Here is a 57,671-nt window from a genome sequence, read left to right on the forward strand (position 1 = left end):
AGTCGCCGCTGTGCACCACGTCCCCGGGCAGGTCCCGGCAGGAAGCGGGAACGTAGGGCGGGGTGCCGGTGCCCAGCACCAGCCGCCGGGCCCGGAACAGCCCACTCTCACCGCAGGCCGTGTCGGTGCTGTGCAGCAGGTAGACGCCCTGTTCGTCGTCGTACTCGACCCTGTCCACCCGCTGCCCGAAGCGGACCGCCTCGCCCAGCTTCGCGGCGGCCCACCGGCAGTAGTCATTGTACTCGGCGCGCAGCGGATAGAAGCGCTCGCGGATGTAGAACGGGTAGAGCCGCCCGGTCTCCTTCAGGTAGTTGAGGAAGGAGTACGGGGAGGTGGGATCGGCCAGGGTGACCAGGTCCGACATGAACGGCGTCTGGAGTTCGGCGTCCTCCAACAGCATGCCGCTGTGCCAGTCGAACTCCGGCTTCTGGTCCAGGAAGATCCCGTCGAGTTCGGTGATCGGCTCGCTCAGGCAGGCCAGCCCCAGGTTGAACGGGCCGACGCCGACGGCGGCGAAGTCGTGGATTCGGGTGCTCAAGGGGTCCCCCCGGTCTGGGCGACGTAGCGTTCGGCGTGCGCGGCGAGCAGGTCCAGGACCTCGGCGATGTCCTGGCGGGTGCTGCGCGGGTTGAGCAGGGTGAGCTTCAGGTACGGGCGCTCGTCCACGGTCGTGCGTGCCACCACGGCCAGGCCCGAGGCCAGCAGGGCCTCACGCGCGTACCGGTTGGCGCCGTCGGCGACCTCCGGGGAGACCCCCGGCAGCGCGCAACGGAACACCAGGGTGCTGAGGGTGGGCCGGGTGACCACGGTGAAGCGCGGATCGGCGTCCAGGAGCGCCCACCCCTCCACGGCCAGGCCCAGCACCTGGTCGAAGAGTTCGCCCACCCCGTCGGCGCCCATGATCCGCAGGGTCAGCCAGAGCTTGAGCGCGTCGAAGCGGCGCGTGGTCTGCAGGCTCTTGTCGACCTGGTTGGGGGAGAACAGCGGAGTGCTGCCGTCGGAGCGGGAGTTCAGGTAGTCGGCGTGGTAGGTGACGTGACCCAGGGAGCGGGAGTCGCGCACCAGCACGGCGCTGGAACTGACCGGCTGGAAGTAGGACTTGTGGAAGTCCACGGTGACCGAGTCGGCGTGTTCGATGCCGGTGAGCAGGTGGCGGTGGCGCGAGACCAGTAGCCCGCACCCATAGGCGGCGTCCACGTGCATCCACAGGCCGTGTCGGGCGCACTGGTCGGAGATCTGCGGGAGCGGGTCGATGCTGCCGAAGTCGGTGGTGCCGGCGGTGGCCACGACCGCGATGGGCAGCAGGCCCTCGCTGCGGCAGCGGCGCAGTTCGGCGGCGAGCGCGTCCGGTCGCATGCGACGGCGGTCGTCGCAGGCCACGGAGATGACGGACTCGTAGCCCATACCCAACAGCGCGGCCGACTTCGCGACGCTGAAGTGACCGACCCGTGAGGTCAGCACCCGCATGCGCGGCAGCAGGTCGGCCAGGCGGCCTCCCTCGCGCCGGTGAGTCTCGTCGCGGGCCATCGACAATGCCTGAAGGTTGGACTGGCTGCCGCCGCTGGTGAAGACGCCGTCGGCCCGGTCGCCGAGGCCGATGCGGTCGGTGGTCCAACGGATCAACCGCTGTTCGATGAGGGTGCCGCCGGCGCTCTGGTCCCAGGTGTCCAGGGAGGAGTTGATCGCCGAGAGCACGGATTCGCCGAGCAGGGCGGGCAGGACCACCGGGCAGTTGAGGTGCCCCATGTAGCGGGGGTGATGGAAGTAGACGGCGTCGTCGAGGTAGAGCCGTTCCAACTCGTCCAGGGCGGCGGAGGGGTCGCGCAGAGGACGTTCGAGGTCGACGGACTCGACCCCGGGACGCAGGTCCTCGGCGGTGGCCCCGGTGCAGGGGCGGTCGACACGGGCGATGCGGTCGGCGATCCGGCTGACAGCGTCGTCGGTGAGGTCGCGGTAGCGGCCTGCGCTGTACGCGTCGAACAGCTGGTCCCTGTGGTCGGGGGCCAAAGACCCGGGCGGATCCTCAAGGGACCTCGCGGGAGAGCTCATGGATCGTCCTCCTGAAGGCGGGCACGCCGAAGAAGCCCGTGGCACGGACTTGGTACGGGGGGATCGGGCAGGTCGGCCTGGGGATGACCAACCCAGGGGAGGCTAACCTAAGTTGGAAACCGGCGCACTGTGATGAGTATTACGAAAAGAGATGTTTCAGCTACCGATAGTCACATTTTCCGAGGTGATCCGGCCCTTGGGCATCCCCGCGTCGGTACCCACCGCATGGAAAACGGGTGGGGCGGCCGGCCTCCCGTGGAGTACCGACCGCCCGTGGTTCCGCTTTTGGGATCAGTGCTTGCGGATCGCCCGCGGCAACACCGTGACCGGAACGGTCGCCCGGTGCAGCACGCCCTGACTCACCGAACCCAACAGCAGCCCTCGCACGCTGCCCCTACCTCGGGAGCCCACCACGATCATGTCCGCCGTCGCACCCGTGTCCACCAGCGCGTCGGCCGGGTCGGTGTCCAACCGCACGACCGAGACCCCCACGTGCCGGGTCTCCTCGTCCTGGACCAAGGCGAGCATGTCCGAGACCATCTCCTGCGACCGCTGGTCCAGCAGGTCGTTCGGCGGCGACCAACCGCTCTGGGCCAGTTCCTCGGAATCGAACGGCAACGGCATCCGCCAACCGTGCACCACGACCACCGAACCGCCCTCGGCCCGGGCCGCCTCGCGCAGCGCGAAGTCCAGCGCGCTACGGGAGTAGTCGGAACCGTCCACGCCCACCACGATCCGGCGCGGGGCCGTGACCACGGAGGCCTCGCTTTCGGGCACCACGACCACCGGGCACTCGGCGCGCGCGGCCAACCGGACGCTCACCGACGACTCCAGGGCCGAACGCGCGGCGCCCAGACCCCGTGAACCCGTCACCAGTAGGTCCTTGGGCCCGGTGCGCCTCAACAGGGCCTTCGCCGGGTCCTCCAAGGCCAGGATGGTCTCCACCGGAAGATCCGGTTCGAGTTCACGCACGTGGGCCTCGGCGCGGCTCAGAACCCGCTGCCCCTGCTCGGTGATCTCCTCGTTCGGCGGGAACCGGGTGGGCCCGGCGTACACCGACATCACCAACGGCATGGCCAGGGCGTGGACCACGTGCAGAGGCCACCCGCGACGCGCGGCCTCGGACGCGGCCCAGCCCAGGGCCCTCTCGGCCGTCGCCGACCCGTCGACACCCACGGCCACCTTCGGCGTTCCGTTCTCGGCCATCCGTGTTCCTCCCCCTCAACGGCGGTTTCCTTCGAGAGTGCCTCATGGGACCCCGCCGCGCCTCTCCAAGGTGGGTGTGGCGCGCGAATCGGGAGGAAGGGCCCAGGTGCGAAGTGCCGCACGACCCACCGGCATCAGGCCTTCCGACTCAGATCAGCACCGGGTTCAGGTTCGGGTTCGTCGGATTCAGGTACGGCCTCAGGAACGGGGTCGGTTCGGGGTGCGGTTCCGGTTCGGGTTCGGGGGTCAGGAGGTGGGTGAGGGTCGCGGCGTCGGGCACTTCGGCCAGGCCGGTGGAGGAGGCCACCCAGAACGAACCGGTCTTCTCCCCGTACCAGACGATCAGGTGTCGGTTGCGGGCCTGGACGGAGGCCGCGAAGGCGTGTTCGTCGCGGTACTCGGCCTTGTGACCTCCCAGGATGGGCAGCTCCTCGGCGCGGATCCGGCGGCAGGAGGGGTGGGCGCAGGTGGGGCAGACCGGGCCGATGAGCGGACCGCGCCGGGGCAGCCCCGGGCGGGTGCGGTAGAGCGGGTCACTGGAGGGGCGGGGTGCGGGGATAGGATGCGTCACTGATCCTGCTTTCTAAGCATGTGCAAGTGTGTGGATTTTGGGATCTGAGGGCCCGGAAGGCGTTGGCGCGCTTTCTGGGCCCGTTTCGCGTCTATGGCGCGATGTACTGCTGTGCTTGCTGGGGTGGGTGGGTCACAGCAGGCTGTTCCAGCTGCTGCCGGACAGGTCGTAGGCGAGGAAGAACCAGACCTGTCGGGTGCCGGTGAACCCGTTGTCGCCCCAGTTGGTGGCCAGGGAGTCGATCATCGCCAGTCCGCGCCCGGATTCGGCGTCGCCGGTCAGGCGTGAGGCGTGGGTGGTCAGGTGCTCGAACCGGTTCGGCTGATCCTTCTGGTCGGTGTGCTTGCTTCCTTGGTCGCGGCAGGTCAGGCGTAGTCCGTTGTCTCGGCGTTCGCACTTGAGGGTGTAGTGGCCGTAGGGCTGCCCGGAGCGGGTGTGGGTCAGCGCGTTGTTGGCGAGCTCTGAGCCGAGCAGGGTGAACAGGTAGCGGTAGTCGGTGCCGCGCTCGGCTGCGCAGGTGTCCAGGAAGGCGCGGACCAGCGGCATGTACTGGACCGAGCGGCCGAAGGTGTAGCAGCGGGACTTGAAGAAGCGGATGTCGTCGGGGCCGGTGAAGTAGTGCCGCTGGAACGGCGGGATGAGTTCACCGAGCGGAAGGGTGACGTCGGGCAGACCGGCCAAAGGTGCGATTAAGGGCATGACGAACAGAACTCCTGTCACAAAGGTGAGGAAAATGGACAATTCGGCGCGCCCGCTAGGTCAACGACCTTCACGATTTCCCGGAGGAGGGAAAGGGGCACGGCATAGCCTGGTCACATGAACCCTGAGTGAGAGTCCAGTCACTGGCTACACTCATAACCATAGCTCGACATTGGCGAGTGTCAACGGGATTATTTAGACAATGTCGAAAAACTTGCTTAGGCTTACCCCATGCATGAGCCTCACAGTCCCACCCTCCGATTTCGGCGCCTTGCCGCCCAGCTCAAACAGGGGCGCGAAAAGTCCAAATTGACCGTTTCTCAAGCCGGCAAGGCTCTGGGGTGGACGTCATCCAAGATCAGCAAGATCGAAACCGGACAAACTCGTCGAATAACACCCAACGACCTCGACAAGATGATGGACCTGTACAAGTTCGAGAACCCACCCAAGCGGCAAGCCCTGCACGAACTGGCGAAGGACGCCAAGAAACGTGGTTGGTGGTCCTCCTACAGGGAGGTCTTCGGGGACCAGGCGCTCCCGGACTTCGAGGCCGAAGCCTCCATCATCCGCAGCTTTGAAGGGCTCGTCATCCCAGGGTTGTTGCAGACACCCGCCTACGCCGAAGCTCTCTTCCAGGGCGGTCGCTACACCGATGCCGAAGACATTGCCCACCGGCTGGAAGCTCGTATGGCACGGCGGGAGATCCTGACCCGCTTCAATCCGGTGCATCTGCGTGTGGTCATGGACGAGGCAGCCCTACGGCGCATGATCGGCAACCCCTCGATCATGATCGAGCAACTGAAGCATCTGCTGCACATGGCTCGGATGCCCAATGTCGACGTGCAGGTGCTCCCCTTCGCCGCAGGGTCACACGCCGCGTTGGTGGCCCCCTTCAGCATTCTGGAGTTCCCAGAGCAATTGGACCTGCCCATCGTTCACGTAGGCACAGTGACCGATTCAGTATTCTTCGAGCAGCCCAAGGATGTCGCACGTTATAGCACCACATTCGGCGACATCCAAGGAACTGCACTGAGCACCACACAGAGCGCACGGTTCATCGCCGACGTGCTCACATTCCTAGAGAGCGACTGATGAGCAACGAGCTGGTTTTCCACAAGAGCAGCTACAGCGGCCAAGAGCCGAACTGCGTGGAGGTCGCGCACATCCCCACCGACTTCCGGAAGAGCAGTCACAGCGGCGTCAACGGCAACTGCGTCGAAGTCGCCGACCTGCCCTGTGGCGCGGCGCTCCGGGACTCCAAGCACCCCACCGACGGACACATCCCCTTCCCCTCCTCCGAGTGGGACGCCTTCCTCGCCATCGCCCGCGCTTGACCCCTCCTCCCTGAACGGACCTCCTCGAACGAACCGCACCGACGCCGGCACCTCACCCCTTTCCGGATGAGGTGCCGGCGTTCTCATCAAGGGGTCGGACCCGGGTGGCGGTGAGGGTGGGCAGCGCGCCCGGGGCCGCTCGCCGCACCCGCCCGTGGACCACCACCAGCTCAGAGCCGAACACCGAGGCCGCCGAGTGCCGTTGGGCGTCCTCGAACAGGGCCACATCGACCAGCCCGGTTCGGTCCTCCACGGTGGTGAAGACGACCCTGCGCCCAGACCGTGTGGGCGGGGTCTGCGTGCAGACCCGCACCCCCGCGACCATGACCCGCGCCCCGTCCGGAACCCGGTGCAGGTCTTGGGCTTGAACGAGGTCATGGGCGGCGGCCAGTGCGGCCAGGTGTTCGGCGTACCGGTCCAACAGGTGCCCGGACAGCTCGTAGCCCAGCACCCGCAGCTCCTCGGCCACGCGTTCGGCGTGTGTCATCGGAGTCCCCGCCCCCACCGGCACCTCCACGGGGTCGGTGCGCAGTGAGAGTTGGTCGTGCGCGCTCTCCACGACGCCGCCTCGCACCAGGGTGTGGGCGTGCACGAGGACGTCGCGCCGGTCCGGGGCACCGGGTGCGCCGGTGACCCCGGCCAGGGAGTCCAAGGCCCCGGCCAACACCAGGTTGTCCACCGACTCGCGGGACAGGGAAGCCCGAGCCAGCAGGTCGCGCGGGTCACTGAACGGTCGCCGCGTCAGCAACCGGTCGAGTTCGGCCCCGGTGAGGGCGCCCACGTCCGACAGGGACGGCCGCAGACCCCGCCGCCCCTCGGCGTCGGTGTCCACGTGCCAGTGCCGACCGGAGACGTTCACGTCCAACGCGAGCACCGCGACCCCCAGCCTGCGGGCGTCGTGCAACAGCACCCGACGTGGGTACATGCCGGGATCGTGGGTCATCACCCCGGCGAAGAACGCCGCCGGGGAGTGCCGTTTGAGGTAGGCGGACTGGTGGGTGGGCAGGGCGAACGCGGCGGCGTGCGCCTTGCAGAACCCGAAGTTGCCGAAGGCCGCCACCAGTCGCCAGGTGTCCTCGATCGTCCGCTCGTCGTGCCCGCGCGCGGTCATCAGGACACGAACCCGCGTCTCGACCTCCCGACGCCCCTGGTCGGTGGCCAACGCGCGCCGCATCGCCTCGGCCTCGTCGGCCCCGCAACCGGTCATGGTGTCCAGGGCGCGCAGGAGCTGTTCGTGGTAGAGCAGCGCGCCACCGGTCTCGGCCAGCACGGGGGCCAAGGACGGATGGGGCAGCCGGGGCGGCTCCGTGCCCTCCCGCGCCCCCAGGTAGGCGCCGACCATGTCGGTGCCCATGGGACCCGGCCGGAACAGGGAGATGTCGGCGATCAGGTCGGCGACCCCGCGCGGGCGCAGTCGGGACACCAGTTCGCGCTGGCCCGGGCTCTCGATCTGGAAGCAGCCCAGGGTGTGGGAGGCGCCGACCATGTGGGCGGTGGCCGGGTCGTTGTCCGGCAGGGCCTCCAGCTCCGGGCGGGTCCCCTCGGTCCGGCCGATCTCCTCGACGGTGTGGGCCAGTGACGACTGCATCCGTACCCCCAACACGTCCAGCTTGAGCAGCCCCAGGTGTTCCACGTCCTCCTTGTCGGCCTGCACCATCGGGTAGCCGGCGCCCGAGGGCTGGGTGGGGACCCGGTCGCCCAGGGCGTGGTCGGACAGCACCAGACCACAGGGGTGCATCGCCACGTGGCGGGGCAGCCCGGACAGCCGCTCGGCCAGCGCGAACAGCTTCTTCACGTGTGCGGTGTCCAGACCGTCCAGGTTCCGTAGTTCGGGGAGTTCGCGCGCGGTCTCGGTGATCCGGGACGCCCGGACCCGGGGGAAGACCGAGGCGATCCGGTCGACCTCCACCGAGGGCAGGGACAGGGCGGTCCCGGCGTCGCGCAGGGCGCTGCGTGCCCGGTAGGTTTCCAGCATCGCCACGGCCGCGCTCGCCCCTGGGTGGGCGGCGATCACCGCGTCGTAGGCCTCCAACCTGCGCGCCGACTCCACGTCCAGGTCCACATCCGGCAGGCCTGGCCGGCTCGGGGTGCAGAACCGCTCGAACGAGAGCCCGTGTTCCAAGGGGTCGATCGCGGAGATGCCGAGCAGGTGCACGACGAGGCTGCCCACGGCCGATCCGCGCGCGAAGCAGCGGATGTCCTTGTCCCGGATGGCCCGGGCGGCGTCCGCCACGGTGAGGAAGTAGCTCGCCAGTCCCATCCGGTCGATGACCTCCAGTTCGTGCCGGGCGCGTTCCTCGGCGGCCCGCCCCATACGAATGGCTCCGTCGCCGACCAGGGAACGCAGCTCGGCGGCGGCATCGGGCCGGGTGGGCAGGTGGAGACGGCCCCAGCCCAGGTCGGCGACGGGGTCCAGGGCGCAGGAGGTGGCCAGGGCCAGGGTGTGGGCGACCAGGCGTCGGGCGCGGGCGGTGTCGCCGCCGCACACCCCGGTCGCGATGAGGCGCATCTCCTCGCCTGTGGCCAGGTGCGCGCGGTCGGTGCGGGGCTCGGGCCGGTACCCGCCGGGGGCGTGCCCGCGGATCCGGTCCAGGGCCCGAGCCACCCCGGCGTGCTCGCCGGTCGGGTAGCGGGCCGCGTTGGTGAGCACCGCCAGCACGTGTTCGTCGTCGGCCAGACGGACCAGGTCCCGGGCGGTGCGGCGTTGCCCTGCGGCGCCGTGGTCGTGCGGGGCCAATGCGATCTCCACACCCAGGTCCCGCCAGGCGCGCAGCAGGTCGCGGGCGCGCACGGGGAGATCTTGGGCCATGGCGCGGCCCACGTCGGAGTCGTTGCCGAGCAGCACGACGAGTCCTTCGTGGTGTTCGGCGATCTGCTCGGGGGTGGCGGCCACCGGGCCGGGGGAGTGGTGGACGGAGGTGACCAGACGGCACAGGTTCGCCCAGCCTCGGGCGCCGCGGGCCAGCAGGACCACCCGGCCGCCCTCGGGTGAGGCCAGGGCCAGGTCGACCCCGAGCGCGGGACGCACCCCGCTTTCCGCGCAGGCGCGAAGGTGTTCGGCGACCCCGAAGAGCCCGTCCCTGTCGGTGAGGGCCAGCACCGGCTGTTCGTCGCGGGCGGCCCGTTCGACCAGGGCGGCGGGCGGCACGGTGCCGTGCCGGAAGGAGAACGACGACGTCGAACGCAGATGCGCGAACACCGGTGACACCCCTTCCGTGACCGGCAGAAGGGGAAGACGCCGTTGTCGAACCTATGTTCGAAATGGTAGCGCAGGACGTTCACCTCCGCATCCTGACCAGTGCGAACGGTCGCTTCGCCACCCCGCGTGGCTATACCCGGGGCGGAGACCGCGCCATAAGCTCAGAACTTCGCCCTCGGGCTACTATGACCGGTAAAACCGTTGGAGGAGAGACTTGATGGCCACCACACCCCCTGCTCGAACCACCGACCCGCACGGCTGGACCGCCACCACGCCCCCAGCCCGCGTCACCGACCTGCGCGACGAGATCGCCACCGCGATCTCCACCGCGCGCGAACTCGGCCAGGACTTCGACACCGAGATCGCCGATTCGCTGGCCACGCGTATGGAATCGGAGACCGCACTGAAGGGTCAGGGGGAGCAGGAGCGGTCCGGCCCCGCCACGCGCTTCGAACGGACACGCAAGGTCGCCGGGTGGGGCGCGCTCGGTATCGTCGCCGCCGCCTGGGCTGCCGAGTCCACCCCCGAGGGAATGGCGTGGGGGATCCTCGCCGTGATCGCGGTCGTGCTGCACGTGGTGCGAACCTGGCGGTCCTGACCCTCCGCCATAGGACACGACCCGCTGCCCCACTTCTGTGGCGGCGGGCCGGCGGTGGTTCCCCCGGCCGATGCCCGGGCGACTTCGCGCGGGCCCATAGGCGGGTGGTTCAGGTCCTGAACGGATCGGTGCTCCGGCCCAGGACCGGCAGCGCCAGGTCCACACCCTCGTCCTCCGCGCGCCTGGACAGGAAGTCCAGGGTCGAGCCGAGGTCGTCGACCACCCGGGGCAGTGGCCGTGGCGGGTGCTTCAAGGAGATGGTGAAGTCGTCCCAGTGGATCGGCACCACGCGCCGCGCGCCGGTGCGCTCCACGACGTGGTGCCAGTAGTCGGACCGGAACCTCCGGTCCTGTTTGCCGAGCGTGCCCACCCCCAGGTAGACCGTGTCCGCCTGGTGGCCGTCGAGGGCGCCCGGCAGCCAGTTGGCGCTGGCGTGGATCAGTAGCTCCCCGTCGGGATGGGCCACGTGCAGCGAGTAGCAGTCACCCGTCTTGAAGTCGCCGGCGCGCCCGGTCCGCAACGGGCGGCCGATCACGCCGGGGGCGATGTCGCCGGGGCTGTGCTCCGCCGACAGCGCGGTGAGCGTGAGCGAACCGAACCGCATCGGTTCGCCCAGGTTCGCTTGGTCGAAGCGGCCACCGTCCATCCCCTGACCGGCGGCGATGTTGTAGGTGGACCCCGAACCGATGAGCCGAGCCCCGGTCAGCTCGGCCACCATGGGGGCGTCGAGCGCGTGGTCGAAGTGGGAGTGCACCACGAACACCGCGTCCAGACGGGAGATGCCGAAGCGCGCGAGTGCGGCCTCCACCCGGGCCCGGTTCGGGGCGAGCCGCTTGAACGCCAGGTCGAGCTTGCTCGGGCGACTGAAGAAACCGTCGGTCAGTACTGCGGTCTCGCCGTCGGTGAGCAGGATCGTGGAGACCCCGAGGAACACCGCGCGCAACCGTCCCGGGGCGTCGTCCGCCGCGGGTTCGCGCAGGTCGGCCCAGGGGGACATGGACGGACGAAGCAGACCGCCCCGTGCTCCGTGCGTGGGTCGTCGGGGGTGAGTGGTCATCGCTGGCCTCGTTCTCCGGGGGGTGGAGGGGTGGCCGTCCAGTCTGCCGAACGTCCCTCTTCCCGGAGTATCGGGGCTGCCCGACACATGCCGATGTGCTCGAAGGCTCATGACCATGGGCCCTTGAGAACCATGTGCCGCTCTGTTTTTGGCGCGGCTGAGCTGAAGGGTTTTGGGTGGCCGTGTCCCCTGAAGGATGAGGCGGAGTTGGTGGGGGTGGGTTGAGTTGGTGTGGGGTGGTTGGTGGGGCGCCTGAGGTCTCTGTTCTTGGGGTGGTTGGGCGGGGTGGGGGTGGGTTCTCCCTCCTTCCCCGCCGCGTGATTGTTGCCGCCCGCACCGCACGCGTCAAGGCAATGTCGGGTGCTCTGGCAGCGGTGTTGGTGGCCTTGACCCGTGAGGTGCGGGCGGCGGTTTGGCGGCTATCGGGGAAGGGGGGAGAGTGGTTGAGGTTCCTAACGGCCCCGGGCCCTGGGGGCCCGGTCCGGCCGCAGGCGGCCGGATGCCTTCCCCTCCCTCTGGTGTCCTCGTGGGCCGCGTCGCCACTACGTGACAGGCCCGGTCACGAAGGACCCGCTACAGGCCAGACACGGGGCGGGGCGCGTCCCTGCGGTAGCCGGCCCCGGTAGCAAGACCGCACCGAGGCTCACAGCAGGCCCCGGTACCGGCGGGCCGTTAGCAGTGGTGGTCAGTGGTGGTGGGAGTAACCCAGGTGCTGCTACCCGGTGCCGTGTCCGCAGTGGGGTAGCCCCGGTGCCGGCACCCGGCACTGTGCCCGTAGTGGGGTGGCAGTAGGGCCGATCTCGGCAGGTGTGCTGCCGACACCCCCAACAGGAGCCACTCCGGCCCCTGGTTATGGCTCTGGGTGGGGGGTTCGTGGTGGGGGCATGCCGATATCCCCACAGGGCACGGGCCCTTGGGGTCTGACACCCGCTTGGGGCGTTCTCGGGGTGGTGGTGTTCCACCTGGCGGAAACGCGTGGTGGAAGCGGGTCGTGGTGGTTAGAAGGCGGTGGCTGGGGCTGGCTCTCCTTCCCCGTCCCTGTCCCCGCTGGTCTCGGTGTCCTGGCGGTTCTGGGCGTGGTGGTGTTCCCAGATCTTCCGGTTCACCTTGGCCTGCAACCGGTGCTTGAGCCGGTTATGGGTCGAGCACAGGATCTGCATGTTGTCGGAGCTGGTGGCCCCGCCGTGGGAGAAGGGGACGATGTGGTCGAACTGCGACCAGCTACGCGGCACATCACAGCCCTGGTGCCACTCGCAGTAGGACTTCTTGAACCCTGCCGCCTGACGGACCGGGTCCGGGGCGCACCGCTTCTTCTGCCCCACATCCAGCAGGGTTTGACCTTCCTCGTCGGTCACGAACCGGCGCAGCCAGCTGTTGGGGGTCAGGCGGGCCACCATCTGGTCGGGGATGACCACACCGTCCTCCGTGACGGCGGGTTCAGCGGTTTCGTCTCCGAGGAAGCGTTTGAGGGGGACGGTGATGTTGAGGGTCGCCAACGGCTGCCGGCTCAGACTGGAGCAACCCCGGTGGGTCAGGGCGGTCTCGAAGATGCGCATCATTGCGTCATAGACCCGCTGATGCTTCGGGGTGGCGGCATTATCGGGACCGTACGGCTGGGTGTACGCCTCCAGGGCGGCCTGGATGAGCTCGTTGTCGGCCCCCGGACCCCACATCCGCAACAGGAACCCGGACTCGAAAGTCGGGGAGAACTGCGCGCCCCGCTTCTCGAACGTTTCGTCATAGTCCCGGTCGGCCTTATCCGGGTCCAAGCGGGCCACGAACCATTTCGCCGCGTCCCGCAACTGGCGCACCGACACTTGCGGACGCTCGGCCTTGAAACCGATCAGCCCGAATTCCAACCGGGCCCGAAAACCCTCCACCGAAGGACGCTGGGCACGGAATTCCTCATCCGCCGTTTCGAGGATCTTCGCCCACTCGGCGGTGGCCTTTTTCGTGGAGGTCGCGATCGCGCACGCTTCACCCAACGACAGGGCGCTGGCCTGGAAGGCTTCTTCCACGAGCGGCAACTGCTGCTTGTACAACGCCCGGGCGAGGATGGCGAGATCGCGGGCCTCAGCCGGAGAGGTGCCCCACTGGTGAGTGATCCACGCCTGGATGCTGCGCTGGCCACCCTCTTCCAACAGGGCACCGGTGGCCTCCATCCGGGCCAGGGCGGGCAGCATCCCATAGCGGATCCGGTCTGTTTCCTGGTTGAGGCGGCCGAACTGGGCGAGCACATCGGCTTCGCACCCGAACGGGACATCCCGGCCGGAGAATTCCACCGCCAACTCCCGCGCACCCGCCATCGCCTGATCGACCGGGGTGTTCCCGGTCGGGCGTGGTGTGCTGGGAGGAAAACTCATACTCTAATTATAGGCGGGCACCCCAAAGAACGGGAGTCTTACTCGTGGGTATATTCAATTCATTTCCCAGCCAGCGGATGCGCCTACCATAGATACGGTGGCCATTCCGGGTTATCCGCAACCCGGGATTAAATAGGATCCGGGTTTTGATCTTGCTCATAGCGCCAATTTGGGCGCCGAACATGGCGCTACGGACAAGATCATCGGGAAAAAGCCCCACCAGAGCCGGCTACCGCAGGGACGCGCCCCACCCCGAACCCGGCCTGTAGCGGGCCCTTCGTTACCGGACCCGTCACGTAGTGGCGACGCGCTCCACGAGGACACCAGTCGGAGGGGAAGGGATCCGGCCGCTTGCGGCCGGAGTGGGGCGCAGGCCCACAGGGCCGTTAGGTACCTCAACCACTCTCCCCCCTTCCCCGATAGCCGCCAAACCGCCGCCCGCACCGCACGGGTCAAAGCCACCCACCACAGCGCCACAGCAACACAACATCGCCTTGACGCGTGCGGTGCGGGCGGCAACAATCACGCGGCGGGGAAGGAGGGAGAACCCACCCCCACCCCGCCAGGCCGCCGGTAGGTTCTCTACCTGAGGCGCCCCACCAACCACCCGAGCAACGCTCACCAACCCCAAGAACCAAAAACCCGAGGCACCCCACACCCCACACCCCACACCCCACACCCCACCCCCACCACCCCGGGCAGCGCAAAACCGGCGAAACCAGCGGCTCCCCCAAGATCGATGGGATCACGTAGGCGGAACGGTTCACCACCCCGAACTCTCCCGCCTGTGGATAACTCAGGGGAGAACCAGCCCCCAATACCGGGCTCCGCTGCCTCCCTCTGGCTGGAAGTCTCGGACCGACCGAGCCCACCGCCCCCCGACCCCACGGGCCCCACCGAGCCCTGAGTGTCTCGGGGTGAGTGAAACCCTTCGCGGCACACGCAGCACGGTGCGTAGTGCCACGTGTCGTTTCCGCGACAAGGTCTATGTGTCGCGCGTCACGCGCGATTCGCACAGGAGATCTGGAGCAAGTCGTGGAACACCAACCCCGCACACCCGGTCTGCGAAGGACCGCCGCGGTGGCCTGCACCGCCGGCGCGCTCGGCGCCGTGCTGGCACTGCAACCGGTGGCAGCGGTGGCCGACATGGAACCGTCCGTGACCCAAGAGCCCACGGACGTCGAGGTCGCCGAAGCGCTTGAGGACTGGGAGGAGCTCGACCAGCCCGAAGCCGATTCCCCCGAAGCCCGCAACGACTTCTACCTTCCCCCGGACCCCCTGCCCCAGGGAGAGCCCGGCGACGTCATCCGGGCCGAACCCTCCGAGGCCTACACCGCGCCCCTGGGCGTCGGCCAGTTCGACGCCGACGTGTGGCGGGTGATGTACCTGTCCACGAACGCCATGGGCGAACCCATGGCGGTCACCGGCACCGTCATGGTCCCCGATGCGGAATGGGAGGGTGAGGGCGAGCGGCCCCTGGTCTCCTACGCCATCGGCACCCACGGCCTCGGCTCTCACTGCGCCCCCTCGATCGGCCTCGAACAGGGCCTGGACTACGAGGCCTCGATGATGAAGAACGTCATCGACCAGGGGCACGCGCTGGTGGTCACCGACTACGAGGGGCTGGGCACGCCCTCACCGCACACCTACATGGTGGGCCACTCCCAGGGCGCGGCCGTGCTGGACGGCCTGCGCGCCGCGACCCGCATGGACGAACTCGACATCTCCGCCGAGGCGCCGATGGGCGTCAGCGGATTCTCCCAGGGCGGCGGGGCCTCGGTGTGGGCCGGTCAGATGCAGCCCGACTACGCCCCCGAACTGCCGCTGGCCGGTGTGGCCGCCGGGGGTGTTCCGGCGGACCTGACGCAGGTCGCCGACCAGTTGGACGGCAGTCTCTACTTCGCCTTCGTGGGCTTCACCGCCTACGGTTTCGCGGCGGCCTATCCCGAGCTGTCCTTCGAGGAGCACCTCACCGAGAAGGGGCAGCGGCTCCTGGACGCCTCGGTCGACGGCTGCATGATCGAGGCGCTGACCTCCGGTGCCGGCATGACCATGGACGAGACGGTCGACGTCGACCTGATCAACAGCCCCGAGTGGCAGGCCCGGCTGCTGGAGAACAAGCCCGGTGAGAGCGTGCCGGAGGCGCCGCTGTACCTGTACCACTCCTCGGGCGACGACGTCATCCCGATCGAGCAGGGGGAGGAGTTGCGCGACGCCTACTGCGCCGGGGGCGCTTCGGTGGAGTGGCGACGGACCTTCTCCGGGCCGCACCTGACGAGCTTCTTCCTGGACACCCAACGTGCCCAGGACTGGCTCAGCGGGCGGTTGGCCGGGGAACCGGACTCCAGTACCTGCTGAGGCCGATGGCACGGATGGAGCGACACGGCCGCCGGGAACCTCCTCCCGGCGGCCGTTCTCACGTGCGCGGGGCCGACCGGAGCAATCGCTCCACCCGCAGCGCCATCTCCAGCTCGAAACGCGGATCGGGCTTGTCCAGCCGATCACCGAACAGCTCCGTCAGTCGGCGCAGGCGATACCGCACCGTCTGCGGGTGGAGGTGCTGTACCTCGGCCACCCGCTTGGCGTTGTACCCGTGCTGCAACCAGAGCAGTAGGGTCTCGGACAGGCGCTCGCGTTGCCCCTCGGACAGCTCCCGCATGGGGGCCAACCGGGAGATGGTCATCTCCCGCATCAGCTCCCGGTTCCGTAGCAGCAGGAGCGGCGTGAGGTGTTCGCTCCACAGGGAGATCCCGTCGGCGGGCACCACCCCCGATTCGACCAGTTGGAGGGTCTCGCGCGCGTGGTTCAGGGAGAGGGCCGTCTCGGTGACGTCCACGGCCGGACCCGCCGCGGCGTGCCGGCCGCGCAACAGGCGTTCCAGGGTCCGCATCCTGCCGGGCCCTTCCGGATCGGGGAGCACGAGACAGGGATCGGCCCGGTGGAAGTCGTGCAGCACGTCGGAGGGCAGCGTGGGCGGGGCCGCCTCCTTCCCGTCTCCTTGGAGGACGATCACCGCCACCTTGTCGGGGACGCGCCACTGGGCGGAGGAGGCCAGGTCGGCGATGGCCCGGGGCGAGGGGGCGGGGTCGGACAACAGCAGGTCGACCAGGCGCCTCCGACGTCGTTGGAGTTCTCCCGAGGCCCGGGCCCGCGCCTGGTTGTAGCCCTCGGAGGCAGCGGAGGCCATCTCCTCTAGGAACAGGAACGCGGCCTCGGCGACCGGGCCGATGTGCCGCTGGGGCAGGAGTTCGGGGCGCTGTTCCTGAACCTTCAGGAGTTCGCGCCACATGATGACCAGGGCGGTGCGCATCGCGGTCTGCAGGCTGTCGAGGCTGCGGCCCTCGTGGACCTCCGCCTCACCGAGCATGCGGAACCGTTCCCGTAGCCGGTGCTCCGGCGGATCGGTCACCCCCACGCGGTCCAGGAACACGGTCAACGCCTCACGGACCGCGGTGCGGGTGGAAGCGGCGTACACCTGGTTTCCGGGTCGGATGTATTCGGGCACGCTCTCGTGGATCCGGGCCACCACCACGTCGATGAGGGGTTCGACGTGGGCGCGGAAGTGGTCGGCGAACTCCACGGGGACGTCGGCCAGGGGATGGGTACCGCCCCGGGGCCGACCCTCCGTGGGCATTGGGGGCACCTTCACGAGTCGTGTCCTCTCCGCCTGGAACGAAAAAGTTACTGACGAGTAAAGGAGAGGCTACGGGACTCGGCGGTTGATGTGAATCCCCGCACGGCCGGGAAAGGGGCCTGTCCGGACCCGGTGTGCGCCCGGTGCAGGGTCGGTGACGTCTTGCCGACCCAGGCCGCCCCGGCGGTGATCCACCGAGGAAGCGCGCTCGAACGACGACGGCACCCACCATCCGGTGGATGCCGTCGAGGTGCCCCTCACCCGGGAGGCGAGGCGCCGATCATCTCCGAGTCGAAGAGGATGTTCTCATTCGGGACGACGTCGGGTGGTACCCGCAAGTGTCGAAGTAGACGTTGCGCATCACGTGTTCCTCCAGCTCCGGCCCGCCCAACGCCACCGCTGTGCGGGATGATCAGCTTCAGGTCCGGGAAGTCGGTGAACAGGTTGCCCTGGACCAACTGCAGGAAGGCCGTGGTGTCGGTGTTGAGGTAGCGCCCCCGGTCGCTCACCTGCGCCGCCTGAGCACCTGACGGCGAGCTCGACGCCACCTGGGATGATCTTGATCGACACGCGACAGCGTTGAGCCCCCAATGGCGTCACGGAAAAGAGGAAAAGGGATGGAAACGTCGGCGAGCGAGCAGCCGTTCAGAGAGTCTGAATGGAGGAAGGTCGAGGGTTTCGACTTCACCGACATCACCTACCACCGCTATGTCGGACCCGCGCGTAGTGGCGCGGGCAAGGACATCGGTGCGGTGCGTATCGCCTTCGATCGCCCGGAGGTGCGCAACGCCTTCCGGCCGCACACGGTCGACGAGCTCTACACGGCGATGGAGCACGCGCGCTCCTGGACGGCGATCGGTACCGTCCTGCTCACCGGCAACGGCCCGTCCGCCAAGGACGGCGGTTGGGCCTTCTGCTCCGGCGGGGACCAGAGGGTGCGCGGTCGGGACGGCTACCTGTACGAGGGCGGTGAGGACGGAGGCGAACAGCGCAAGGCCGACCAGGGCCGGCTGCACATCCTGGAGGTCCAGCGGTTGATCCGCTCCATGCCCAAGGTGGTCATCGCCGTGGTCAACGGCTGGGCGGCCGGCGGCGGACATTCGCTCCACGTGGTGTGCGACCTGACCATCGCCTCACGACAGCACGGGTTCTTCAAGCAGACGGACGCCACCGTCGGATCGTTCGACGGTGGGTACGGTTCCGCGCTGCTGGCCCGTCAGGTCGGCCAGAAGCGGGCGCGGGAGATCTTCTTCCTGGCCCGGCCGTACTCGGCCACCGAAATGCAGGAGATGGGCGCGGTCAACACCGTGGCCGATCACGGCGAGCTGGAGGACACCGCGGTGCGGATGGCCACCGACATCGCCGACCAATCGCCGCAGGCGATCCGGATGCTCAAGTACGCCTTCAACCTTCCCGACGACGGGATGCTCGGGCAGCAGCTGTTCGCGGGAGAGGCGACCCGGCTCGCCTACATGACCGAGGAGGCCGTGGAGGGCAAGACGGCGTTCCTGGAGAAGCGCAGCCCCGACTGGTCGGGCTTCCCCCGCTACTACTAGCCGGTGCGGCCGGGATCGCGTCGCGCGGTCCCGGCCCCGGATCGTGCGAACCGCTAGCCGGTGGCCGGGTATGTGACCTCGCGCCGGGGGTCGATGACGGCGCCAGGACTCGGCCGCGCCGCGTCGATGTGGTCGACGCCGAGGATGTGCCGCACGTATTCGGCGTGAGCGAGGAGGTGATCGGCGATGATTCTCCGGTGGCACCGCCACCACACCGCCTCGGAACACATCACGGCCGCGCGTCGCGTGCGTCCCCACCCCCGCAGCTCGGCGAGGGCACTTCGGAACTCGTCCGAGAGTGCGTGATCGGCGTAGTTGTGGAAGCCGCGGTTCTCCCACCAGGCGTTGACCTCGAACGGCACGTCCTTGCTCACCGGACGACGTCCGGTCAGCCCCTCGGCGCGCCGATACCGGATCCCCGCCTCACCGAGGGCGTCCGAGAGCGGACCCTGGTCGAACCACGGGTACCGGGTAGAGCCCGGAAGCCGCCGAACATCGACGATCAGCTCGACGTGGGGCTCCCGGAGCAGCTCGACGAACTCGCCGAGCGTCCGGTTGGAGTGCCCGATCGTGAAGAACGGCTCATTCATCGACCGGCCGCAAGGCGCTGCCCTTGTGGGCGGCGACGTGGTCGGTCTTGTCGCTCTTGATCTCGTACTGCGGATCGTCCTTCGACGCCCGGCGGGTGTGGCCCTTGTAGTCGAAGTCCTTCGTGTGCACCTTCGTCACCGTGCCCGACACGTGCCCGGCCTCCGAGTTCCATGTCACGTGGTCACCCACGCTGAACCGCTCGGACATCTCGACTCCCTCCGTGGTCGTTCCATTGAAACACCCGCCCTGATGGAACATCGGGACGGACACCCCCGACCACGTCGCCGGGATCGTGCACGGGAGACGGGGGCGACCACTCGGGTTCAGGGCTTGCGGGCGACACCGCCGTACTGGGCGACCTCTCGGACAGAGCCCACCCGGCTCTCCTCGGGCCGCCAGAACGGGACGGAGACCACGCCGGGATCCAACAGCTCCAACCCCTCGAAGAAGGCGCCGATCTGCTCCGGGGTGCGCAGGTGGATGGGTTGGGCCGCGTTCTCGTTCCAGGCCTTGGCCGCCTCCACGATCTGCGGGCTGGTGTCGGTGCTGTCGCACAGGGCCAGGAAGCTTCCCGAGGGCAGGGCGTCCACGTAGGCGCGCGCCACGGCGTAGGTCCGCTCGTCGGCGGGGAAGTGGCCGAACGTACCCATGATGACCAACCCGATCGGTCGGGTGAAGTCCAGGTGCTCGCGGGCCTGGGCCAGTAGTGTCCGCGGGTCGAGCAGGTCGGCGTCGATGTAGTCGGTGGTGCCCTCCTCGGTGCTGGTCAGCAGAGCCCGGGCGTGCGTGAGGACCAGGGGATCGTTGTCGACGTAGACGATCTTGGACTCGGGGGCGACCGCCTGGGCGACCTCGTGTGTGTTGTTCGCGGTGGGAAGACCGGTCCCGATGTCCAGGAACTGGCGGACGCCCTCTTCCCGGGCCAGATGGGTGACCGAGCGGAGGAGGAACCGGCGATCGGCGCGCATCACCTCGACGATCTCGGGGAAGGCCGATTCGACCTGTTCTCCCAGAGCGCGATCGACCGGATAGTGGTCCTTGCCCCCCAACCAGAAGTTCATCACCCGTGCGGAGTGGGGAACGGTCGTGTCCAGGGGGATACGCGGGGTGTTCATCGGCGCCTTCCTGCGCGGGGAACGATTCGGGGGATCATCGGTCATTCTCCTCGCGCGCAGACCCTCCGCGCAACAAAAACCCTGTGCACAAGGGTTTCGCGAACATCGACGCGCTCGACCGTGAACCGAGGGTCCATCGCGGGTCGATGTACATCATGCAGCCGGATATAGCCGGCGAGAACGCCATGACGGCCTGACCAGGAAGTTTTCCCCAGGAGGCCTGCGTCTCGGCCGGATCTCCGAAAAATATCCTCCCCCGACAGAACTCAAGTCTCCGGACCGCCATCGGAACACACAGAAAGTAGCCACACTGACACAGACCCTGACACGGAAACCGACACAGACACATGTAGGGCGACGGCAGGAGCAACCGATCCCGGGGCACCTTGGAACCCGCCCGGTGTAGCGACTCCCGAAGCCGATCCGCAATTTCGTACGTCCTTCCTTGGGGAGAAAGGAACATCATGAAGCTCGATGTCCGTTCCAGCGTCCTGGCCCTCGCGACCTCTGGTCTGGTGGTCGTCGGTTCCGCGGCCTGTTCGGCCCAGGGAATGGTCGACGCGGTGTCATCGGTCGACCCCGCGCATACGGGGGAGAACTCCCAGGTCGACGAAGGGGTGGAGACTCTGGCGGGAGAGCTGGAGTTCCTCGCTCCGGGCGAGTTCATCATCGACGGACAGGCCTTCCACATCGCCGAGGACACACGGATCCTCGGTGGCCATCACGTCTGCCCCGCCGAAGACGGTGTCGACGAGATCGGTTTCGGAATCGTGGAGTGCGACCTGGAGACGCTCGAAACCACCGTCCAGGGTGACACGGCCGTCTTCGCCGAGGTCGAGGTGAACGAGGAGGGCAACGCCGAGTCGGTCACCGAGTACGACAACGACAGCCACTACGACTCCGTCGAACCCGATGCCCCGGAGGAGTCCGGTGGGTTCACCGGGACCGCCACGGGAGAGTTGGAGTACATCGCCCCGGGCGAGTACCGCGTCGACGGCACGGCGTTCTACGTGGCCGAGGACACCACGATCATCGCTGGGATCTACGCCTGCGCCGAAGGTGTTCAGGACCCCGACACCGGCGAGGTGAGGTGCGACTTCGACGAGTTCGACGCCACTCTCGCGAACGGGACCGTCATCCTGGCCTCGGTCGAGATGGTCGACGGGATCGCCCGGTCGATCACCGAGTACGAGGCCTGAGGCGCTGAGACCCTCCCGGTGAACGGGATGCGACCGCGACCGTCATCATGATGTCCTGGCTCCGAGCCGGGGGTGGACGCGGATCGTGGGTGTCTCCCGAAGAAGGCTCGGAAAACACCGAAGGCCAGAACCCACGGTTCTGGTCTTCGGTATTGCTTGTGGGTGGTACGGGACTCGAACCTGTGACCCGCACTCTCAGGTTGAAAAAGGCTCACGCAAACGTCGACTCTTGCGCTCTCTAGTGCTTTCTGTGTTTGGTCTTGGTTTCTCGGAGAATTCCTTGGGGAAATATTTGTTTCCAACGACCAGCGGGAGGGCCCTCATGAGTCGCGCCCGCTTTAAAGCGGCGGAATCCGGGCTGCCGAATGCTCGTTCGAAAAGCCACCAAGTCGACTCGTCAATGCATTGTCCGATGGAGTTCAACAGGTTGTCCAAGATTGCGGTGACCCCGTCGGTCGAAAGCGATTCGAGCACGATTCGGTTGCTATTGGGTTGGGTCGCACCCCAATGTGGATGCCGCTGGTGGAAATCTTCGTTTGCGCTCGCGACGACCAGAAGCTTCCCCGGAAGGATGGACGTGCCAAGCCGCTCGAAGAAATCCAGGGTCGCATTGTCGGCAAGATGCAGATCGTCCACTACGATCATCACCGGGCGATTCACGGCCAATTCCCGAACAAGATCCTCGGCGCTCCCGGTCAAGTTGGCCTGACGGTGGCCTCCGATCATTGTGTCGCGTGAACGCAACTCGGCGGTAAAGGCGAGTTGATCGACGCTCTGGGACCTACTCACGCGATACCTGACAATCAGCGGTGCAAGGATCGCCTGGAAGTTGGCCAACTGGCAGAACTCCGACAGCAGCCGGCTCTTCCCTGTTCCATGGTTCCCGAGCACCGTCACCAAGTGCGGGATTCCCCGCTGTTCCACCCGTTCGAACGTGCGCAGAAGGAGCTCCAACTCGTAGTCACGCTCGATGAATGGTTCGGTCTCCACCCAGTCGTCTTCCGAGAGCCCGTCGGCCGCCCAGTACCGTGGTTCTTCGGCGCTCTTGGCGAAGCGCAACGTGGCCGAGCTCATCGACCTGGTCCGATCGCACACCCAGACCGAACCGACCGGGACCCGCGGAAAGGTCTCCCAGCACTGGTCGAGCAGTGCGCCGTTCACGAAAATGTCACTCGCATCGGGAACGTCGGTGTTCCACTGAAGGGCGCCGGTCGCCACCAACGCGCGGATCGTCAAACCGTCCGTGTACTCGTCCGACATGTCGAGGCTGTCGCGCAGAAGCAGTGCGAGTTGGACGGCATTCGCGGCGTTCTCCCCGGCATCACCGTGATTGAACAGCGCGATCGTCGCCGAACCCACGGATGCCACAACCTGTCCGCCGCAGCACTCCACGCCCATCCTCAGTAGAGCGTGGATGCCGGCGAGCAGCTCGTCGGCTCCGGAAGGATCGACCGTCGTCGCGCCCGCCCCCACGTGTGCCCGCGCGATCATGACGGTCGTTGTGTACCTGTCGGCCGACGCGGTCGTCGCCGGGAGCACGTCGGGTGCAGTGACCGGAGCCAACGTGTCGGGAACGACATCAGCCTGGAAACCGGCCGCCGCAGGAGGCCGAGTGGTAACGCCGGGCGGCGGCGCCACCTTGACGGCACCGGTCTCCGTGGCAACGTCGAAGTCGCCTTCGTCGAGTGTCGGATCATGGCACAGGATGCGCTCTTGGAGCTGCCGGAGCGAAGGGCCCGGCTCGAGTCCGAAATCCTCCATGAGTTTGGAATGCGCCCGACTGTAGATGCTCAGGGCCTCCGTTTGCCGACCGGAACGGTACAGCGACAACATGAGCAACCCGGCGGCACCTTCGCGCAGCGGCTCGGCCGCCACCAGTTTTTCGATTCCGCCGATCACCTCGCGGTGATGCCCGCGTGCGACCTTGGCCTCGTAGTACAGTTCCAGCGCATCCGTGCGCGTGTTGTCGATGAGGGTGGATTCCGGCCAGTTGAGGCCGACTTCAGCCAGGTCCGCCAGCACGTCACCGCGCCATAGCTCTAGCGCCTCGCGGACAACGAAAGCCGCTTCGGCCGGCCGGCCATTGGCCATTTCTTTCCTGCCCGACTCCAGCTTCCGTTGGAAAAGGTTCAGGTCGACCGAGCCCTCGTCAACATCGAGCATGTAGCCCGGCGACTGGGTGATGAGCACTGGTGGAACGCAGTGCGGCTGCATGGAATTCAGTACCGACCGCAAGGACCATACGGAATTCTGGATGATCTTCCGGGCGGTCGCCGGCGGTTCATCGATCGGCCAGAGCGCATCCATCAGTTTACTGATCGACACTACCTGGTTGGGTTCTAGCAGAAGCCGTCCTAGGAGTGCACGCTGCTTGACTCCTCCGAGTGCAGCGCGCTCGCCATTGCAGATGACTTGCAGTGGGCCGAGTAATTTGAACTCTACCATGGTCCCATAGTCCATGTTTCCGTATCAAACCTCCGGTTCCCCTCATGGGTGATTTCGCTATGAGAAGCCAAGTCCATGATGAATGTTCCCCGAATTTCGGACAAAATCCCCCGCCTTGCCGAATGTCAATCGCTAATTATTTTCTAGAATTTTGGCTCATGTTCCCGTTAAATCTTTGATGATCTCACTCTACAATGTTCAAGATTTTGACCCGAAGTTACACTACCCGAAATCCTTACTCGGTATTCGAGTGATCATCGTCATCATGCCAGTGATGGGTGCGGGCAAGCGGTAATGCCGCTTAGCGTAAATTGATCTTCCGGGCGGGGCGGGACCATGCTGCCGGCCGCTCGGCCCGATCAGGGGCGACCTCGGCCTCGGTGGCCGCCTTGCAGAGCAACGAGCTCAAAGCCCGGTGGGTGAGCAGGTAGCCGTAGACCTCCTGTCGGACCATGTCCGGGCTGCGTGAGCGCAGCACCCGGCCGGACCAGCCTAATGAGCTCTTCAATTCGGCGTTGGCGCACTCGCTCTTCCAACGCTGGTGGTAGGCCTGGGCCAGGTGGGGTGCGGGCATGGCGAGGGGGTCGGTGAGTGTGGTCAGCAGACAGACGCGTTCGGGCTCGGCGGCCTGCTGGTCCACCTCGTATTCGATGACCCGGATCAGGCGGGCCGGCCTCTGGTGGGTGACGGGCCGGGGACGGGCACGGGCACGGGTGATCACCGACAGGTAGGAGCCGTCCGGGAGGAATTCCACTACGGGCAGATCCACCTCGTCCTTGACGCGCCAGAGCAGGTGGGCGCCGGTGTCGGCGGCACGGTCGAAGTCGGTACAGGAGGAGAAGCGGTGGTCGGCGAGCAGCAGCATGTCGTGCTCCAGGCGGGGGTAGAGGGCCCGGGCCGGGGGCCGCTCCTCTGCGCCTCTACCGTCCCCACCCGGCCCCAGAGCGGCGGCCAGGGGCGCGTGGGAACCGCACTCGTTCAGAGTCACCACCCTGACCTGGGGAGAGGTCGAAGGGATGGCCGAGTCGCCGCTGCCGAACGCGGCGGCATTGGCGCCAGTGTCGGGCACGTCCAAGACCATGCCGTCGATACTGACCAGGCGCAGAGGTCCCAGCCAGGCCGTCCGGGTCAGGGCCCCGGCGACCGGTCGAGCGGCGATCTGGTCGAAGATTGTTTCCATGACCTGCCAGCCCAGACGTTGGCGTGCCTGGGTGATCCCGCCCGTGGTCGGGGCCTGCCATTCCCGGCAGCCCCATAGAGCCAGGGGTTCGCTCAGACGGGTGATGACCTCTTCGTAGTCCTTCTCGGAGAACAGGGCCAGGGCCATGGCGAAATAGACCATGACGTGGGGAGGGAGTTTGCCGTCAGAGCGTTTGGCCTGCTTACCGTGCTGGGTCAGGGCCTGCTCGATGACATCGCGGGGCACAGAGGAAGTCAGAACGCCGACGCTGAGCCAGTCGGAGAGCCTTCCGGTGGGCGGCGTGAGAACCATGGTCAGCAACCTATTCGACGACCCACGTCAACTTAAGCTAAGCGGCATTGAGAAAGGCGGCTTGGCCGATATTGGCCAAGCCGCCGGAGGTGGGGACCTTGAGTTTCGGTTCACCGGCCCGCGCGGATCACGTGGTCAGGACCTCTGTGGCCATGACGTGCGCATCGGCGCCGGTGCGCGCGATCCTGCGCTCGTGGCACCGGAAGGTGAGGTTCCTCCCGGCAGTCCGATTACTCGTTCGTGGTTACGCCACGCCATACCCGCTCTGAACATTCCGATACCAGGTTGGCAAGGCTCAGTAGCCGTTGAAGAAGCCGTACAGCCTGGTGATGCGGCCGCGTTCGAGCAGAGCGACGTCGTAGCCGCTGACGACTGGTGGGCCACTGTCCGGGCCGACCTCCCACGTGAAATGCACGAGGTCGTGGTGTGCCAGGACGGGGCCGTGGATGAAGCGCATTCCGGCGAAATTCCGTGACGCGTCGCTGATGTACTTACCGATCTCGGAGGTGCCTGTCGCGGTGATATTGGGATCGACGTACACGCCTTCCGGGGTGAAGAGGTTGTCGATGATATCTTGTCGTTCCCGGTTCGCTGCTGCGTTCCAGATCGAGATGTACTGCCCGACAAGATCGGCTGCGGTCTGGGCGTTCATGTGATCTCCTTGTTCCAAAGGGTTGAATATTGATCGATCGGCGTTTCGGTGGAGCGGCCGCCGAGGTGATCCTATCGGAGTCCCTTCGCCGGAGAATCAGAAATATACTCGGGAGCGAAAGGATCGCAGGAGTTTTCGCTGAAAGCCGTCCTCTTCGTTTTCCAACGATGGGCAGTCGGAGCCCTCCCCGCTTTCCACGTCGCCCTGACGCGGTTAGTCGAGTTCATCGACCAAGGCGAACAGCTCGTCATCGCTCGCGTCATCCACGTTCTTTCTGCCGGGCCCGGCCTCCGGTTCGCCGTCAAGCAGGCTGCGCAGGCGCCCCACCGCTTCCCTGTCGAGCCGTTCATCGCGGATGAGCGATTCGAGCTGGTCGATGAGCGGCGCGATGTACGTGGTCGCCATGGTGCTTCTGAGAGCCTCGGCCAGGGCCGACAGGTTCGGGTGATCGAACACCAGGGTCGTCGGCAACCGCTCACCCGTGAGTTCGGCGAGCCGGTCACGGAGTTCGACCGCGGAAAGTGAGTCGATGCCGAGCTCACTGAACGGGGTTCCCGAGGAGATCGCGGACGGGTCGTCGTGTCCCAGCGATTTCGCGAGTTCGTGCCGGACCAGATCCAGCACGGTGTTCGGCTGATCCCAGCGGATGCCGGTATCGGCCCGTTGAGCGGCCGGACGGTCGCCGCGGGCCGCGAGCCGCCGGCGGCGCGGCGCCAGATCCCGTAGCGGAGCCGGAAGGCTCTGACTCGACGACAGGACGGTTTGATCGACCGCCGTCACCACGATCACGGGTTCCGAACCTTCGGCCGCGGTGTCGAAGGCGTCCAGAGCCTCGTCCGTCGCTATGGACTGGAGTCCCATCCGGTGGATGCGCCGCTCGTCGGCGGCCGACAGTTCTTCGCCCATACCGGACTCCCACAGGCCCCAGGCCAGTGAGAGCGCGGGGAGACCGAGGCCGTGCCGGTATTCGGCAAGGGCGTCCATGAACGTGTTCCCGGCCGCGTAGTTCGCCTGTCCCGCCGAACCCAGCACACCGGCGATCGACGAGTACAGGACCAGCGGTGTGTCGCCCGCCAGCTCGTGCAGGTGCCAGGCCGCGTCGATCTTGGGCCGCAGGACCGTGTCGACCTGTGCTTCGGTGAGCCGCTCCACCGTGCCGTCGGCCACAACGCCCGCCGCATGGACGAAGACGACCGGTTGATGGCGTTCCACAAGCCGGGTGAGCGCGTCGCGGTCGGTGACGTCGCACTGCGCAGCGATGACGTCGGCGCCGTCGATGTCGGCGGCGGTTCCGCTGCGGCTCGCCAGCACCAGCGACCGCGCACCGTGCCGACGGACCAGGTGGTCGGCCAGAGCGGCGCCCAGTGCGCCGGACGCACCGGTGATCAGTACGGGGCCGTCGCTCCACGGAACCGGAGCCGCCGGTTCGGTGGCAGCCGGGCGTTCGTCGCGGACCAGCCGGGGTACCGCGATCCCGTCGTCGGCGATCCGGATCTGGGGCTCATCACCCGGATCGGTGCCGGCCAGCAGTTGCTCGACCGGTTGCCGGACATCCTCGGTGCCGTCCCAATCCGGATGGTCGACGAGTAGGAACCTACCGGGGTGTTCGGTCGCCGCGCTGAGCACAAGGCCACGGACACCGGCGTGCGCCAGATCGGAGCCGATCACTACCGCGAGCTTGACCCGGGCTTCCCCGGCCAGGTGATCGCGAAGCACCCCGAGCATGTGATGCACGGCCTGCCGAGCGCGTGCCGGCAGATCGCCCGTTCCCGGCTCGGCCGGCACTACGTCGTACTCGGCGCCGTTTCCACCCGGCCGGAGTGTGCGCCACACGGGCCGGTACAGCAGCTTCTTCCCCGGACGGGCCTCGGTCGGGGACACGGCCCCGACCGGGCGCAGCACCAGTTCGTCGACCTCCGCCACGATCGTGTCGTCCTCATCGGTCAGCACGAGCCGCACCGTGTTCGAACCGACCGGCGTGATCCGTGCACGAAGGACCTCCCCGGCCGCCGCGAGGAAGCGAACTCCCGTCCACGAGAACGGCAGGGTCGGCTCGCGATCGTCCGCGGCTCCGGGAAGGAGGGCGTGCAGGACCGAGTCGAGGAGCGCGGGGTGTACGGCGAACGCGCTGTCCGAGGTGTCCAACCCGGGTACCTCGGCCTCGACGAAGAGCTCCGTTCCTGCCCGCCACAACCGCCGCAGCCCTCGGAACGCAGGGCCGTACTCGTATCCGTGTACTGCGACGCGCTCGTACAACTCGCCGAGGTCGACCTCGGCGAGGCCGTCCGGCCACTGATCGGTGGCCGTGGAGGTCGGACGGTCGACCGCGGAGAGTGTCCCGACCGCGTTCTTCGTCCAGGGCGCGGCGTTGGTCCCGGCGGGGCGGGAGAAGACGGTGACGTCGTGACCGTCGACGATCATCTGGAAAGTGAGGGCACCTGCCTCCGGGATCACGACGGGTTCGACCAAGGTCAGCTGGGACAGGTCGCCGCTCGACGCGATCAGCTCGACCAACGCCGTTCCCGGCACGAGCACGTTGCCGCCGATGCGGTGATCCGCGAGCCAGGGGTGGGACGAGAGCGACAGCTCACCGGTCGAGACCGTGCGGCCGTCACCGTCGGCGATGTCGACCACGGTGCTGAGGAGCGGGTGCTCGGACGCGCGTAGACCCGCGCCTGAGAGCCCGGCCCGACCTCCGGTCGGCGACAGCCAGAACCGCTTGCGTTGAAACGGGTACGTCGGGGCGTCGACCGCCCGGGCTCCGGGAAAGACCGTGCGCCAGTCGATCTCGACGCCCCGGACGAACAGCGCACCGAGCGCGGACGCGACGGTTTCGTCCTCGGGCTTGCGCGCGCGCAGGAGCGGTATGCCGACGGGTGGGTCCTCCGCGTCTTTGGGGAACCCCGCCGCGATCATGCCGGTGAGGACGGCGTCGGGCCCGATTTCCAGGGCGGTGCGTACGCCCTCGGTGTAGGCGTGCCGTATCGCGTCGTGGAAGCGGACGGTCGAGCGGACCTGGTCGACCCAGTACTCCGGATCGGCCCAGCCGTCGGCACGGTCGCCCGTCACAGTCGAGATCGCGGGGATCGTGGGAGAGCTGTAGGTCAGTTCCGATGCGACGGCGCGGAAGCCGTCGAGCATCGGTTCCATCAACGGAGAGTGGAACGCGTGGCTGACCGGGAGCCGTTTGGTGCGTATTCCCCGCTCGGCGAACTCGGTCTCAACGAACGGCAGCAGCACTTGTTCGTCACCGGACAGCACGATCGAGGCCGGTCCGTTCACGGCGGCGACCGCTACCCCGGCAGGAAGGTCTCTCCCGTCGAGCGCCGTCAGGGGCGCTTCGACCGCGACCATGGCGCCGCCGCGCGGCAGCTCCTGCATCAGACGGCCGCGGGCGGCGACGAGGCGGGCTGCGTCCGGCAGGGACAGCACCTCGGCGATGTGCGCCGCGGCCAGCTCGCCGATCGAATGGCCGAGCACCACATCCGGCCGGACGCCCCAGGATTCCAGGAGCCGGTACAAGGCGACCTCGAAGGCGAACAGTGCCGGCTGGGCGGTACCGGTTTCGTGCAGGCCGTCGCCGGTGGCGAGCGCGTCGTCGATCCGTGCTCGCAGAGAGGGGTCGAACTGCGTGGTGACTTCGTTGAACGCTTCAGTGAACGACGGGTATGCGGCCCCGAGTTCCCCGCCCATACCTACGCGCTGCGAGCCTTGTCCGGTGAACATGAACGCCAGACCACCGTCCACCGTTCGAGCGGGGGACGCGTGCGCCAAGGCGCCGGAGCTGGTCGCCGCGACCCGGTATGGCATCGCACTGCGGGTAGCGAGGGTGAACGATTCGTCGACCGTGGACATGTCGGCGATCCGGGCGATCTGATCGTCCAGGGCCTCGGGGGTACGGGCGGAAAGCACCCACGGCACCGCGCGCGGTTCGTCGGGCACGGTGGACTCGGGCCGGCCGAATTCCTCGATGATCACGTGTGCGTTGGTGCCACCGAAGCCGAACGACGACACACCGGCCCGCCGCGGGCGTGCTCCGCGCTTCCACGGGCGTGCGTCGGTGAGTAGCTCGACCTTGCCGTCGTCCCAATCGACGTGGCGTGACGGCGTTCCTACGTTGATCGTGGCCGGAGCCACCTCGTGCCGCATCGCTTGGATCACCTTGATGACGCCGCCGACGCCGGACGCCGCTTGGGCGTGCCCGATGTTCGACTTCAGCGAGCCCATCAGTACCGGATCGTCCCGGTCGGTGCCGTAGGCGGCGATCACCGCCTGCGCTTCGATCGGGTCGCCGAGCCGGGTGCCGGTGCCGTGCGCCTCGACCAGGTCGATGTCGGACGGAGTCAGGCCGGCGTCGTCGAGCGCTGTGCGGATCACCCGCTCCTGCGCCAGACCGTTCGGTGCGGTCAGGCCGTTGGACGCGCCGTCGGAGTTGACCGCCGTGCCGCGCAGGACCGCGAGCACCCGGTGTCCGTTGCGTTCGGCGTCCGACAACCTCTCGAGAAGCAGCACACCGACGCCTTCGGACCAGCCGGTGCCGTCGGCGTCGTCGGAGAACGATTTGCACCGACCGTCGGCGGACAGGCCGCGCAGGCGGGAGAACTCCACGAAGGGCGTGGGGGTCGCCATCACTGTCGCGCCGCTTGCCACGGCCAGGTCACATTCACCACGACGCACCGCACCCGCTGCCAGGTGCATCGCGACCAGCGAGGACGAGCACGCGGTGTCGACCGTTAGGGTGGGCCCTTCGAAACCGAAGGTGTAGGCGAGCCGTCCCGAGGCGATGCTGCCGGCACTGCCGCTGTACAGATAGCCCTGGACCCCGTCCGGCGGCAGGTCGGGGCGGGAACCGTAGTCGCTGTACATGACGCCGACGTACACACCGGTTCGGCTGCCGCGGAGTTTCTCCGGCTCCAGTGCGGCGTTCTCGAGGGCCTCCCACGTGGTCTCCAACAAATGCCGCTGTTGGGGGTCCATGGCCAGGGCCTCTCGTGGCGCGAGGCCGAAGAACTCCGCGTCGAACTTGTCGGCGTCGTGCAGGAAGCCGCCCCGGTCGGTGGTCGACGTACCCGGATGGTCCGGGTCCGGGTTGTACAGGTCGTCGGGCCAGCCTCGGTTCACGGGATACTCCGACGTGGCGTCCCGCTCCTCGGCGACGAGCCGCCACAGGTCCTGCGGTGAGGCGACACCACCCGGGTACCGGCAGGCCATACCGACGATCGCGATCGGCTCGTCGTCTCCGGCGGCGGTCGCCGTGCGCCCCTGCCGGTCGCCGGTGTCCGGCTTCTCGTCGGCTGCGATCAGCGATCTGATGTGGTCGGTCAGCACGGCCGGAGTCGGGTGGTCGAACACCACGGTGGCCGGCAGCCGTTGCCCTGTCGCCGCGTTGAGTCGGTTCCGCAGCTCGACAGCTGTGAGCGAGTCGAAACCGAGCTCGCTGAAGGAGCGGTCGACGTCGACCTCCGCCGGGTCGGCGTGGCCCAGCACCGCGGCCACGTACTCGCGCACCGTGTCCGGCACGACGGAGGCGTCCAGGACCGGGCGGTCCTCGGACGACGCCGGTTCCTTCTCCGGCGTCGCGGCCCCGGGACCCGTCGGGCCCGCCAGGTCGCGCAGCATTCCCGGCAGGTCGACGCGGCCGCGCAGAGCGGTGCGGTCGAAGCGGGTGAGCGCCACCGTCGCGAGAGCGGAGTCCCCACCCAGGCCGATCGCGGCGTCGAACAGCTCAAGGGCTTCTGCCGTTTCCAGCGGATGCAGGCCCAAACGAGCGAGTCGTCGGATGTCGGAGTCTGTCAACTGTCCGGAGATGGTGCTGGACTCCGTCCACAGCCCCCAGGCCAGGGAGACCGCGGGTAGGCCCTGCGTCCGGCGGTGCTCGGCCAACGCGTCGAGGAACGTGTTGGCGGCCGCGTAGTTCGCCTGGCCCGCGGTGCCCAGCATGCCGGCGACGGACGAATACAGAATCAGCGGTCGGTCTCCGGCGAGCTCGTGCAAGTGCCATGCGGCGTCCACCTTGGGCCGCAGGACCGCGTCGAGCCGCTCGTCCGTGAGCGCCGCCAGCGTCGAGTCGGCCGCTACACCCGCTGTGTGCACGACGGCCGTGGGGTCGTGTTCGGCGAACACCGCGGCCAGCGACGCGCGGTCGGTCGCGTCGGCGGCCACGAGCGTCACGGTGGCGCCCAGTTCGGTCAGTCCGTCCCGCAGGTCGTCGGCGCCGGGTGCGTCCGCTCCGCGGCGGCTCAGCAACACGAGTTCGCGGACCCCGTGCGCGGTGACCAGGTGTCGTGCGAGGACCGCACCGAGGGCGCCCGTCGCGCCGGTGATCAGGACCGGGCCGCTTCCGAAGCCCGTGGCCGGTTCACCGGACCCGGTGTGGCGCACCAAGCGCGGTGTGCGTAGCCGACCGTCCCGGATGGCCAACTCCTGCTCCGGGGTCCGCAGAGCGGACCGCACCAGGTCGTCCGTCGCGGACGCATCGGCCTCGACCAAGACGAACCGATCCGGGTACTCGGCTTGGGCACTGCGGATCAACCCGCGGACGGTCGCGTTCACCGGGTCCGGAGCGATGATGAATGCGTGGCGGGTGCCGTCGTCCTCGTCCACGACCGTGCGGATCTCATCGAGGACCGCCTGGGCCGACCTTCGCGCTGCCTCCGGGACGGACGGTTCGGCCGCCGCGGCCACCCGGTGCGCGATCGCGGGCTCCAACGCGCTGTCGGGAGCCGTGGCGTCCCGCCAGACCACCGCATGGATCCCCTGGGGCGATCGGGCGGCGCCGAGCGGCAGCAGGGCCAACTCGTCCACCGTCAACACGGCTCGCCCGGCACGGTCGAAGACGGCGAGATTCGCCGAATGCCCATGCGCCGAGACCCGTGCCCGCACCGCTTCCGCTCCGGTCGCGTGGCGGGTGACTCCGGTCCACGAGAACGGCAGGACGGCGTGGGCGTCGGGATCGGCCACGCCCGGCAGCAACACGTGCAGTACGGCGTCGAGTAGCGCGGGGTGCAGCCCGAAACGGTTCGCTTGTTCCCGGAACCTCGGCGGTAGCTCGACCTCGACGAACCGGTCGTCGCCCGAGACGGATACCGACCGCAGGCCCTGGAACGCGGGCCCGTAGTGGTACTGGTGCCCGGCGAGCCGTTGATACACCCCGGTCAGGTCCACCTCGGTGCCGGTCGGCTCTAGGTCCTCAGGCGACGGTCGCGTCGCGGTGGTGATCACGCCGGTCGCGTGCCGGGTCCATTCGGGGTTCGTCGCATGACTTGGGCACGCGTGGATCGCGATCGACCGCGCACCGTCGGAATCCGCCGGCTCGACACGGATCTGGAGCCGGACGGATTCGTCGTCGGGGACGACCAGCGGTTCGTTGATCGTCAACTCGGCCACCGTCGGACATCCGGTGTGCATCCCGGCGTGCAACACCATCTCGAGGAACGCCGTGGCCGGGACGATGACTTCATCGCGGACGCGGTGGTCGCCCATCCAACCGGTGGCACCGATCTCGCCGGAGAACACGGTGCCGCCGTCGACCAGCTCGACCGCGGGGCCGAGCAGCGGGTGGACGTCGGAAGTTTCGCTCAGCCAGTAGCGGCGGCGCTGGAAGGGGTATCGCGGTAGCGGCACCGGGCCGGTTGCCGGCAGTACAACGGACCAGTCGATGGCCGTCCCGCTGACGTGGAGAGCGCCGAGCGCGCTGTAGGCGACCTCGAGGTCGCGGCGCCCGGATCGCAGCATCGACACCAAGGACCCACCGCCGGAGTCGGTGCCCTCGGTGTTGTCGTCGGCGATCGTCTGCGAAACCAGTGTGGTCAGTACGGCGTCGGGGCCGAGTTCGATGAACTCGGTGGCACCCCGGAGGCGCAGAGTCCGTACCCCGTCAAGGAAACGGACGGCCTCGCGGACGTGGGACACCCAGTAGTCGGGTGAAGTCAGCTGGTCGGTCGTGGCGATGTCGCCGGTCACGTTCGACACGATGGGGATACGGGGCTCGTGGAACGAGACGTCCTCCAGCGCTTCCCGGAAACCGGCGAGCACCTCGTCCATGTGGTGTGAGTGGAAGGCGTGACCGACCGACAGCCGTCGGGTACGCCTCCCTCGGTCCGACCACAGCTCGACCATCGCCGCGACCGCGGGCTCGTCGCCGGAGACCACGGTGCTTCGCGGGCCGTTCACGCCGGAGATCACCACGCCTGGCACGAGGGTCTCGGTCACCTCGTGCTCGGATGCCTCCAAGGTGGCCATGGCGCCGTCGTCGCGCGCGGCCTGCATCGCTGAGCCCCGCGCGGCGATCAGACGACTCGCATCCGGCAGCGTGAGCACTCCGGAGGCGTGTGCCGCGGTCACCTCGCCGACCGAATGGCCGAGTAGATAATCCGGTATGGCGCCGTGCCGCTCCGCGAATCTGTACAGCGCGACCTCCAGGGCGAACAACGCCGCCTGGGTGTAGGTCGTCTGGTCGAGTAGCGCGGCGTCCAGGGTGCCGGGCTCGGCGTGGACCACCGCGTGCAGGGGGCGCTGTAGATACGGGTCCAGGTGCTCGCACACGTCGTCGAAGGCCGCGCGGTAAACGGGCGAGTGCTCGTAGAGCTCGCGTCCCATCCCGACACGCTGTGAACCCTGACCTGTGAACAGGAACACGGTGCCGCCGCCGACCCCGTGGCCGCTCACCGCGCCGGGAGAACCCGCTGCCAGGGCGTCGAGCCCGCTCAGGAGCGTGTCGCGATCGGCACCGACGACGACGGCCCTCCTGTCCAGGAGCGCGAGCCCGTTGGCCAGCGTGCTCGCGGCTGCGACGACATCCAGGTCCGTGTGGTCGGACAGATACGCCCGGAGCTGTTGCGCACGGGCGCGCAGGGCCGGTTCGGTCCTGGCCGACAACAGCAGGGGAACCACCGGCGGGTCGTGGCTGGGCGGGGTGGCTGCGGCGGCGTCCTCGGCTTGTTCGACGATGACGTGGGCGTTGGTGCCGCTGATCCCGAACGCGGATACCCCCGCTCGCCGGGGCCGGCCGAGCTCTGGCCAGTCCCGCTGTTCGGTGAGCAGTTCGAGGGAGCCCTCCGACCATTCGACGTGCTGTGAGGGTTCGCCGATGTGCAACGTGCGAGGCTGAATCCCGTGCCGGAGCGCTTGCACGGCCTTGATCACGCCGCCGACGCCCGCGGCCGCCTGCGCATGGCCGAGGTTCGACTTCAGTGATCCCAGGCGCACCGGCTCGTCGCGGTCCCGGCCGTAGGTCGCCAGTAGTGCCTGGGCTTCGATCGGATCACCGAGTCGTGTGCCGGTTCCGTGCGCTTCGACGAGGTCGACCTCGGAGCCCGTCAGACCCGCCTCGTCCAAGGCGGCTCGGATGACCCGCTCCTGCGCGGGCCCGTTCGGTGCGGTCAGGCCGTTGGAGGCGCCGTCGGAGTTGACCGCCGTGCCGCGAACCACCCCCAGTACGCGATGCCCGTTGCGCCGGGCGTCGGAGAGACGTTCCACCAACAGAAGGCCGACACCCTCGGACCATCCCGTGCCGTCGGCTTCCGCGGAGAACGATTTGCACCGCCCGTCGGCGGCGAGCCCGTTCTGCCGTGAGAACTCGACGAAGGTGCTCGGACCGGCCATCACGGTCGCGCCGCCGGCCAGTGCCATGTCCACTTCCCCCGAGCGCAGCGCGTTCGCGGCCAGGTGCAGCGCGACCAGCGATGAGGAGCACGCGGTGTCGACGGTGATGGCAGGGCCTTCGAGACCGAAGCTGTAGGCCACGCGTCCCGAGATCACGCTTGAGGTGTTGCCCGCCAGCAGGAAGCCCTCGACCTCGTCCGGAGTGGACTTCAGCCGCGCGGCGTAGTCGTCGTACATCACCCCGCTGTAAACGCCCGTACGGCTGCCGCGCACGGAGGTGGGGTCGATTCCGGCGTCTTCGAACGTCTCCCACGCGGTCTCCAGCAGCAGTCGTTGCTGGGGGTCGGTGGCCAGCGCCTCGCGGGGAGACATGTCGAAGAAGTCGGCGTCGAACAGGTCCGCGTCGTGCAGGAAACCGCCGTGCCGGGTATAGCTGGTGCCGATGTTGTCCGGTTCGGGGTGGTAGAGGTTTTCGAGGTCCCAACCGCGGTTGGTCGGGAATTCCGAGATCGCGTCCCGGCCATCGAGTACCAGCTGCCACAGGTCGTCCGCTGAGCGGACGCCGCCGGGGAAGCGGCACGCCATGCCGACGATGGCGATCGGTTCGTCCGATCGTGCCTTGGTAGGCGCGGATCGCGCCGTGGCCGCAGGGTCCGAGTCATCTTCGGCCAGATAGGCGGCCAACGCGTGCGGTGTGGGGTGGTCGAACACCAGCGTGGCGGGCAATCGCATGCCGGTGGCTGCGACGAGCCGGTTGCGCAGATCGACTCCGGCCAGTGAATCGAACCCCTGTTCGCGGAACGCTCTGTTCATGTCGAGTGCGTTCGGGCCGGACAAGCCCAGTGCGGTCGCCGCGGCCGTGCGGACCAGCTCTGCCGCTTGCGTCTCGTCGAAGGTGCGGGTCGAGCGTGGCGCGGTACCCGGCGCGGCCGGCTCGCGTCGACGGCGGACGAACCTGCTGAGCACCGCGGGAACATTCTCGTCGGCGGCCAGGAGAGAAGGCGACAAGACCGCCGGGACCGGCGTTGCCGCGTCGGCGGTGACCGCCCGGTCGAACAGGTTCAGACCTTCTTGCGCCGTGAGCGGTGTGATGCCGCTCCGCGCCCAGCGACGGACATCCGATTCTCCGATCGATCCGCCCATGCCCTCTTCCCACAGCCCCCACGCCAAAGACGTGGCGGCCAGGCCGTGGGCACGGCGATCGGCCGCCAGCGCGTCCAGGTACGTGTTCGCGGCGGCGTAGTTGGCCTGGCCCGTGGTGCCCAGCACACCGGAGATCGACGAGAACAGCACGAAGGCGCCGAGGTCAGCGTCCAGGGTCAATTCGTGGAGGTGACGAGCGGCGTCCGCCTTGGCTGCCATGACGGTCGATACCTGATGCTCGGTCAGCGCCGTGATCGTGGCGTCGTCAAGGCTTCCCGCGGTGTGGATCACCGCGGTCAGCGGCGTTTCCGCCGGGAGGCCGCCGATCAGCTCGGCCACTGCGGCCCGGTCGGTCACGTCGGTCGCGACGATGCGCACGCCGGGCAACTCGTCCATGAGGCCGGCCGCGCTCGGCGCGGCCGGTCCGCGTCTGCTGATGAGCAGCAGGTTGTGGAGACCGTGATCGTGGTACAGGTGGCGGGCGATCAGCGCGCCGAGTCCTCCGGTGCCGCCTGTGATCAGGATCGTGCCGTCGCGGCGCCAGCCGAGGCCGGTCTCGATCGGGTCCGCCGCCGGCGGGGACTTCACGACGCGAGGTACCAGGAATGTGCCGTTCCGTACCGCGACCTGCGACTCACCGGTGCGGACGGCGGACGTGATCGTGTCGATGTCCGTCGATCCGTCGGCGTCGACGATGACGACCTGGTCCGGGTGTTCGCTCTGTGCGCTGCGCACCAAGCCCCACACCGCGGACGCGGACGCGTGGGCGATCGGTTCGCCGTCCTCGGTGGCCACCGCGTTGCGGGTGACCAGGACGAGCCGATCCGCCGGGTCGTGATCGCCGGTCAGCCAATCGCGGATCTCGTGCAGACATCGTTTGGTGGCGGTCGTCGGGTCGCCGGCCTCGGGGACCTCGATGATCGTCGGAACGAGGGCGGCGTCGTCCGCACCGGAATCGCCCCGCACGGGCTGCCAGGCGAGTTCATACAAAGGTGTGGCGCCGGCGGCGGCGTTGCCCGACGCTCGGAACGTCAGGCCGTCGACGGTGGCCACCGGGGTCCCCATGGTGTCGGTGAGCAGCAGCTCGTAGGTGTCTGTGCCGGTGGGAGTGATCCGCGCCTTGACCTCCGTGCCGGCGGTGATGTCGCCGTGCATACGCACGCCGCTCCACGTGAACGGCAGGCGTGGCCCTTCCTCGGCATCGACCAGGCCGAGCACGATCGGGTGGAGGACGGCGTCGAGCAGCGCGGGATGCAGCAGGAACCCCGCCTCCGAGCCGGTATACCCCTGGGGGATGCCTACCTCGGCGTATGCGGTGTCATCGTCCAAGACGACCGATCGCAGGCCTTGGAACATCCCGGTGTAGTCGTACCCGCGGTCGGCGAGCCTCGGGTAGGCGTCCTCCGTCGGTGCCGGGGTTCCTTGGCCGGGCCATTCCGGCGGTTGGGCGGTGGTCGCCGGGTGCGCGGGTTCAGCGAGGATCCCGGACGCATGCCGGGTCCATGCCCGTTCGCCGTCCCGGCGGGAGTGGATGGTCAGCTCCCCACCGCGCACGGACACCTGTACCTGCAACGTTTCGTTCTCGGGAACGACGAGCGGGCTCTCCAGGGTCAGTTCGGCCACGTCCGGGAGACCGACCCGTCGGCCGGAATACAGGGCGAGCTCCAGGAACGCCGTTCCGGGCAGCAGCGTCGAACCGTTGATCACGTGGCCGGCCAGCCACGGATGGTTCGCCAGGGAGACGGTGCCCGCCAGCACGACCTCGTCGCGGTCGACCGCCTCGACCACCGAATCCAGGATGGGATGCCCGAAGGCGCCGCGCGCGGACCGGGGCGAAAGCCAGTACCGGTCCCTCCGGAAGGCGGTTGATGGCTCCTCACCCGCGACCCGGGCCATGCCGGCGGCGAATACGTCCCGCTCGGTGCCAGAGGACCTGCCGAGCGGTATCACCCGGGCGACTCCCGCGGAACGGATCAGCGGGGCCAACGCGGCCGAGGGGCCGACCTCGACGAACACCGAGGCGCCCTGGTCGCGCAGAGTCGTCACGGCGTCGTGGAACCGCACCGTGTTCCGGATCTGGCGGACCCAGTGCTCAGCGTAACCGGTGACGTCGGACGGCAGCGGCTGTCCTGTCACCGTCGAGACCACCGGGATGCGCGGCGGCCGGTACTCGACGGACTCCGCCACAGCCCGGAATCGGTCGAGGACGTCGTCCATGTGCGGGGAGTGGAAGGCGTGGCTGACGGTCAGTCGGCTGACGCGGCGCCCGAGGTCACGCCATCGCCCGGCGACGGCCGCGGCCTTGTCGGCGTCGCCCGCGATGACGACGGACGTCGGACCGTTCACCGACGCCACCACGACACCGTCGACCAGACCGTCGGTGACCTCTGCTTCCGTCGCCTCCAGAGCGATCATCACGCCGCCCGAACGCGCCTGCTGCATGAGCGCGCCCCGCGCGGCCACCAGCTTCGCCGCGTCGGCGAGTGAGAAGACACCCGCGACATACGCCGCAGCCAGCTCGCCGATGGAATGCCCGGTGAGCAGGTCGGGGGAGAGACCGTGTGCCATGGCCAGCTCGGTCAGGGCCACTTCGAAAGCGAACAGGGCGGGCTGCGTGTAGCGGGTCTGGTGGAGTTCGTCGCCGCCGTTGAACATCAGCTCCTTCAACGGCCGGTCGAGGTGCGGGACGAACGCGGCGCACACTTCGTCGAGGGCACGCGCGAACTCCGGGTGGTGTTCGTACAGGCCCCGTCCCATACCGGACCGTTGGGCACCCTGGCCGGTGAACACGACGGCGTTCTTGGAGGCTTCCCCCTCTTCCAGGACGACGTGGGCGTTGGTGCCGCTGATACCGAAGGACGACACTCCGGCACGCCTCGGTCGTCCGGTACGCTCCCACTCCCTGGCCTGCGAGAGCACTTCGACCCGGCTCGACGCCCAGTCCACTCGAGGCGTGGGAACGTCGGCGTGCAGCGTCCTCGGCAGTACTCCGTGCCGCATGGCCTGGATGGCCTTGATCACGCCCGCGACACCCGCAGCCGCCTGTGCGTGGCCGATGTTCGATTTCAAGGAACCGAGATAGAACGGCGTGTCGCGGTCATTGCCGTAGGCGGCGAGCACGGCCTCCGCCTCGATCGGATCACCGAGTGATGTGCCGGTGCCGTGGGCTTCCAGCATGTCGACTTCGGAGGCGGTCAGCCCGGCGTCGGCCAGTGAGGCGGAGATCAACCGCTGTTGGGACAGACCGCTGGGTGCGGTCAGGCCGTTGGACGCTCCGTCCGAGTTGACGGCCGTCCCTCGGACGATCGCCAGAACGGGATGTCCGTTGCGCCGCGCATCGGACAGGCGCTCCAACGCGAGCATGCCCACGCCTTCGGCCCAGCCGGTGCCGTCGGCGTCTGCGGAGAACGGCTTGCACCGACCGTCGGTGGCCAACCCCTGCTGCCTGGAGAATTCCTCGAACATACCGGGGGTGGCCATGACCGCGGCGCCGCCGGCGAGCGCCATGGTCGCCTCACCGGCCCGTAGCGCGCGTACGGCCACGTGCAACGCGACCAGGGACGACGAGCACGCCGTGTCCACGGTCATCGTGGGGCCGATGAGTCCGAGCTGGTAGGCGATCCGGCCCGACAGGACACTCGGGGTGGTGCCGGTGAGCACGTAGCCCTTGACGTCGTCGCCGGCCTCGTGCATCCGCGGGCCGTAGTCGGAAGCGGTGCCACCGACGAACACACCGGTGCGGCTGCCGTGGAGGGACGTGGGATCGATCCCGGCCCGTTCCAGGGCTTCCCACGACGTCTGTAGCAGTAGCCGCTGCTGCGGGTCCATGGCCAGTGCTTCGCGCGGCGAAATGCCGAAGAACCCGGCGTCGAACTCGGCCGCGGTCTGCAGGAAGCCGCCGATCCGCGAGTAGCCCTCACCGGGCTGCCAGCCCCGGTCGGCGGGGAAGGCGCCTATGACATCCCGCTCGTCGATGAGCGCACGCCAGAGGTCGTCGGGTGAGTCGATGCCGCCCGGGAGGCGGCAGGCCATTCCAACGACCGCGATCGCGTCATGGTCGGACCCTGTGCCGCCGGTGGGGATGAACGCGGGCGTGTGAGCGGGTTCGATTCCGGATTCGACGAAATACGCGATCAGCTCGCGCGGTGTCGGGTAGTCGAACAATAATCCGCCGGCCAGCGTGCGACCGGTAGCGGCCGCGAGGTTGTCGATCAGCTCGACGGTCATCATCGAGGAGAACCCGAGGTCGCGGAAGTTGAGGTCCGGTTCGACCGAATCGGGGTCGGCCACGCCGAGCGTCGCGGAGATCGCGGCCATGACGACGGTGGCCGGGTCGGCGGTTTCGTGCGTCGCGGCGTGGGGAGAAGGCGTGCGGGTCTCGCCTGTCCAGTACCGCTCGCGCTGGAAAGGATAGACCGGCAGCCGTACCCGATGCGCCCGGGTGTCTTCGTAGACGGCGGCCCAGTCGACGTCCGCGCCCCCGACGTACTCGTCGGCCATCCGCATCAGCTCGGCGGTCGTCTCGTCCGCTTCTTCGCACTCCGGCGTGCGGTCGTCCGCGGAGATCACGTTGGGAGCGGGGATACCGCCGGCGATAGCGTCAAGCCCCGAACGCAATTCGTCGTCGTCGGAAGCGAGAACGACAGCCCGGTGCCGGAACGCTGTTCTGGTGGTCGCCAGGGAGAATCCGAGATCGTGCGGGGCCAGGCCGGCGTCACGCAGCAGCCTCGCGTGCGCTCGCAGCGCGCCCGGGGTCGTGGCGGAGACCGGGACGGGTACGAGCCGGTCATCGGGTGCGGGAGCAGGGCGGTTGCGGGCCGGGGGCTCGGCGACGATCACGTGAGCGTTCGTGCCACCCATACCGAATGACGACACACCGGCCACGAGCGGGCGCTCCGGATGCGGCCAGGCCGTGAGGCCCGTCGCGACCCGAAGGCCGAGCTCGTCCAGCGCGATCGCCGGATTGGGGCTCTCGAAGTTCAGGCTCGCGGGAAGCCGCTGATGCCGGATGCTGAGGGCGGCCTTCAGCAGCCCGGTGATGCCGGCGGCTCCTTCGAGATGGCCGACGTTGGTCTTGACCGAACCCACGATGAGCGGGTCGTCGGAAGGCCGTCCTTCGAATACGGCGCCCAGCGCCGCCGCTTCGATCGGATCGCCGACCGGGGTGCCGGTTCCGTGCAGCTCGACGTACTGCACCTCGTGCGGAGAGAGGTCGGCCCGGCGCAGCGCCGATCGCACGACCCGCTGTTGTGCCTCCGCACTCGGAACCGTCAGACCGGTGGTCGCTCCGTCGTTGTTGGTCGCACTGCCCCGGATGACGGCGTAGATGTCGTCTCCGTCGGCCAGTGCGGCCGATAGCGGTTTGAGGACGGCGACCACGGCTCCCTCGCCTCGGACGTATCCGTTGGCGCGCGCGTCGAAGACGTAGCTGCGACCGTCCGAGGACAGTCCGCCGAACCGCTGCGCCCCCAGCGCGCCTTCGGCGAGGAGGTTCAGGTTCACCCCGGCGGCGATGGCGACGGGTGACTCGCCCGAGCGCACACTCTGCGCCGCACAGTGCACGGCGACCAGCGACGATGACTGAGCCGTGTCCACGACGGCGCTGGGCCCCCGCAGATCCAGGGCATAGGAGACCCGGTTGGCGATGATCGCCCGATGCGTACCCGTGTTGGTGTGCTGGGTGATCACGGGGTCACCGCCGCCCATGACCAGGTGTGTGTAATCGTCCCGGAGTGAACCGACGAACACCGACGTGCTCGTTCCCGCCAGCTCTCCGGGGATGATCCCGGCGTCTTCGAGCGCAGCCCAGGTCTGCTCGAGGACGAGTCGCTGCTGCGGGTCCATCGCAGCGGCTTCCCGGGCCGAAACGCCGAAGAAACCGGCGTCGAAGTCCGCGACCTCGTCCAGGAAGGCACCGAACCGCGCGCCCGCCTCCAGCCGGATGGTGCCCGACCGCGTTTCGGGCACCTCGGTGATCGCGTCCTGGCCACTGCTCACCAGGTTCCACAGTTCGCTGATGCCATCAGCGCCGGGCAACCGGCACGACAATCCCACGATGGCCACTGCGTTCGTGTCGTAACTGTCTGAGCTTGTCGACATAAGGGCGGTTCTCTTCCTCATTGGAGACAGTCGTGAAGCGGGACGACCCGGTGTGTCGTGTGGCGGGTTCGGTGGCATCGCTCCGGTTGCCGGCAACCGGCGAGCCCTCAGGGCAGGAGCGCGGTTTCGTCGTTGTCGCGCAGAGCCGTCGCCAGACCGCGCACTCCGGTCCTCAACAGGTCGATCTCGTCGTCGGTGATGTATATGGACGGTTCGAGCCGGAGTGTGTTCGTCGCGCTGGCGGTGGGAAGGACCCGGAGCCGGTACTCACGGAGCAGGTACCCGGCCAGCACATATCCGAGCAGCCCGCCGCGGGCCTGTTCGGCGATGAATCCGGAAGGCGAATCGGACTGGTCGCGAAACTCGATGCCGGCCATCAGCCCGATTCCGCGCACATCGGCGATCACCGAGGGAAAGTCTTCGTGGAGCCGGCGCAACATGGCGAGCAGCCGCTCGCCGCGCTCGCCGGCCAGCCGGTAGGCGGCACCGTCATCGGCTTCCAACAGCTCCACGGTCCGGTGGGCGATCAGCGTGGAGTAGGCGTCCTTGGCGAAGGTCGAGCTGTGCACCAGCTCGAACTCGTCCCGGTAGCGCGCCTTGCCGATCAGCGTCATCGCCGCTTTGGTGATTCCGCCCCCGAGGCTCTTGGCCAACGTGTAGTAGTCCCCCCGCAGGCCCAGCTGCGAGCTCGCGAAAAAGGTGCCGGTACGGCCCATCCCGCTTTGCACTTCGTCGATGATGATCGGGCAACCGACCGCCGTACACACCTGCCGGACGCGCTGCGCGGTCTCCTGGCCGAGCGGCCTGATCCCGGCCTCGCCCTGGACCGGCTCGATGATCAGCGCCGCGATGGCGGGCAGGTCGCGCTCGACGACGCGCACCGTGCGGCCGTCGACGACGAGGTCGAACACCACCGTGCGCTCGTTTTCGACGGCTTTCACCAGAGAGTCGGTGTCGTCCATCGGCAGGAACCGGCATTGTGCCGCCAACGATGTGAACGGAGTCCGGAAACCGGCGTTGTGGGTGAGCTGCACACTGCCGATCAGCTTGCCGTGGAACGACCCCTCCAGGGCGAGCAGTACCGGCGGAGCCGCGGCACGCTCCTCGTTGACGCGTTCCGCCTCGGCGATGACCTGGTCCGAGGTGGCGTCCTGTGGCAGGCCGGTCGCGGACGCCAGCCGGCTGTACGGGCCGTCGAGTGCGAAACGTGCGCCGTCGGCGACCGCGGAGCGCGCCGTGGCGCGGTTTTCGGCGATGCTTTCAAGGAGTTCTGCCGCCTTGCCGACCCTGTCCATTTCCGCGTGCTTAACCGCGATTTCAACGGCCTCTGCGCCGCTGTTCGAGAATATCGCAGAGTATTCGTCCGCCGTGGCGAATTCGCGGCGAATGATGGAGTTGATGTTCTGCGCCAGGTCGTTGGCATACGGATGTTTCGAGAACTGTGCGTGAATCGCGGTTCCGCGGTCCAGTAGTTGCTTGGCGTAGTCGATCAGTTCCGGATGGTTGTGGCCGAGGATGGTCGACCCGTAACCGCCGACGAAGTCCAGTACCGGTACCTCTTGGGACTCCGTGTCGTAGTGGTACAGCGTGTCCTTCTGCGCTCGGTGGTAGTAGAGGTCCAGTCCGAGGGAGGTGAGCAGGCCGCCGAGGTAGGGCTCGGCCAGATCACCGGACGCGGTCTCCGGGTTCGCCATCAATTCGATCCCCTTTGTTTACAGGTCCACTTTCCTGAAAGTTACCGACGCGGCAGTAACGCTGCACTCATTGCCTGCTCATCGATCTGGAAGAACCCACGAAAACCGGCAAGGCCGAGTGATTACCGATCTGTGACTCCGCTCGTCGCACAATCGGTGCTGCGGAGATTTGGATGATTACTTCTCCGCGAGAGGACGATGGTCGTGCAGGGTATCGAGGAGTCCGTCGGCGCTTGCCGCCGGCCGGTGGGGGAGCTGATCGCACGTGTCCGCTGATGAGGAGCAGTTGCGCCGGTATCTCAAACGCGCGGTCGCCGACGCGCAGGTGAGTCGCGCGCGAGTACGGGAACTGGAACGGCGGGAGCGCGATCCCATCGCCATCGTGGGGATGTCCTGCCGTTATCCGGGCGGAGTGGATTCGCCGGAGCGGTTATGGCAGGTGGTCGCCGACGGCGTGGACACGGTGTCCTCGTTTCCCGAGAACCGGGGTTGGCCGCTCGACCGGCTCTACCATCCTGATCCGGACGAGGTGGGCAGGTCGTACACCGACCTGGGCGGTTTCGTGTACGACGCGGACCGGTTCGACGCGGAGTTCTTCGGGATGTCGCCGCGGGAAGCGCTCGCGACCGACCCACAACAGCGGTTGTTGCTGGAGACCGCATGGGAGTGTTTCGAACGGGCCGGGATCCCGGCGGACTCCGTTCGCGGCAGCCGGACGGGTGTGTTCGTCGGCACCATGTATCACGACTACGGTGCACGTCCCCATCTTCCGCTCGAGGAGTTCGAGGGCTACCTCTACACCGGCAGCGCGGGCAGCGTCGCCTCCGGCAGGCTGTCCTACGTCTTCGGTCTGGAAGGCCCCGCCGTCACCGTCGACACGGCGTGCTCCTCGTCTCTGGTCGGAATCCATCTCGCGGCAGGGGCCCTGCGCCGCGGCGAATGCGATCTCGCGCTGGCGGGCGGTGCGACGGTCATGTCGACTCCTGACGTGTTCACCGAGTTCTCCCGCCTGCGCGGGCTGTCTCCCGACGGCCGGTGCAAGTCGTTCGCCGCGTCGGCGGACGGGACCGGGTGGTCGGAGGGCGCCGGGTTGCTCTTGGTCGAACGGCTCTCGGACGCCCGTCGCAACGGACACCGGGTGCTCGCCCTGATCTCGGGCTCGGGCGTCAACCAGGACGGTGCGAGTGCGGGCCTCAGCGCTCCCAACGGCCCCGCGCAGGAGCGGCTGATCCGTCAGGTGCTGACCACCGCGGGACTGTCCTTCGCCGACATCGACCTCATCGAGGCGCACGGCACGGGTACCCCGCTGGGCGATCCGTTGGAAGCCAACGCGCTTCTCGCCACCTACGGTGCCGAAAGGCCGGTCGATGACCCGATCCGACTCGGGTCCCTGAAGTCGAACATCGGGCACGCCCAGGCCGCGGCCGGTGTCGGGGGTGTCATCAAGGTGGTCGAGGCCATCCGACACGGGGTCATGCCCAGGACCCTGCACGCCGACGAACCGACCCCGCACGTCGACTGGGACGGCGGTGCGCTTTCACTGTTGACCGAGGCGCGCGACTGGCCGGCCCGCGAGGGGCCGCGGCGTGCCGGCGTGTCCGCGTTCGGGTTCAGCGGCACCAACGCCCACCTCATCGTCGAGGAGGCGAGCCCGACACCGGAACCGGACGTGGCCGCCGCGACGGTCCCACCTCCGCCGGTACTGCCGTACGTCCTCTCGGCCGGAACGCCGGAAGTGTTGCGCACCCAGGCCGAACGGATCGGTGCGCTCGTCGCCGAGGGCACCGGTCCCGACCCGCTCGACCTGTCCTACTCCCTGGCCCGCACGCGCTCGGCCCTGCGGCACCGCGCGGTCGCGGTCGCGGCCGACCGCTCGGAACTGGTCGAGAACCTCCTCGCGCTGGCCGACGGCGGTCCGGACACGATCGTCGACGCCCGCGGCGAGGGGCGCCTCGCGTTCATGTTCACCGGAGGCGGGGCGCAGCGGGCCGGTATGGCACGTGAGTTGGCCGTGGCCTTCCCGGCGTTCGCGGACGCTTTCGACGAGGTGTGCGTGGCTCTCGACGAACACTTGCCCAGGCCGTTGCGGTCCGTCATCGAGTCGGGTGACGAGCTGGATCAGATCGACTACACCCTGGCGTCCCTGTTCGCGGTCGGGGTCGCGCTGTACCGGCTTCTGGAGGGCTGGGGGGTTCGCGCGGACTACCTGGTCGGCCATTCGACCGGAGAGCTGATCGCGGCCCACTTGGCCGGAGTCCTGTCATTGTCCGATGCGGCGGTGCTGGTGACGGCCCGTGGACGGCTGATGCGCGCTCTGCCGGAGGGCGGGGCGATGATCGCGGTGGAGGCGACCGAGGACGAGGCGCGCGAGACGCTCGACGCCGACGGGCGCGCGGTGATCGGCACGATCAACGGTCCTCGGGCGGTGGTGCTCTCCGGGGACGAAGACGCGGTCCACGCTGTTGCCCGGGTATGGAGCGACCGCGGCCGTTCCACCCGGGTGCTGCCCATCCTGCGGGCCTCTCATTCGCATCGGATGGATCCGATGCTCGACGAGTTCCGGGCGATCGCTGAAGGTCTGACATTCCACCGCCCGCGCACCGGCATCGTCTCGACCGTCACCGGCGAGGTGGAATCCGGTGACGGGTGGACCTCCCCCGAGTACTGGGTCGAGCAGCTCCGGCGGCCGGTGCGCTTCAGCGACGCCGTGCGAACGCTGGAGGCACAGGGCGTCACCACGCTGCTCGAACTGGGACCGGACGGGGTCCTCTCGGCGATGGCGGCGGCCTCGGTCGACGACGCGGTCACGGTTCCCGCCATGCGGAAGGACCAATCGGAGCCACGGACCCTCGTCCACGCGCTGAGCGTCCTGCACTCGCGCGGTGTGCCGGTCGACTGGGCGGCGTTCTTCGCCGGCATGGGCGCGCAGGCCATGGATCTACCGACGTACCCGTTCCGGAAGGAGAGGTACTGGCTCGACCCGGCCCCGCCGACCGAGTCCGACGTCGGCGGTGGAACCGAGGAGCCCGACCCGCTCGGGGCCCTGCACCGGGTCGACTGGCTGCCGGATGCCGTCCGGCCATCGGCTCGGCCGGTTACTTGGGCGACTCTGGGTGAGCGGGCGGGGGAGGGGATCGAGGCGTACGCCGACTTCTCCGCTTTCGGCGAGGCAGTGCGATCCGGCGTCGATGTTCAGGCTCTCGTGCTCCCCTTGACGGCGGTTGAGCCCGATGCCGTCGCGCGGACATGCGATACGCTCCGGCGGTGGACGGCCGACGAGCGGTTCGCCGACACCCGCCTGATCATCGCGACTCGGGGTGCCGTCGCGGTCAAGGACGGTGAAGCACCCGACCCGAACGCGGCCGCGATATGGGGTTTGATCCGGTCGGCCCAGGCGGAGGCCCCTGACCGGTTCGTGCTCGTGGACACCGACGTCGACGATGACGCGGTGGTCGTTCCGCCGTCGCTCCTGTCGGCCCTACTGGTCGCCGACGAGCCGCAGGCCGCCGTGCGCGACGGGAAGGTCCTCGTTCCGAGGCTGAGTCGGCTCCGGCCTTCCGCCGCTCGGGAAGCGGAAGCCCCGGTCTGGGATAAGCGGGGCACGGTTCTGATCACGGGTGGCACCGGCATGCTGGGAGCCACGATCGCTCGGCACCTGGTCACGGTGCACGGCGTCACCAACCTGCTGTTGGCGAGTCGTACCGGGGTGCCCGCGGACGGCGCCGACCAGGTGCTCACGGAGATCGCGGAACTGGGTGCGAACGTCACCGTCAGCCGGTGCGATGTGTCCGACCGGGACGCGCTGGCCGGACTGCTCGCGAAAATCCCGCCCGAACAACGGCTGACCGGTGTGATCCATGCGGCGGGCGTGTTGGACAACGGCCTGCTCTCCGACATGACGTCCGAACGGTTGCGGACCGTGCTCGGCGCCAAGGCGGACGGTGCGCGGCATCTGCATGAACTCACCCGGGGGTACGAGCTGTCGGCCTTCGTGCTGTTCTCCTCCGCGGTCGGGTTGTTCGGAGGCCCCGGCCAGGCGAACTACGCCGCGGCGAACGCGTTCCTCGACGGACTGGCGCACCATCGCCACACACTGGGGCTCCCCGCGGTGTCGATGGCCTGGGGCGTGTGGGATGTCGACGGCGGCATCAACGAGAGCATGAGCGCCCAGGACCGCCGCCGACTGGCGCGAGACGGATTCCGCACTGTTCCGGCCACGGACGGCGGGGCCCTGCTCGACGCGGCTCTGGTGACCGGTCGGCCCGCGGTGACCGCGACGCCGTTCGACCTGACGGCCGTGCGAGCGCTCGACAGGGTGCCTCCGCTGCTGAGGGCACTGGTACCCGAGACAGAGCGTGCCTCCGAAGACACGCGGTCGTTCGCCGAACGGCTGGCGCGGTTGAGCGGTACCGAGCGGGAGGAGCACGTGCTCGACGTCGTGTCCCGCACGGTCGCCGCTGTCCTGGGGCACACCGACTCTTCCGCCGTCGATCCCCAATCCGCGTTCCGCGAACAGGGTTTCGATTCCCTCACCGCTGTCGAACTGCGGAACAGGTTGAACGGCCTCACGGGGGCGAAACTCCCCGCGACCGCGGTATTCGATCACCCGACGCCGCGACTGCTGGCCGATGTCGTGCTCGACAACCTGACGCTTGAGACCGTGTCGTCGAAGGAGCCCTCGTCGGTGCTCGCCGCGCTGGAACAACTGGAGACCGCGCTCGCCGTCGAGGCTGAGGTCGAAAGCGATCGTGACGTGATCACCGTGCGGCTCCAGATCCTGATGTCCCGGTGGCTGGAGACCGAATCCCGGTCGGCGGCCACATCGGACGAGCGCGATCTGCTCGAGTCCGCTTCCACCGACGAACTGTTCGACTTCATCGACAACGAACTCGGCCGCGGCCCCAGCTGACGGCCGCCCGACCTCAGGGGACAGGTAACGCTCTCATGGCGGATACGAAGAAGCTCGAGGACTACTTGAAATGGGTCACCGCCGACCTGCGGAAGGCCAAGCAGCGCATCGCTGAACTGGAGTCCGGCCGGTCGGAACCATTGGCGATCGTGGGCATGGCGTGTCGGTTCCCGGGCGGCGTGGCGTCCGCCGACGACCTGTGGCGGATCGTCGCCGACGGCCGCGACGGGATCACCGACTTCCCCACCGACCGGGGATGGGACGTCGACGCGCTCTACGACCCGGATCCCGACACCCCCGGCACGACGTACACGCGCGAAGGCGGTTTCCTCGACGGGGCGACGGAGTTCGACGCCGGCTTCTTCGGCATCGCACCCCGCGAGGCACTGGTGATGGACCCGCAACAGCGGGTGCTGCTGGAGACCGCATGGGAGACGTTCGAGCACGCGAACATCGATCCCGCCCCGCTGAGAGGGACTGACGTCGGCGTCTTCGTCGGCGCGGTGGAACAGTCCTACCTGGGTTTGACCGGACCGACCGAGTCGGAGGGCTACCAGCTGACGAGCAAGCTCGGGGCCGTGGCCGCAGGAAGGCTGTCGTACGTGTTCGGCTTCGAGGGCCCGTCCATGACGATCGACACGGCCTGCTCGTCGTCGTTGGTCGCCATGCACCTGGCGAGCCAGTCACTGCGCAGCGGGGAGTCGCGGCTGGCCCTTGCCGGGGGTGTGACGATCGTCGGGAGCCCCGGCGGATTCGTCGACTTCTCCCGACAACGCGGTCTCGCCCCCGACGGCCGGTGCAAGTCCTTCGCCGCCGCGGCCGACGGCACCAGCTGGGCGGAAGGGGTCGGGCTGATCCTGCTGGAACGGCTCGGCGATGCCCTCGACAACGGGCACCGGGTGCTCGGGGTTCTGCGATCGTCGGCCGTCAACTCCGATGGCGCGTCCAACGGCTTGACGTCTCCCAGCGGCCCGGCCCAGGAGCGGGTGATCCGGACGGCCCTCGCCGGCGGGAGGTTGGACGCGTCCGAGGTCGACGTGGTCGAAGCGCACGGCACCGGGACGCGGCTCGGCGATCCCATCGAGGCCCAGGCGCTGCTCAGTACCTATGGTGCCGGCCACACACCGGAGAGACCGCTGTACCTGGGCTCCCTGAAATCGAATATCGGGCACACCGTGGCGGCGGCCGGGGTGGGTGGTGTGATCAAGATGGTGCAGGCACTGCGGCACGGTGAGCTGCCGCGGATTTTGCACCTGGACCGACCGACGCCGCTCGTGGACTGGTCGCCGGGGACCGTCGAACCGCTGGCCGAGCACCGTCCATGGCCGGAACTCGGACGTCCGCGCCGGGCCGCCGTGTCGGGTTTCGGCGTGGGCGGTACGAACGCACATCTGATCCTGGAACAGGCGCCGGCCGAGTCCGAGGCACCGATGGGGCGGAAACCGCCCGCGTCGCTGCCGCTCGTCCTGTCCGCGAGTTCCCGGGAGGCTCTCGCCGAACAGGCACGCAGTCTGGCCGGTCGGCTCCAGGAGATGCCTGAGCAGGCCCTGCTGGATACGGCGTACACGGCCGCGAACGGTCGCGCGGCACTGGAACACCGGGCCGTCGTCGTCGGCTCCGACACCGACACGCTGCTCGCGGGCCTGGGGCGGGTAGCGGCCGGCGGTGTGCGCCCGGCCATGGCGGCGAGCGGAGGCAGGCTCGGGATGCTGTTCACCGGCCAGGGAGCTCAGCGGGTCGCCATGGGTATGCGCTTGCGCGCAGCGTTTCCCGCGTTCGCCGAGGCGTTCGACGAGGTGTGCTCAGCGATGGATTCACACCTCGAACAGCCCTTGACCGACGTGCTCGCCGATAAGGCGAGGCTGACCGAGACCGGGTTCGCCCAGCCGGCGTTGTTCGCACTGGAGGTGGCTCTGTACCGGCTGTTCGAAAGCTGGGGTGTCCGGCCCGACTACCTCGTCGGCCATTCCATCGGCGAGTTGTCCGCCGCGCACGTTGCCGGTGTGTTGTCACTGCCGGACGCGGTGACGGTCGTCACCGCACGGGGCCGGCTGATGCAGGGGCTGCCTGAGGGCGGGGCGATGGCCGCCCTGCACGCGACCGAGGCCGAGCTCGGTCCGGTGCTCGCTCAGGTCGGCGGGCGGGTCGCCATCGCCGCGCTCAACGGCCCCGAGTCCACGGTGGTCTCCGGCGACGCGGACGGCGTCGAGCGTGTCACCGACATGGTGAGGGCATGGGGGAGACGTGCCAAAAGCCTCGTTGTGAGCCATGCGTTCCACTCGCCGCACATCGATCCGATGCTGGATGAATTCGGTCGGATCCTGGACGGCGTCACCTGGCATGCACCGAACATCCCGATCGTCTCCACCGTCACCGGCAGGACGGCCACGGAGGGAGAGCTGCGGTCACCGGTGTACTGGGTCGGTCAGGCGCGGAACCCGGTGCGCTTCCACGACGCGGTCCGCACTCTCGCCGACAAGGGTGTGACGACCGCCCTGGAGCTCGGACCGGCCGGGGTGCTCTCCGCGCTGGTCGTCGAAAGCGACCTGGTCGCCGCGGTTCCCGCCGTGCGCAGTGTGCCGGACGAGGTGCACGACGCGGTGCGCGCGCTGGGAGAGCTGTGGGCGGCCGGAACTCCCGTGGACTGGGACGGCTATTTCCAGGGGAGTGGCGCGCGCTGGACCGATCTGCCCACCTACCCGTTCCAGCGCGAGCGGTTCTGGCTGGAGACGGCCGGTGCTCCCGCGGAGGCCGACGGTCTTAGCCCGGCGAGCGCCGACGATTCGGTTCTCCGGGTCGCGTGGGCGCCGTCGGCCATGGCCGAACCGAGCGCGATGCCCTCGCTGGGGCTGCTGCGCTTGGATGGCGCGGAGGTTCCGGACGGTGTCGCCGCCGCAGAGTTCGGCGGGGTGGCTCAGGCCTTGGACGCGCTCGGCTCATACGACGCGCTGGTGGTTTCCGCTGTGCCGCCGAAGGGCGCAGATGTGCCGGCTCGGGCGGAGCACCTCGTCCAGCGGGTGCTGGCTCTGGTACAGACATGGCTGGCCGATGAACGGACGGCCGACATCCCGCTCGTCGTGCTGACCCGTGGGGCCGTGGTCACCGCCGGCGAAGGAGCCGGTGCCGACGTGGCCGCCGCGCCCCTCTGGGGGTTTCTGCGGACCGTGCAATCCGAGGAACCGGAACGGGTCGTGATCATCGATCTGGACGATGACCCGGCGTCGGTCACGCATGTGCCGTCGATTCTCGCCTCCGGCGAGCCGCAGGTAGCCGTTCGCCGAGGTGAGACGCTCACACCGGGCCTGGCCACGACCGCCGCGAACGGTGACGTGTCGACGTGGAACCCGAACGGCACGGTCCTGATCGCGGGTGGCACGGGTGCGCTGGGAGGGGTGTTCGCCAGGCATCTGGTGCGCGAACGCGGCGTGCGCCATGTGCTGCTGGTCAGCCGCAGCGGGAGCACCGCAGCGGGCGCGGCCGAGCTGGTCGACGAGCTCTCCGGTCTCGGCGCCGAGGCACGGGTCGAGGCATGCGACCTGGCGGACCCGGACGCGGCCGCGGCGCTCTTGGCCACCATCCCGGACGCGCACCCGCTCACCGGGGTCGTCCACGCGGCCGGCGTGATCGACGACGGCATGGTCGCCGACCAGACCGCAAGCCGTGTCACCGCCGTGTTGCGGTCCAAAATCCATGCCGCGTGGAATCTCCACGAGCTCACCCGCGACTGCGCGCTGGACGCTTTCGTGCTGTTCTCCTCCGTCGCGGGCGTGATCGGAGGCGCCGGCCAGTCCGGTTACGCCGCCGCGAACACGTTCCTCGACACGCTGGCCGAGCACCGCGCCGCACTTGGGCTGCCCGCCGTGTCGTTGGCCTGGGGGTTGTGGGACCACGAACGCGGTATGAGCGGGCATCTCAGCCGCGGTGAACTGGACCGCATCGCCCGTGCCGGTCTGCTCACGATCACCGAGGACACCGGACCGAAGCTGCTCGACCGCGCGCTGTGCGCAGATCGAGCGTCTCTGGTCGTTACACCGGTCGACCTTGCCGCAGTGCGCTCCAACGGGAGGCGGTCGCCCCTGATGTTGCGCCGTCTCGTGCAGGACGCCGACGGTGCGGTCGTCGACGAGGAGCTGACGGCCGCACGGTTGGCGGACCTGCCCTCCCAACGCAGGCATGAGATCGTCGCCGACGTCGTCCTCCGCGAGATCTCGCTGGTACTCGGGCACAGAACCACCAGCGCGGTCCAAGAGCACCATCGCTTCGCCGACCTCGGGTTCAGTTCGTTGACCTCGGTGGAACTGCGCAACCGGATCGCGGACGTGACCGGGGTGAAACTATCGCCCTCCCTGGTCTTCGAACATCCGACCCCGGGAGAACTGGCGGCACACGTCTGCGCCGTTCTGCTGCCCGAGATCGAAGGACCCTCGAGAACCTCCGGTGGGGATCTCAGCGGCGAGATCCATCTCGGCGCGGACGTCGTGGCGGATTCGCGAACCCGGCCGGTCGTCACCGATCCCGACGAGGTCCTGCTGACCGGGGCGACCGGATTCCTCGGTGCGTTCGTGCTGCGCGAGCTGATGCGTTCCACGAAGGCACACGTGCACTGCCTCGTCCGAGGTGGCGGCCACGAGGAAGCCACGCGCAGGTTGTACGACAACCTCGACTGGTACCTGGTACGCGGTGATGTCGATCCGAAACGCCTTTCCGTTGTCGTGGGCGACTTGTCCGCCCCAGCGCTCGGTTTGGCCGAGACCGAGTTCGATGACCTGTCCCGTCGGGTCGATGCCGTGTACCACGCGGGCGCGCGAGTGAGCTGGCTCCAGCCGTACTCCGAACTGGCGGACGCGAACGTCGGCGGCACGAGGGAGGTGCTGCGCTTGGCCGCGGCGCACCGAACCGTTCCGGTTCACTACGTGTCGACCACCGGCGTCTTTCCCGCGGGCGGCGCCGACGCCGCCCCGGCGAAGGCCGGCGATCCGACCGGGCACGGCGAGCTGCTGCACAACGGCTATCTGCAAAGCAAATGGGTGGCCGAACAGGTCATCGAGCTGGGGCGAAAGCGCGGGATTCCGGTATCGGTGTACAGGGTCGACGTCGTGTGCGGCGACCGATCGACCGGTGCCTGCCAGACCAAGGACTTCGTCTGGCTGAGCCTCAAAGGGCTGCTGGAGACCGGTGCGGTCCCCGGCAGCCTCGCCGGAGTCGTCCACATGGTGCCGGTCGACTACGTCAGCTCCGCGATCGTTCATCTGTCGCTGCGCGAGGACACGGCGAACCGGACGTTCCACTTCTTCAACCGGCAGGACCAGACCTTCACCGAGTTCGTCGGCCACCTGCGCTCTGCCGGGTTCGGCCTGGTCGAACTGGACTGGGAGACATGGCTTGCGCGGGTGGGCGCGGACCCCGCGAACGCAGTCGTCCCCCTGCTGGATTCGTTCGAGGGGATGAACCGGGGTGATGGCGTGTCGACGTACCCCCCGATCGACGTATCGGAGACCGAACGCGCGTTGACGGGCACCGGAATCGAGTGCCCGCCTGTCGACAGGGCCCTGTTCCAGAGGTACGTCGACTTCTTTGTCCGAGTGGGCTACTTCCCCGCGCCCGTTGGGGAAGCACAGACAGGAGAGTGACCAGGCATGGAGACATCGGATCGCGACCGCGCGATCGTCCTCGGCGGGAGCATGGCCGGTTTGCTTTCGGCGCATGTATTGGCCGACCACTACGCCGAGGTTTTGGTCATCGACCGAGACGACTTGGTCGGAGAGGACAACACCACGGGGCACGGCGTGAACCGTCGTGGCGTTCCGCACGGCGGGCACCTGCACAACCTGCTCGCGGCAGGGGTTTTGACCCTCGAAGAGTTGATCCCCGGCCTGGTCGACGAGCTGGCCCGGAACGGCGCCGTGACGGGCGACGGCACACAAGACGTGAGATGGGTCGTCAACGGCGTGCACATGCCGCAACCCGAGTCCGGGTTGCCCTTGCTGTCGGTCAGCAGGTCGCACCTGGAGAAGCGGGTGCGTGCGCGCGTACGTGCGCGGGGCAACGTCTCATTCCTGGAGCGGACGGAGAGCAAGGAACTGATCACGACGCGGGACGCCCGAGCGGTGGTCGGAGTGCGGATCGCCGACGGCGATTCCGAGCGGGACCTGACCGCCGACCTTGTCGTCGACGCCACGGGCCGCAGAACCCGGACGCCCAAATGGCTCGCCGATCTCGATTACTCGCGCGTTGACGAGGAACGGCTGACCATCAACGTCGGATACACCACCCAGTACTACCGGGTGTCCGGCGATCGCCTGTCCAACGACGTTTCGATCGACATCGGCGGCACCGCCGCCATTCCGCGTGGAGCGCTGCTGGCCGAGGTCGAGGACGGCCGTGTGGTGGTCACCGGCTACGGTTTCGCCGGCGCTTACCCCCCGCGCGACACCGCGGACTTCCACGACTTCCTGAAGTCCTTGGCCGCCTGCGACATCCATGACGCCGTACACGATCTGGAAGTGTTGGGAGAACCGCTGACCTACCGGTTCCCGGCGAACCTCCGACGCCGGTACGAACGAATGGCGTCGTTCCCCGACGGTCTCCTGGTCGTTGGTGACGCCGTGTGCAGCTTCAATCCCGTGTACGGGCAAGGCATGACGGTCGCGGCGCTGGGCGCGCGGGTGTTGCGCGAACATGTCGCACGGCCGGGCCCGGTGCGGCCAGACGAATTCTTCGCCGAACTCGCGGATTCGGCCATCGACCACGTGTGGCGGCTGACCACCGGGGCGGACCGTGTGTTTCCGGGCGTGGGCGGGGACCTGACAGAGGAGGAGCAAGCCGAGCAGGACTACCTCGATCAGTTGCTCGCGGCGGCGGCGGACAATGACGACCTCCTCGTCGCGTACGCACGGGTGGCGTTCCTGCTCGACTCGTCGTCGTCCTTGGCCACACCCGATGTTCGGGCAGAAGTAGCCAGGTTCGCTGCCGAGTGACGTGCCGTGTCACGCCGACCCGGGCTGTCACGACGCGGTAATCGTGAACCTCGGCATCGTGATTACTGAAGCGAGAACGTATCGAGGTCGGGTCCCTACTAGCGTGTTGTCAGAAATTCCAGCTGGTTTTCACCTGTCTACTTTTCGGATGGAGAAAAACGTTGGTCGACGGGAAGAAGCTTCTGGCTTCTGATATCGATGAACATCAGGAAATCTTCGGAGTCGCCTTCAACTCCGGTGACGTCGATGCGGTGAACGCGATGTACGTTGACGGCGCGGTCAGCGTATGGGAACCGGGAAACCCGCATTACGGCGAGGACCGTCGCGTGTACGTCGCGAACTTCCTCAAGACCCGTAAGCCCACCGTAGACGCGCAGATTCGCCAGCGGCTGGTCGTCGGTGACACCGCGATGCTCGTGGTCGATTGGCAAATGGAAGCGCTCGACGAGAACGGCGAGAAGGAACATCTGGAAGGCTCCGCGATCGACGTCCTCAGAAAGGGCGAAGACGGCTATTGGCGCTACGTCGTGGACAACCCGTTCGGTGTCAGCGGCCCCTGGGCCGCCGACGACGAAAAGTAGCCGGCGACAGCCGACCGGCCACCACCACCCATCGCGGCGTATGCCGCACGAGCTATGGAGAACTACCTGTGTCCACTTCTTCTGCCTCTGAATCGCCGGTGACCGTCATCGGGCTGGGCCTCATGGGCCAGGCCCTGGCGGCCGCGTTCCTCGCGAAGGGCCACCCGACCACCGTCTGGAATCGCTCGGCGGGAAAGGCGGACGAGCTGGTAGGCAAGGGTGCCGTCCTCGCGGAATCGGTCAAGGACGCCGTCGAGGCCGGCCCGCTTGTCGTCGTCTGTGTGTCGGACTACAGCGCCGTGCACGCGTTGCTCGACCCGATCGGCTCCTCGCTGCAGGGGCGCACTCTGGTCAACCTGACCACCGCGAGTTCCACTCAGGCGCGGGAAACGGCGGAGTGGGCCAAGGGGATCGGCGCGGCGTACCTGGACGGCGCGATCCTCGCCGTTCCGCAGGATATCGGGGGCGACTCGGCAACACTGCTCTATGCCGGTTCGGGTACGGCGTTCGAGGAGCACCAGTCCACACTTGAGGTCCTCGGTGACGCCGCGACCGTGTACCTGGGCGAGGACCATGGCTTGTCCTCCTTGTACGACATGGCCGTCCTGACGATCATGTGGGGCGTCCTCAACAGCTTCCTCCACGCCACGGCGTTGCTGGGCACGGCAGGGGTGAAGGCGACGACGTTCGCGGACATGGCCGTCACGGCGATCAATGTGAGCTCCAACTACGTGGGGGCGTATTCCGAACAGGTCGACTCCGGAGAGTTCCCGCCCACGGATGCGACCATCAACGTCCACCTGGGCGGCATGCGGCATCTCCTGGAGGAGAGCGAGGCCCTGGGCGTGAACTCGGACCTGCCGAAGTTCTTCCTGGAAATGGTCAACCGGGCCGTGGCCGAGGGG

Annotated in this window: 29 protein-coding genes (2 of these 29 running past the window's edge); 11 read left to right on the forward strand and 18 right to left on the reverse strand. The window is 68.2% G+C overall.

The genetic code is table 11. The annotated features are described in order from the left end of the window. The 5 genes from ACWGSK_RS08910 to ACWGSK_RS08930 all read right to left on the reverse strand — a co-directional run. On the reverse strand, positions 1-538 hold the beginning of the coding sequence (locus ACWGSK_RS08910; RefSeq protein WP_452455565.1) for a lysine N(6)-hydroxylase/L-ornithine N(5)-oxygenase family protein. Its footprint begins 830 nt before the window's first position; only the first 538 of its 1,368 coding nucleotides appear in the window; the start codon lies at positions 536-538; its stop codon lies beyond the left edge, outside the window. Next, positions 535-2,049 (reverse strand): pyridoxal phosphate-dependent decarboxylase family protein, encoded by a 1,515-nt coding sequence (locus ACWGSK_RS08915; RefSeq protein ID WP_452455566.1) that lies wholly within the window; start codon positions 2,047-2,049, stop codon positions 535-537. The genes ACWGSK_RS08910 and ACWGSK_RS08915 overlap by 4 nt, the downstream gene beginning before the upstream one ends. 291 nt (positions 2,050-2,340) lie before the next feature. Further along, positions 2,341-3,255 (reverse strand): universal stress protein, encoded by a 915-nt coding sequence (locus ACWGSK_RS08920; protein ID WP_452455567.1) that lies wholly within the window; start codon positions 3,253-3,255, stop codon positions 2,341-2,343. Between the two features lie 148 nt (positions 3,256-3,403). Then, positions 3,404-3,826 carry a hypothetical protein gene (locus ACWGSK_RS08925; RefSeq protein ID WP_358511513.1) on the reverse strand — a complete coding sequence of 141 codons (423 nt, stop codon included), beginning with the start codon at positions 3,824-3,826 and terminating at the stop codon, positions 3,404-3,406. Positions 3,827-3,958: 132 nt separating this feature from the next. Further along, positions 3,959-4,525: an ATP-binding protein gene (locus ACWGSK_RS08930; RefSeq protein WP_452455568.1), complete on the reverse strand. Its 567-nt coding sequence runs from the start codon at positions 4,523-4,525 to the stop codon at positions 3,959-3,961. Positions 4,526-4,756: 231 nt separating this feature from the next. Between ACWGSK_RS08930 and ACWGSK_RS08935 the strand changes: the two genes are divergently transcribed. Continuing rightward, positions 4,757-5,617 carry a helix-turn-helix domain-containing protein gene (locus ACWGSK_RS08935; protein ID WP_452455569.1) on the forward strand — a complete coding sequence of 287 codons (861 nt, stop codon included), beginning with the start codon at positions 4,757-4,759 and terminating at the stop codon, positions 5,615-5,617. After that, positions 5,617-5,859, forward strand: coding sequence for a DUF397 domain-containing protein (locus tag ACWGSK_RS08940; protein ID WP_452455570.1), 243 nt, complete (start codon positions 5,617-5,619; stop codon positions 5,857-5,859). Before ACWGSK_RS08935 ends, ACWGSK_RS08940 begins: the two co-directional genes overlap by 1 nt. A 52-nt stretch (positions 5,860-5,911) precedes the next feature. Here ACWGSK_RS08940 and dnaE read toward each other — a convergent pair whose 3' ends face one another. Beyond that, positions 5,912-9,058 carry a DNA polymerase III subunit alpha gene (gene dnaE, locus ACWGSK_RS08945; protein ID WP_452455571.1) on the reverse strand — a complete coding sequence of 1,049 codons (3,147 nt, stop codon included), beginning with the start codon at positions 9,056-9,058 and terminating at the stop codon, positions 5,912-5,914. 217 nt (positions 9,059-9,275) lie between these two features. On the opposite strand from dnaE, the gene ACWGSK_RS08950 reads away from it, so the two are divergent. Continuing rightward, a complete protein-coding gene (locus ACWGSK_RS08950; RefSeq protein WP_452455572.1) occupies positions 9,276-9,656 on the forward strand; it encodes a hypothetical protein in 381 nt (126 codons plus the stop codon). Between the two features lie 109 nt (positions 9,657-9,765). On the opposite strand, the gene ACWGSK_RS08955 is transcribed toward ACWGSK_RS08950, so the two are convergent. Next, positions 9,766-10,653, reverse strand: a complete 888-nt coding sequence (locus tag ACWGSK_RS08955; RefSeq protein WP_452455573.1) for an MBL fold metallo-hydrolase — start codon at positions 10,651-10,653, stop codon at positions 9,766-9,768. Between the two features lie 1,058 nt (positions 10,654-11,711). Further along, positions 11,712-13,076, reverse strand: coding sequence for a DUF222 domain-containing protein (locus ACWGSK_RS08960; protein ID WP_452455574.1), 1,365 nt, complete (start codon positions 13,074-13,076; stop codon positions 11,712-11,714). Between the two features lie 1,035 nt (positions 13,077-14,111). Between ACWGSK_RS08960 and ACWGSK_RS08965 the strand changes: the two genes are divergently transcribed. Further along, positions 14,112-15,434, forward strand: coding sequence for a lipase family protein (locus ACWGSK_RS08965; RefSeq protein WP_452455575.1), 1,323 nt, complete (start codon positions 14,112-14,114; stop codon positions 15,432-15,434). A 58-nt stretch (positions 15,435-15,492) separates the two neighbouring features. On the opposite strand, the gene ACWGSK_RS08970 is transcribed toward ACWGSK_RS08965, so the two are convergent. Together ACWGSK_RS08970 and ACWGSK_RS08975 are read right to left on the reverse strand one after the other, a co-directional pair. Further along, positions 15,493-16,710, reverse strand: coding sequence for a PucR family transcriptional regulator (locus tag ACWGSK_RS08970; RefSeq protein ID WP_452455576.1), 1,218 nt, complete (start codon positions 16,708-16,710; stop codon positions 15,493-15,495). Between the two features lie 257 nt (positions 16,711-16,967). Beyond that, positions 16,968-17,219, reverse strand: a complete 252-nt coding sequence (locus ACWGSK_RS08975) for a hypothetical protein (RefSeq protein ID WP_452455577.1) — start codon at positions 17,217-17,219, stop codon at positions 16,968-16,970. A 108-nt stretch (positions 17,220-17,327) separates the two neighbouring features. On the opposite strand from ACWGSK_RS08975, the gene ACWGSK_RS08980 reads away from it, so the two are divergent. Beyond that, positions 17,328-18,266 (forward strand): 1,4-dihydroxy-2-naphthoyl-CoA synthase, encoded by a 939-nt coding sequence (locus ACWGSK_RS08980; protein WP_452455578.1) that lies wholly within the window; start codon positions 17,328-17,330, stop codon positions 18,264-18,266. Positions 18,267-18,319: 53 nt separating this feature from the next. On the opposite strand, the gene ACWGSK_RS08985 is transcribed toward ACWGSK_RS08980, so the two are convergent. From ACWGSK_RS08985 to ACWGSK_RS08995, 3 genes are all read right to left on the reverse strand, one after another. Beyond that, positions 18,320-18,856 (reverse strand): DUF488 domain-containing protein, encoded by a 537-nt coding sequence (locus ACWGSK_RS08985; RefSeq protein ID WP_452455579.1) that lies wholly within the window; start codon positions 18,854-18,856, stop codon positions 18,320-18,322. After that, positions 18,849-19,064 (reverse strand): hypervirulence associated TUDOR domain-containing protein, encoded by a 216-nt coding sequence (locus ACWGSK_RS08990; protein WP_358511452.1) that lies wholly within the window; start codon positions 19,062-19,064, stop codon positions 18,849-18,851. The genes ACWGSK_RS08985 and ACWGSK_RS08990 overlap by 8 nt, the downstream gene beginning before the upstream one ends. Positions 19,065-19,180: 116 nt before the next feature. Further along, on the reverse strand, positions 19,181-19,972 hold the full coding sequence (locus ACWGSK_RS08995) for an SAM-dependent methyltransferase (RefSeq protein ID WP_452455580.1): 792 nt from the start codon (positions 19,970-19,972) through the stop codon (positions 19,181-19,183). A gap of 464 nt (positions 19,973-20,436) precedes the next feature. On the opposite strand from ACWGSK_RS08995, the gene ACWGSK_RS09000 reads away from it, so the two are divergent. Next, entirely contained in the window at positions 20,437-21,171 is a 735-nt protein-coding gene (locus ACWGSK_RS09000) for a hypothetical protein (protein ID WP_452455581.1), read from the forward strand. Positions 21,172-21,366: 195 nt separating this feature from the next. On the opposite strand, the gene ACWGSK_RS09005 is transcribed toward ACWGSK_RS09000, so the two are convergent. From ACWGSK_RS09005 to ACWGSK_RS09025, 5 genes are all read right to left on the reverse strand, one after another. Then, on the reverse strand, positions 21,367-23,616 hold the full coding sequence (locus tag ACWGSK_RS09005; RefSeq protein WP_452455582.1) for a BTAD domain-containing putative transcriptional regulator: 2,250 nt from the start codon (positions 23,614-23,616) through the stop codon (positions 21,367-21,369). Between the two features lie 301 nt (positions 23,617-23,917). Next, positions 23,918-25,108, reverse strand: coding sequence for an IS4 family transposase (locus ACWGSK_RS09010; RefSeq protein WP_452455583.1), 1,191 nt, complete (start codon positions 25,106-25,108; stop codon positions 23,918-23,920). Between the two features lie 295 nt (positions 25,109-25,403). Continuing rightward, positions 25,404-25,760, reverse strand: a complete 357-nt coding sequence (locus tag ACWGSK_RS09015) for a nuclear transport factor 2 family protein (protein WP_452455584.1) — start codon at positions 25,758-25,760, stop codon at positions 25,404-25,406. Positions 25,761-25,973: 213 nt separating this feature from the next. Further along, a complete protein-coding gene (locus ACWGSK_RS09020; RefSeq protein ID WP_452455585.1) occupies positions 25,974-42,683 on the reverse strand; it encodes an SDR family NAD(P)-dependent oxidoreductase in 16,710 nt (5,569 codons plus the stop codon). A 29-nt stretch (positions 42,684-42,712) separates the two neighbouring features. Next, a complete protein-coding gene (locus ACWGSK_RS09025; RefSeq protein WP_452455586.1) occupies positions 42,713-44,299 on the reverse strand; it encodes an aspartate aminotransferase family protein in 1,587 nt (528 codons plus the stop codon). Between the two features lie 265 nt (positions 44,300-44,564). On the opposite strand from ACWGSK_RS09025, the gene ACWGSK_RS09030 reads away from it, so the two are divergent. The 5 genes from ACWGSK_RS09030 to ACWGSK_RS09050 all read left to right on the forward strand — a co-directional run. After that, entirely contained in the window at positions 44,565-49,208 is a 4,644-nt protein-coding gene (locus ACWGSK_RS09030) for a type I polyketide synthase (RefSeq protein ID WP_452455587.1), read from the forward strand. Between the two features lie 35 nt (positions 49,209-49,243). Continuing rightward, positions 49,244-54,838, forward strand: coding sequence for a thioester reductase domain-containing protein (locus tag ACWGSK_RS09035; RefSeq protein ID WP_452455588.1), 5,595 nt, complete (start codon positions 49,244-49,246; stop codon positions 54,836-54,838). 6 nt (positions 54,839-54,844) lie between these two features. Beyond that, positions 54,845-56,185 (forward strand): NAD(P)/FAD-dependent oxidoreductase, encoded by a 1,341-nt coding sequence (locus ACWGSK_RS09040; protein WP_452455589.1) that lies wholly within the window; start codon positions 54,845-54,847, stop codon positions 56,183-56,185. A gap of 161 nt (positions 56,186-56,346) precedes the next feature. Then, positions 56,347-56,766 carry a YybH family protein gene (locus ACWGSK_RS09045; RefSeq protein ID WP_452455590.1) on the forward strand — a complete coding sequence of 140 codons (420 nt, stop codon included), beginning with the start codon at positions 56,347-56,349 and terminating at the stop codon, positions 56,764-56,766. Between the two features lie 68 nt (positions 56,767-56,834). Next, positions 56,835-57,671 carry the 5' portion of an NAD(P)-dependent oxidoreductase gene (locus ACWGSK_RS09050; protein WP_452455591.1) on the forward strand. Its footprint extends 54 nt past the window's final position, so only the first 837 of its 891 coding nucleotides appear in the window; it begins with the start codon at positions 56,835-56,837; the stop codon falls past the right edge of the window.

Source organism: Nocardiopsis sp. NPDC055551 (assembly GCF_053619415.1).

Bases quoted from the DNA above. Each gene is read 5' to 3' on its own strand.
- ACWGSK_RS08915 (WP_452455566.1), bottom strand. From the start codon at position 2,049: ATGAGCTCTCCCGCGAGGTCCCTTGAGGATCCGCCCGGGTCTTTGGCC.
- ACWGSK_RS08920 (WP_452455567.1), bottom strand. From the start codon at position 3,255: ATGGCCGAGAACGGAACGCCGAAGGTGGCCGTGGGTGTCGACGGGTCG.
- ACWGSK_RS08930 (WP_452455568.1), bottom strand. From the start codon at position 4,525: ATGCCCTTAATCGCACCTTTGGCCGGTCTGCCCGACGTCACCCTTCCG.
- ACWGSK_RS08935 (WP_452455569.1), top strand. From the start codon at position 4,757: ATGCATGAGCCTCACAGTCCCACCCTCCGATTTCGGCGCCTTGCCGCC.
- ACWGSK_RS08940 (WP_452455570.1), top strand. From the start codon at position 5,617: ATGAGCAACGAGCTGGTTTTCCACAAGAGCAGCTACAGCGGCCAAGAG.
- ACWGSK_RS08950 (WP_452455572.1), top strand. From the start codon at position 9,276: ATGGCCACCACACCCCCTGCTCGAACCACCGACCCGCACGGCTGGACC.
- ACWGSK_RS08955 (WP_452455573.1), bottom strand. From the start codon at position 10,653: ATGTCCCCCTGGGCCGACCTGCGCGAACCCGCGGCGGACGACGCCCCG.
- ACWGSK_RS08960 (WP_452455574.1), bottom strand. From the start codon at position 13,076: ATGAGTTTTCCTCCCAGCACACCACGCCCGACCGGGAACACCCCGGTC.
- ACWGSK_RS08970 (WP_452455576.1), bottom strand. From the start codon at position 16,710: ATGCCCACGGAGGGTCGGCCCCGGGGCGGTACCCATCCCCTGGCCGAC.
- ACWGSK_RS08980 (WP_452455578.1), top strand. From the start codon at position 17,328: ATGGAAACGTCGGCGAGCGAGCAGCCGTTCAGAGAGTCTGAATGGAGG.
- ACWGSK_RS08985 (WP_452455579.1), bottom strand. From the start codon at position 18,856: ATGAATGAGCCGTTCTTCACGATCGGGCACTCCAACCGGACGCTCGGC.
- ACWGSK_RS08990 (WP_358511452.1), bottom strand. From the start codon at position 19,064: ATGTCCGAGCGGTTCAGCGTGGGTGACCACGTGACATGGAACTCGGAG.
- ACWGSK_RS08995 (WP_452455580.1), bottom strand. From the start codon at position 19,972: ATGAACACCCCGCGTATCCCCCTGGACACGACCGTTCCCCACTCCGCA.
- ACWGSK_RS09000 (WP_452455581.1), top strand. From the start codon at position 20,437: ATGAAGCTCGATGTCCGTTCCAGCGTCCTGGCCCTCGCGACCTCTGGT.
- ACWGSK_RS09005 (WP_452455582.1), bottom strand. From the start codon at position 23,616: ATGGTAGAGTTCAAATTACTCGGCCCACTGCAAGTCATCTGCAATGGC.
- ACWGSK_RS09010 (WP_452455583.1), bottom strand. From the start codon at position 25,108: ATGGTTCTCACGCCGCCCACCGGAAGGCTCTCCGACTGGCTCAGCGTC.
- ACWGSK_RS09015 (WP_452455584.1), bottom strand. From the start codon at position 25,760: ATGAACGCCCAGACCGCAGCCGATCTTGTCGGGCAGTACATCTCGATC.
- ACWGSK_RS09020 (WP_452455585.1), bottom strand. From the start codon at position 42,683: ATGCCACCGAACCCGCCACACGACACACCGGGTCGTCCCGCTTCACGA.
- ACWGSK_RS09025 (WP_452455586.1), bottom strand. From the start codon at position 44,299: ATGGCGAACCCGGAGACCGCGTCCGGTGATCTGGCCGAGCCCTACCTC.
- ACWGSK_RS09035 (WP_452455588.1), top strand. From the start codon at position 49,244: ATGGCGGATACGAAGAAGCTCGAGGACTACTTGAAATGGGTCACCGCC.
- ACWGSK_RS09040 (WP_452455589.1), top strand. From the start codon at position 54,845: ATGGAGACATCGGATCGCGACCGCGCGATCGTCCTCGGCGGGAGCATG.